The sequence below is a fragment of the Paenibacillus sp. HGF5 genome (genome assembly GCF_000204455.1).
Classification (GTDB): Bacteria; Bacillota; Bacilli; order Paenibacillales; family Paenibacillaceae; genus Paenibacillus_AQ; species Paenibacillus_AQ lautus_A.
This window is the reverse complement of the sequence record NZ_AEXS01000074.1, coordinates 1-57,671: the sequence shown is the minus strand read 5'-3', so window position 1 is coordinate 57,671 and position 57,671 is coordinate 1. Positions and strand designations below refer to the sequence as shown.

57 protein-coding genes and 1 riboswitch (1 of these 58 running past the window's edge) are annotated in these 57,671 nt (G+C 51.9%); of the genes, 3 read left to right on the top strand and 54 right to left on the bottom strand.

Annotated elements, in window-relative coordinates; genetic code table 11:
• The 30 genes from folP to pth form a co-directional block, all read right to left on the bottom strand.
• A protein-coding gene (folP, locus tag HMPREF9412_RS12735) for a dihydropteroate synthase (protein ID WP_009591924.1) crosses the window boundary here: on the bottom strand, positions 1 to 712 show its 5' portion. It extends 149 nt beyond the left edge of the window; the window shows 712 of its 861 coding nt (coding positions 1–712); the start codon lies at positions 710 to 712; its stop codon lies off the left edge, out of view.
• The gene (locus HMPREF9412_RS12730) at positions 709 to 1,596 is read right to left on the bottom strand and encodes an aminotransferase class IV (protein ID WP_009591923.1); all 888 of its coding nucleotides are present in this window, start codon (positions 1,594 to 1,596) and stop codon (positions 709 to 711) included. The genes folP and HMPREF9412_RS12730 overlap by 4 nt, the downstream gene beginning before the upstream one ends.
• The gene (gene pabA / locus HMPREF9412_RS12725) at positions 1,593 to 2,174 is read right to left on the bottom strand and encodes an aminodeoxychorismate/anthranilate synthase component II (RefSeq protein ID WP_009591892.1); all 582 of its coding nucleotides are present in this window, start codon (positions 2,172 to 2,174) and stop codon (positions 1,593 to 1,595) included. The genes HMPREF9412_RS12730 and pabA overlap by 4 nt, the downstream gene beginning before the upstream one ends.
• A 1-nt stretch (position 2,175) precedes the next feature.
• Positions 2,176 to 3,840, bottom strand: coding sequence for an anthranilate synthase component I family protein (locus HMPREF9412_RS12720; protein ID WP_009591921.1), 1,665 nt, complete (start codon positions 3,838 to 3,840; stop codon positions 2,176 to 2,178).
• Between the two features lie 261 nt (positions 3,841 to 4,101).
• On the bottom strand, positions 4,102 to 5,037 hold the full coding sequence (gene cysK / locus HMPREF9412_RS12715) for a cysteine synthase A (RefSeq protein ID WP_009591941.1): 936 nt from the start codon (positions 5,035 to 5,037) through the stop codon (positions 4,102 to 4,104).
• Positions 5,038 to 5,465: 428 nt separating this feature from the next.
• On the bottom strand, positions 5,466 to 6,401 hold the full coding sequence (locus HMPREF9412_RS12710; protein ID WP_009591916.1) for a peptidylprolyl isomerase: 936 nt from the start codon (positions 6,399 to 6,401) through the stop codon (positions 5,466 to 5,468).
• A gap of 20 nt (positions 6,402 to 6,421) precedes the next feature.
• On the bottom strand, positions 6,422 to 7,306 hold the full coding sequence (hslO, locus tag HMPREF9412_RS12705) for an Hsp33 family molecular chaperone HslO (protein ID WP_009591925.1): 885 nt from the start codon (positions 7,304 to 7,306) through the stop codon (positions 6,422 to 6,424).
• Between the two features lie 57 nt (positions 7,307 to 7,363).
• The gene (locus HMPREF9412_RS12700; RefSeq protein ID WP_009591942.1) at positions 7,364 to 8,128 is read right to left on the bottom strand and encodes a type III pantothenate kinase; all 765 of its coding nucleotides are present in this window, start codon (positions 8,126 to 8,128) and stop codon (positions 7,364 to 7,366) included.
• Positions 8,125 to 9,000: a carboxylating nicotinate-nucleotide diphosphorylase gene (gene nadC, locus HMPREF9412_RS12695; protein WP_009591946.1), complete on the bottom strand. Its 876-nt coding sequence runs from the start codon at positions 8,998 to 9,000 to the stop codon at positions 8,125 to 8,127. Before nadC ends, HMPREF9412_RS12700 begins: the two co-directional genes overlap by 4 nt.
• Positions 8,990 to 10,606 carry an L-aspartate oxidase gene (gene nadB / locus HMPREF9412_RS12690; protein ID WP_009591934.1) on the bottom strand — a complete coding sequence of 539 codons (1,617 nt, stop codon included), beginning with the start codon at positions 10,604 to 10,606 and terminating at the stop codon, positions 8,990 to 8,992. Before nadB ends, nadC begins: the two co-directional genes overlap by 11 nt.
• Positions 10,607 to 10,644: 38 nt before the next feature.
• Entirely contained in the window at positions 10,645 to 11,583 is a 939-nt protein-coding gene (gene nadA, locus HMPREF9412_RS12685; protein ID WP_009591898.1) for a quinolinate synthase NadA, read from the bottom strand.
• Between the two features lie 229 nt (positions 11,584 to 11,812).
• Positions 11,813 to 13,882 (bottom strand): ATP-dependent zinc metalloprotease FtsH, encoded by a 2,070-nt coding sequence (gene ftsH, locus HMPREF9412_RS12680; protein WP_009591914.1) that lies wholly within the window; start codon positions 13,880 to 13,882, stop codon positions 11,813 to 11,815.
• A gap of 99 nt (positions 13,883 to 13,981) precedes the next feature.
• Positions 13,982 to 14,521, bottom strand: a complete 540-nt coding sequence (gene hpt / locus HMPREF9412_RS12675; protein WP_009591938.1) for a hypoxanthine phosphoribosyltransferase — start codon at positions 14,519 to 14,521, stop codon at positions 13,982 to 13,984.
• A 68-nt stretch (positions 14,522 to 14,589) separates the two neighbouring features.
• Positions 14,590 to 16,020, bottom strand: a complete 1,431-nt coding sequence (gene tilS, locus HMPREF9412_RS12670) for a tRNA lysidine(34) synthetase TilS (protein ID WP_009591927.1) — start codon at positions 16,018 to 16,020, stop codon at positions 14,590 to 14,592.
• Positions 16,021 to 16,432: 412 nt separating this feature from the next.
• The gene (locus HMPREF9412_RS12660) at positions 16,433 to 17,353 is read right to left on the bottom strand and encodes a serine/threonine protein kinase (protein WP_009591904.1); all 921 of its coding nucleotides are present in this window, start codon (positions 17,351 to 17,353) and stop codon (positions 16,433 to 16,435) included.
• Positions 17,337 to 18,077 (bottom strand): VWA domain-containing protein, encoded by a 741-nt coding sequence (locus tag HMPREF9412_RS12655; RefSeq protein WP_009591933.1) that lies wholly within the window; start codon positions 18,075 to 18,077, stop codon positions 17,337 to 17,339. The genes HMPREF9412_RS12660 and HMPREF9412_RS12655 overlap by 17 nt, the downstream gene beginning before the upstream one ends.
• A 165-nt stretch (positions 18,078 to 18,242) precedes the next feature.
• The gene (gene spoIIE / locus HMPREF9412_RS12650) at positions 18,243 to 20,753 is read right to left on the bottom strand and encodes a stage II sporulation protein E (protein ID WP_009591899.1); all 2,511 of its coding nucleotides are present in this window, start codon (positions 20,751 to 20,753) and stop codon (positions 18,243 to 18,245) included.
• Positions 20,754 to 21,098: 345 nt separating this feature from the next.
• Positions 21,099 to 21,587, bottom strand: a complete 489-nt coding sequence (locus HMPREF9412_RS12645; RefSeq protein ID WP_009591896.1) for a S1 domain-containing RNA-binding protein — start codon at positions 21,585 to 21,587, stop codon at positions 21,099 to 21,101.
• A gap of 114 nt (positions 21,588 to 21,701) precedes the next feature.
• Positions 21,702 to 22,052, bottom strand: coding sequence for an FtsB family cell division protein (locus HMPREF9412_RS12640; RefSeq protein WP_009591911.1), 351 nt, complete (start codon positions 22,050 to 22,052; stop codon positions 21,702 to 21,704).
• 11 nt (positions 22,053 to 22,063) lie between these two features.
• The gene (gene yabQ / locus HMPREF9412_RS12635) at positions 22,064 to 22,633 is read right to left on the bottom strand and encodes a spore cortex biosynthesis protein YabQ (RefSeq protein ID WP_009591929.1); all 570 of its coding nucleotides are present in this window, start codon (positions 22,631 to 22,633) and stop codon (positions 22,064 to 22,066) included.
• Positions 22,630 to 22,911: a sporulation protein YabP gene (gene yabP, locus HMPREF9412_RS12630; protein WP_009591926.1), complete on the bottom strand. Its 282-nt coding sequence runs from the start codon at positions 22,909 to 22,911 to the stop codon at positions 22,630 to 22,632. Before yabP ends, yabQ begins: the two co-directional genes overlap by 4 nt.
• 219 nt (positions 22,912 to 23,130) lie before the next feature.
• Complete coding sequence (locus tag HMPREF9412_RS12625; protein WP_009591909.1) at positions 23,131 to 23,409, bottom strand: RNA-binding S4 domain-containing protein; 279 nt, start codon at positions 23,407 to 23,409, stop codon at positions 23,131 to 23,133.
• On the bottom strand, positions 23,409 to 23,681 hold the full coding sequence (locus tag HMPREF9412_RS12620; protein ID WP_009591918.1) for an HU family DNA-binding protein: 273 nt from the start codon (positions 23,679 to 23,681) through the stop codon (positions 23,409 to 23,411). Before HMPREF9412_RS12620 ends, HMPREF9412_RS12625 begins: the two co-directional genes overlap by 1 nt.
• Positions 23,682 to 23,847: 166 nt before the next feature.
• Positions 23,848 to 25,365, bottom strand: coding sequence for a nucleoside triphosphate pyrophosphohydrolase (gene mazG / locus HMPREF9412_RS12615; RefSeq protein WP_009591895.1), 1,518 nt, complete (start codon positions 25,363 to 25,365; stop codon positions 23,848 to 23,850).
• Positions 25,366 to 25,458: 93 nt separating this feature from the next.
• Positions 25,459 to 27,138 (bottom strand): putative polysaccharide biosynthesis protein, encoded by a 1,680-nt coding sequence (locus HMPREF9412_RS12610; protein WP_009591943.1) that lies wholly within the window; start codon positions 27,136 to 27,138, stop codon positions 25,459 to 25,461.
• 198 nt (positions 27,139 to 27,336) lie between these two features.
• Positions 27,337 to 27,879, bottom strand: a complete 543-nt coding sequence (gene spoVT, locus HMPREF9412_RS12605; RefSeq protein WP_009591908.1) for a stage V sporulation protein T — start codon at positions 27,877 to 27,879, stop codon at positions 27,337 to 27,339.
• Between the two features lie 335 nt (positions 27,880 to 28,214).
• Positions 28,215 to 29,300, bottom strand: a complete 1,086-nt coding sequence (locus HMPREF9412_RS12600; protein ID WP_009591915.1) for a peptidylprolyl isomerase — start codon at positions 29,298 to 29,300, stop codon at positions 28,215 to 28,217.
• Positions 29,284 to 32,811: a transcription-repair coupling factor gene (mfd, locus tag HMPREF9412_RS12595; RefSeq protein WP_009591945.1), complete on the bottom strand. Its 3,528-nt coding sequence runs from the start codon at positions 32,809 to 32,811 to the stop codon at positions 29,284 to 29,286. Before mfd ends, HMPREF9412_RS12600 begins: the two co-directional genes overlap by 17 nt.
• Before the next feature lie 185 nt (positions 32,812 to 32,996).
• Positions 32,997 to 33,227, bottom strand: a complete 231-nt coding sequence (locus tag HMPREF9412_RS12590) for an anti-sigma-F factor Fin family protein (RefSeq protein WP_009591947.1) — start codon at positions 33,225 to 33,227, stop codon at positions 32,997 to 32,999.
• A 140-nt stretch (positions 33,228 to 33,367) separates the two neighbouring features.
• The gene (pth, locus tag HMPREF9412_RS12585; RefSeq protein ID WP_009591913.1) at positions 33,368 to 33,931 is read right to left on the bottom strand and encodes an aminoacyl-tRNA hydrolase; all 564 of its coding nucleotides are present in this window, start codon (positions 33,929 to 33,931) and stop codon (positions 33,368 to 33,370) included.
• A 107-nt stretch (positions 33,932 to 34,038) separates the two neighbouring features.
• On the opposite strand from pth, the gene HMPREF9412_RS12580 reads away from it, so the two are divergent.
• Positions 34,039 to 34,239 carry a hypothetical protein gene (locus tag HMPREF9412_RS12580; RefSeq protein WP_006207422.1) on the top strand — a complete coding sequence of 67 codons (201 nt, stop codon included), beginning with the start codon at positions 34,039 to 34,041 and terminating at the stop codon, positions 34,237 to 34,239.
• A 162-nt stretch (positions 34,240 to 34,401) separates the two neighbouring features.
• Here the strand turns inward: HMPREF9412_RS12580 and HMPREF9412_RS12575 are convergent, their stop codons facing one another.
• The 13 genes from HMPREF9412_RS12575 to HMPREF9412_RS12515 form a co-directional block, all read right to left on the bottom strand.
• On the bottom strand, positions 34,402 to 35,355 hold the full coding sequence (locus HMPREF9412_RS12575; RefSeq protein ID WP_006207421.1) for a ribose-phosphate diphosphokinase: 954 nt from the start codon (positions 35,353 to 35,355) through the stop codon (positions 34,402 to 34,404).
• An 83-nt stretch (positions 35,356 to 35,438) separates the two neighbouring features.
• Positions 35,439 to 36,833, bottom strand: a complete 1,395-nt coding sequence (glmU, locus tag HMPREF9412_RS12570; protein WP_009591944.1) for a bifunctional UDP-N-acetylglucosamine diphosphorylase/glucosamine-1-phosphate N-acetyltransferase GlmU — start codon at positions 36,831 to 36,833, stop codon at positions 35,439 to 35,441.
• Between the two features lie 110 nt (positions 36,834 to 36,943).
• Positions 36,944 to 37,228, bottom strand: coding sequence for a septation regulator SpoVG (gene spoVG / locus HMPREF9412_RS12565; RefSeq protein ID WP_006207419.1), 285 nt, complete (start codon positions 37,226 to 37,228; stop codon positions 36,944 to 36,946).
• 183 nt (positions 37,229 to 37,411) lie between these two features.
• Positions 37,412 to 38,239: a pur operon repressor gene (purR, locus tag HMPREF9412_RS12560; protein WP_009591894.1), complete on the bottom strand. Its 828-nt coding sequence runs from the start codon at positions 38,237 to 38,239 to the stop codon at positions 37,412 to 37,414.
• Positions 38,240 to 38,348: 109 nt separating this feature from the next.
• Positions 38,349 to 39,203, bottom strand: coding sequence for a 4-(cytidine 5'-diphospho)-2-C-methyl-D-erythritol kinase (ispE, locus tag HMPREF9412_RS12555; RefSeq protein WP_009591930.1), 855 nt, complete (start codon positions 39,201 to 39,203; stop codon positions 38,349 to 38,351).
• A gap of 257 nt (positions 39,204 to 39,460) precedes the next feature.
• Positions 39,461 to 39,643, bottom strand: a complete 183-nt coding sequence (locus HMPREF9412_RS12550) for a small, acid-soluble spore protein, alpha/beta type (protein ID WP_009591920.1) — start codon at positions 39,641 to 39,643, stop codon at positions 39,461 to 39,463.
• Positions 39,644 to 39,876: 233 nt separating this feature from the next.
• Positions 39,877 to 40,152, bottom strand: coding sequence for a biofilm formation stimulator Veg (veg, locus tag HMPREF9412_RS12545; protein ID WP_006207415.1), 276 nt, complete (start codon positions 40,150 to 40,152; stop codon positions 39,877 to 39,879).
• 289 nt (positions 40,153 to 40,441) lie between these two features.
• A complete protein-coding gene (yabG, locus tag HMPREF9412_RS12540) occupies positions 40,442 to 41,344 on the bottom strand; it encodes a sporulation peptidase YabG (protein ID WP_009591939.1) in 903 nt (300 codons plus the stop codon).
• Between the two features lie 114 nt (positions 41,345 to 41,458).
• Positions 41,459 to 42,343 carry a 16S rRNA (adenine(1518)-N(6)/adenine(1519)-N(6))-dimethyltransferase RsmA gene (rsmA, locus tag HMPREF9412_RS12535; protein ID WP_009591917.1) on the bottom strand — a complete coding sequence of 295 codons (885 nt, stop codon included), beginning with the start codon at positions 42,341 to 42,343 and terminating at the stop codon, positions 41,459 to 41,461.
• Between the two features lie 3 nt (positions 42,344 to 42,346).
• Entirely contained in the window at positions 42,347 to 42,892 is a 546-nt protein-coding gene (rnmV, locus tag HMPREF9412_RS12530) for a ribonuclease M5 (RefSeq protein WP_009591902.1), read from the bottom strand.
• Between the two features lie 186 nt (positions 42,893 to 43,078).
• The gene (locus HMPREF9412_RS12525) at positions 43,079 to 44,266 is read right to left on the bottom strand and encodes a 3D domain-containing protein (RefSeq protein ID WP_009591906.1); all 1,188 of its coding nucleotides are present in this window, start codon (positions 44,264 to 44,266) and stop codon (positions 43,079 to 43,081) included.
• A gap of 269 nt (positions 44,267 to 44,535) precedes the next feature.
• Positions 44,536 to 44,750, bottom strand: a riboswitch (cyclic di-AMP (ydaO/yuaA leader).
• A 205-nt stretch (positions 44,751 to 44,955) separates the two neighbouring features.
• Positions 44,956 to 45,720 carry a TatD family hydrolase gene (locus HMPREF9412_RS12520; protein WP_009591897.1) on the bottom strand — a complete coding sequence of 255 codons (765 nt, stop codon included), beginning with the start codon at positions 45,718 to 45,720 and terminating at the stop codon, positions 44,956 to 44,958.
• Positions 45,721 to 45,816: 96 nt separating this feature from the next.
• Positions 45,817 to 47,106 carry an HD domain-containing protein gene (locus HMPREF9412_RS12515; protein ID WP_009591931.1) on the bottom strand — a complete coding sequence of 430 codons (1,290 nt, stop codon included), beginning with the start codon at positions 47,104 to 47,106 and terminating at the stop codon, positions 45,817 to 45,819.
• Positions 47,107 to 47,429: 323 nt separating this feature from the next.
• Between HMPREF9412_RS12515 and HMPREF9412_RS12510 the strand changes: the two genes are divergently transcribed.
• Positions 47,430 to 47,684, top strand: coding sequence for an AbrB/MazE/SpoVT family DNA-binding domain-containing protein (locus tag HMPREF9412_RS12510; RefSeq protein WP_006207408.1), 255 nt, complete (start codon positions 47,430 to 47,432; stop codon positions 47,682 to 47,684).
• A gap of 269 nt (positions 47,685 to 47,953) precedes the next feature.
• Here HMPREF9412_RS12510 and rsmI read toward each other — a convergent pair whose 3' ends face one another.
• From rsmI to HMPREF9412_RS12460, 10 genes are all read right to left on the bottom strand, one after another.
• Positions 47,954 to 48,847 carry a 16S rRNA (cytidine(1402)-2'-O)-methyltransferase gene (gene rsmI, locus HMPREF9412_RS12505; protein ID WP_009591932.1) on the bottom strand — a complete coding sequence of 298 codons (894 nt, stop codon included), beginning with the start codon at positions 48,845 to 48,847 and terminating at the stop codon, positions 47,954 to 47,956.
• Positions 48,844 to 49,611 (bottom strand): tRNA1(Val) (adenine(37)-N6)-methyltransferase, encoded by a 768-nt coding sequence (locus HMPREF9412_RS12500; protein WP_009591948.1) that lies wholly within the window; start codon positions 49,609 to 49,611, stop codon positions 48,844 to 48,846. Before HMPREF9412_RS12500 ends, rsmI begins: the two co-directional genes overlap by 4 nt.
• A 204-nt stretch (positions 49,612 to 49,815) precedes the next feature.
• Entirely contained in the window at positions 49,816 to 50,184 is a 369-nt protein-coding gene (gene yabA / locus HMPREF9412_RS12495) for a DNA replication initiation control protein YabA (RefSeq protein WP_009591928.1), read from the bottom strand.
• Between the two features lie 32 nt (positions 50,185 to 50,216).
• The gene (locus tag HMPREF9412_RS12490; protein ID WP_009591910.1) at positions 50,217 to 51,017 is read right to left on the bottom strand and encodes a PSP1 domain-containing protein; all 801 of its coding nucleotides are present in this window, start codon (positions 51,015 to 51,017) and stop codon (positions 50,217 to 50,219) included.
• A gap of 56 nt (positions 51,018 to 51,073) precedes the next feature.
• Positions 51,074 to 52,060, bottom strand: coding sequence for a DNA polymerase III subunit delta' (gene holB / locus HMPREF9412_RS12485; protein WP_009591937.1), 987 nt, complete (start codon positions 52,058 to 52,060; stop codon positions 51,074 to 51,076).
• Positions 52,061 to 52,144: 84 nt separating this feature from the next.
• Positions 52,145 to 52,588 carry a YaaR family protein gene (locus tag HMPREF9412_RS12480; RefSeq protein ID WP_009591907.1) on the bottom strand — a complete coding sequence of 148 codons (444 nt, stop codon included), beginning with the start codon at positions 52,586 to 52,588 and terminating at the stop codon, positions 52,145 to 52,147.
• Positions 52,589 to 52,927: 339 nt separating this feature from the next.
• Positions 52,928 to 53,257 carry a cyclic-di-AMP receptor gene (locus HMPREF9412_RS12475; RefSeq protein ID WP_006207400.1) on the bottom strand — a complete coding sequence of 110 codons (330 nt, stop codon included), beginning with the start codon at positions 53,255 to 53,257 and terminating at the stop codon, positions 52,928 to 52,930.
• Between the two features lie 65 nt (positions 53,258 to 53,322).
• On the bottom strand, positions 53,323 to 53,967 hold the full coding sequence (gene tmk, locus HMPREF9412_RS12470) for a dTMP kinase (protein ID WP_036672076.1): 645 nt from the start codon (positions 53,965 to 53,967) through the stop codon (positions 53,323 to 53,325).
• A gap of 78 nt (positions 53,968 to 54,045) precedes the next feature.
• Entirely contained in the window at positions 54,046 to 55,713 is a 1,668-nt protein-coding gene (locus tag HMPREF9412_RS12465; protein WP_036672062.1) for an aminotransferase class I/II-fold pyridoxal phosphate-dependent enzyme, read from the bottom strand.
• A gap of 139 nt (positions 55,714 to 55,852) precedes the next feature.
• Positions 55,853 to 56,038: a sigma factor G inhibitor Gin gene (locus HMPREF9412_RS12460; protein ID WP_006207397.1), complete on the bottom strand. Its 186-nt coding sequence runs from the start codon at positions 56,036 to 56,038 to the stop codon at positions 55,853 to 55,855.
• A gap of 233 nt (positions 56,039 to 56,271) precedes the next feature.
• On the opposite strand from HMPREF9412_RS12460, the gene HMPREF9412_RS12455 reads away from it, so the two are divergent.
• Positions 56,272 to 56,793 (top strand): hypothetical protein, encoded by a 522-nt coding sequence (locus tag HMPREF9412_RS12455; protein WP_009591936.1) that lies wholly within the window; start codon positions 56,272 to 56,274, stop codon positions 56,791 to 56,793.
• Between the two features lie 98 nt (positions 56,794 to 56,891).
• Here HMPREF9412_RS12455 and HMPREF9412_RS12450 read toward each other — a convergent pair whose 3' ends face one another.
• Positions 56,892 to 57,329 carry a hypothetical protein gene (locus HMPREF9412_RS12450; protein WP_009591900.1) on the bottom strand — a complete coding sequence of 146 codons (438 nt, stop codon included), beginning with the start codon at positions 57,327 to 57,329 and terminating at the stop codon, positions 56,892 to 56,894.
• Positions 57,330 to 57,671: the final 342 nt, after the last annotated feature.

The window sequence follows — 57,671 nt, the reverse complement described above, 5'->3', positions numbered from 1 at the left end:
CTTGTGCCGGAGCGCCAAGCGCGGTTTGGATAAACCTTTTGCGGGAGGTAGCCAGCAGTACCGGAAACCCCAGCCCCACAAGCTGATCGAGAGATGCCATCACTTTCATGTTCTCATCATAGTCCTTAGCAAACCCGATGCCCGGATCAAGTAAAATTTGGTGATCCTGCACACCGGCAGCGCGCGCAATTTCGACGCTTTCCAGCAAATCGCGTTTTACGTCTTCTATTAAATTCGTGTAATTTCGATCGCGGCGATTATGCATAAGAATGACGGGGCATCCAAGCTTTGCCGCCGTCTTAGGCATATCAGGATCGTCTTTAAAGCCCCAGATATCATTGATGATATGAGCCCCCGCTCCAATAGCCTGGCGCGCCACTTCCGCTTTATAGGTGTCAATCGACAACGGAATTTGCGGCGCGTGCCGGTGAATAGCTTCAATAACCGGGATTACGCGGGCAAGCTCCTCTGAAGCTCCAACCGGCTCGTGTCCCGGCCGCGTCGATTCCCCGCCGATATCGATGATGTCGGCTCCCTCCTCAATCAGCTGAAGCGCATGCTCCACGGCTCGCTCCGTGTCGTTATAGCGGCCTCCGTCCGAGAACGAATCCGGCGTCACATTCAATATGCCCATAATGAGCGTCGACTGACCGAGCTTTAACGAAGCGTCCTTGCTCAAACGATATTCACGTTCATAGATGGTTGTTTTCATATATCAAGCCCTGCTTTCCTTCTATACGCATACAGCAATGTACGGGTTATCGGGCCAGCCACTCCTTGTCCAATGGTCAGTGCCTCACCTTCAACTCCAATCAACGTCGTGACCGGAACAATCTCCTGAACAGAGCCTGTCGTAAATATTTCATTCGCTCCGGCAAATACATCCCAATCGTAACGGCCTTCTTCGGCCTCAATGCCAAGATCGGCAGCCAATTCCAGCACCACCGCCCGGGTAATCCCCGGCAAAATGCCCGTACCCACCTCCGGCGTATATAAACACCCTTTCTTGACGAAAAAGACGTTGCTGACGATGCCTTCGGCCACGTCTCCCGCCGAAGTTAACATCAGCCCCTCTGCCGGACCACCCGATGGTTCCGGATATCTTGCCAATTCCCGCTTTGCGAGTATATTGTTCATATAATGCAGGGATTTCATCCGGATCGATGATTCCGGCGTGTTCCGCGGTAGGGACAGCAGCCTCATGGCTCTGCCAGTCTCGTAGAGCGCAGCATTGGCGGCCGGCAGCTCCTTGGCGAATAATATCTCGGCCGGCTTCGCATAATCTCCTGCAGGCAAACCGAGCAAGCCTTTTCCTGCGGTTACGGTGTACCGTATATAGGCATCCTGAAGGCCGTTCGCCTCCATCAGCTCCGCAATCCAGCCGCTGATCCTCTCGGCATCCGCCTTGTGGGCGATTCCGAGCTCCCGGCAGCTGTCCGTCAGCCGGTTCAAATGCCGCTCTAGCAAAAAGGGCTTCCCTTGATATGTGCGAAAGGTTTCAAATAGACCCATTCCGTACAAAAGCCCATGATCCATCACAGGTATGACCGCGTCGGCAGCTTCAACGATGCCGCCGTTCATGCCTATATATTTCATGCCTTGGCGCCAGCCGTGCGCTTCAGGAAGTTGCGCAGCATCTGATGTCCATGGTCGGTAATGATGGATTCCGGATGAAACTGTACGCCTTCCACGGGATAATGCTTGTGCCGCAGCCCCATGATTTCGCCCTCTTCCGTCCAGGCGGTAATCTCCAGCTCCTCGGGGAGGGTCTCCTTCTCAACGATCAGCGAGTGATATCGCGTTGCGGTGAACGGAACCGGCAAACCTTCGAAGACCGACTCTCCTGTGTGCTGGATGGCGGATGTTTTCCCATGCATGAGGCGCTCCGCACGAATGACGTTGCCGCCAAAGGCCTGCCCGATCGCCTGATGGCCGAGGCAGACGCCGAAGATCGGAATGATCCCTTTGAAATGCGAAATCACGTCCAGACTGATGCCCGCTTCATTCGGCGTGCACGGTCCCGGCGATATCAGGATATGGTCCGGCGCCAACGCTTCGATGCCGGCGATGTCGATCTCATCATTCCGGTAAACCTTGACTTCCTCGCCGAGCTCCCCCAAATATTGAACCAGGTTATACGTAAACGAATCATAATTGTCGATGACAAGTATCATGTTATTTTCCCCCTATATAGGCAGCTGCCGCTGCGGCTTCTTCTTCACTGCACATCAGCGCCGCTATCAAAGCTTTGGCCTTGTTATGGCACTCCCGGTATTCCCGATAAGGATCGGAATCAATGACGATCCCAGCACCTGTCTGAATGTAACCGACCCCATCCTTCACGGCGAGGGTCCGGATAATAATGTTAAGCTCCATATCGCCGTTATAATCGATCCAGCCCATGGAGCCGGTATAAGGCCCCCGCGTCACGGGCTCCAGCTCTTCGATGATTTCCATGGTCCTGATTTTGGGCGCGCCGGTAATGGTGCCGCCAGGGAACGCTGCCGCAATGACATCATATGCATTGTTGCCCTCAGCAATCCGCCCTTCCACTTGGGACACCAAATGCATGACATGCGAGTACCTCTCCACGGTCATCAGCTCCGGAACATGCACCGTCCCGTATGCGGCTATGCGGCCGATGTCATTCCGCTCCAGGTCGACCAGCATAATATGCTCAGCCCGTTCCTTCTCGCTGCCAAGCAGCTCCGCTTCCATGGCCGCGTCCTCTTCCGGATTTCTCCCCCGGCGCCGGGTACCCGCGATCGGCCGGGCTGACACGGTATCGCCATCCAGCTTCACCAGCAATTCCGGTGAGCCGCTAGCCAAACTGAAGCCTGGCGAGGATAAATACCCCATATAAGGCGAAGGGTTCAGAATGCGCAGCCACTCGAAAATATCGGAAGGTTCCGCATGGAGCTGCAGATGCCGGCGAAGAGACAAGTTGACCTGAAAAACATCGCCCTGCCGAATATATTCTTGGATCGAGAGAACCGCCTGCTCGAACGCTTCCTGCGAAAAATCAATCTCCAGCCGATCCCAGACCTCCACATTCGGCCCTGACAGCTCCTGCGCTTTCTTCCATCGTTCCTGCCGCATCCGTTCATCTTCTGATCTCGAATCGTTCTCTGGTCCCGTTCCGTACATTTGATTCCATTGGGAGAGCATCGATTCGGCTCTTAAGCCGGCCTTCTCATATAATTCCTCCAAAATCCCTTCCTGCCCCTGTGAGAGCTCCGAACCTTCAGAAACATCCGCTGAATCCTCAATCGCCGTCGCTTCCTTCGAATCTTCCCCGCTCCCGAAAGCCCAAGGCAGAGGAACATGCACCGAGCAGTATAGGCTGTCATCCGCATGATCGTAAATCCAGACTTCTTCCATGCGCATCCACAAATAATCCGGAAAGCCGGGCTCATCCTTTGCCATCACGGGCAGCTGCTCGATCGAGCGGATGACATCGTAGCTCAGAAAGCCTGCACAGCCTCCCCGAAAGTCCGGCCATCCCGGCACTCGGGGTGATTTCCACGCTTTCATCCACTGCTCCAACAGATGCAGCGGCTCTCCCGTTATCTGCGTTCGCAATCCGCCTGACATTTCGACGACCTCGCCCTGGCTTCCTTTTCCCTGCAAAATGGACACCGGTCGTAACCCAAGATACGTGTAGCGTCCACCCTTGCCGCTCTCCAGCACAAAGGCATAAGGCGATGCTTCTTTCCAAGCATGTCTCCATGACAGGGGTAATCCTCGTGTTGCTCCTTTATATTGAACCAGATAGGGAACGACGGACCAGCCCTCTTTAGCCCATGCCTGCCACTGGGCCAGCTCCACTCTTCTATCCATGCCGATCCTCCCTTAGTCTTCAAAAGCCTTACTGTTGCCTGTCAGTATACTGTATCCCGCTTCTCTTGAAAACCCTAAATAGAGGCTTGTCCAACAATAATTTTTGAAGCGGTCAGCCCTTGAATCCATTAAAGCGTTATCTTAGGGAGTAGTATACGCAAAAAGCCCTCAATGCTATAAAAAACACATTGAGGGCTCCCTTCTCACAGTACATTACCTCACTTGGGTGAGATGAAAATGCACAGCCTATTCCAGATCATTTTATTCGAAGTTATAGAGCGGCGTGCTCAGGTAACGCTCTCCGTTACTTGGAATGATAGCAACAACCCGCTTGCCTTTACCAAGCTCTTTGGCGACCTTCAAGGCAGCATATACAGCCGCACCGGAGGAAATACCGCCAAGAACGCCTTCTTCCTTCGCCACGCGGCGGGAAGTTTCAAAGGCATCGTCATTCTCTACATGGACGATTTCATCGTAGACTTCTTGGTTCAATATTTCCGGGATGAAGTTTGCGCCAATGCCCTGGATTTTGTGAGGGCCTGGCTTGCCACCGGCAAGGATTGGCGATGCAGCAGGCTCCACCGCAATAATCTTGATGTCAGGGTATTGCTCTTTCAGCACTTCCCCAGCGCCTGTAATCGTACCGCCTGTTCCGATGCCAGCCACGAACGCATCCAGGGAACCGCCGATCGATTGGATCGCTTCAACGATTTCCGGACCAGTCGTTTCACGGTGGATCTTCACGTTGGCTTGGTTCTTGAACTGCTCGGCCATGAAGAATCCGGCATTTTCCTTCAGGATTTCTTCGGCCTTCTTAACGGCTCCGTTCATTCCTTCCGATCCCGGTGTCAGGACCAGTTCCGCTCCGTAAGCACGCAGCAGGTTCCGGCGCTCCAAGCTCATGGTTTCAGGCATGACGATAACCGCTTTATAGCCTTTGGCCGCTGCCACCATAGCTAAGCCGATGCCGGTATTACCGCTGGTCGCTTCAATAATCGTATCGCCCGGCTTCAAACGTCCATCCTTCTCTGCCTCTTCCACGATGCTGATCGCGATCCGGTCTTTAACGCTGGCGCCCGGGTTCTGGTATTCCAGCTTCAGATAGATCTCTGCGCTATCCTCCGGTACGATCCGGTTCAAACGGACGAGCGGTGTTTCACCGATTAATTCTGTCACATTATTTACGACTTTTGCCATGAATGAAGACCTCCTCTAAATATGGATCTGGATAAAAATAGTGAATACATAATGGTGTTATTCATTCGAATGTCGAATCATGAATTTGTAGGTTCTCGATGTTAAAAAAATGGGAGCCGGCAAATTAATAAAATTCCAGATGTTCAATGGCTCTCCAATATCCGAGTAAAAAGGTAGGTTTTTGTACCTTCATCTTATCAACGTTACAGGCCATTGTCAATATCCAGCTGCTCGAAAATCAACATTTCTAGGTGAATTTTCCTGCGACTCACGAACGAGCCGAACGCGAAATCCTTCGGAGGACTTCATGCCGGATAACCGCCAATTTTCCGCAGCCATCCAAGCTTAGGCATTAACTACAGCGAAAAAAGCTCCTGCAGCCAGATCTTTCTCCGCCACAGCGAGCTTTCCTCATGTTGTTGCTCTATTTACAGCGTAACCGTACCCGCACTGATCCGTGCCTCGTATTTCTCGCGAAGCTGCCGCTCCAATTCCGATAAGGACACCGACTGCTCCAGGGCCAGCTGCTTGCGAACCGCCTTCCGGATACTTTCCTCGCTAGGAGCTTGAGGCTCAATAATATCCTTAACATATACTATGGCATATGTGTCCGTGAGCGATACAGGTCCCGCAATATCCCCGGGCTCGAGCGATAACGCTGCTTCAAGCAGCTCTGGCGGCAAAAAAGGGTCATCCTCTTCTACCAAGCCGATCTGTCCGCCGTCTTCCCGAGTGTACTCGTCAAGGGATACCTGAGCTGCGAGATCCGCAAAATCCTCCCCATTCTCCAACCGATCCATGACGCGTTCCGCCTCATCTTCCGAAGCGACTTCAATCATGGATAAATTCAGCTGTTTCTTGGGTCGAAATTGATCAGGGTACTGTTCCAGATACGAATCGATTTGCTGCTCCTCGATGTGAACATCGGAAGTCGCAATTTTCTCAAGCAGGAGCCGATATGTCGTCTCCGTCTTTAACTCACTCTCCGTAATGCCAAGCTGATCTTCCATTTCCGATAAGAACCGTTCCTTAGAGCCATAGCTTCGGCTCATGACTTCGATTTCCGTCTCGACTTCCGCTGCCGTCACATCAATGCCCTTCGCTTTCGCTTCCAGCGCCACGGCGTGCCGATTCAGCATGGTCATCAGCATTTCGCGCCCATATCTCTTCTTCAGCTCGTCAACCCACTCGTCTTCGGTAATCGCCCTGTCCTGGATGGATGCAACGGGCTGGGAACCTGCTTTCCACGGCGGAGAAGCCTCCTGCGAAAAGCCCCCGGAAAACAGCATCCAGCCCCCCATACCCAATACGCATGCTGTCAAGACAATGACGGTCGCCCACAATCCCTTCTCTTGTCTCGTCATCACGGTCGCTCATCCCAACATTAAGATTTGGCCCGCTCTAGCACGGATTTAAGCTGTTCTCGGTCAAACGTATATCGTTCATTGCAAAAATGGCAGGAAACCTCTGCTTTGCCGTCCTCTTCGATCATCTGCTCAAGCTCTTCCCGTCCCAGGCTGATCAGTGCGCGCTCCACCCGCTCATGGGAGCAGTCGCAGCTGAAGTAGACTTCCGTTTCCTCCAGAATCGTCACATCCGGAACGACGCGTTTCAGGATATCCTCGAGATCCAGCCCTTCCTCCAGCATCTCGGTGATCGGAGGAATCTTGCTTAACGCCAGCTCGATCTCCGTAATCTCTTCGTCGCTAACGCCGGGGAGAAGCTGAATGATGAAGCCGCCGGCATTGGCCACGGAATAATCCGGCGAAACCAGGACGCCCAAGCTTACCGCCGAGTTGGTCTGTTCGGATACAGCAAAATAATACGTGAAATCTTCAGCCAGCTCGCCCGAGATAATCGGCACGCTGCCACGGTAAGGCTCCTTCAATCCGAAGTCCTTGACCACATCAATCTGACCGGTGGTCCCTACCGCAGCGGCTACGTCCATCTTGCCCGGACGTATATTCGTCAGCTCCACATGCGGATTTTTGACATAACCGCGTACCTCGCCCTTGGCATTGCTCTCCGCCGCAATCAGACCGATCGGTCCATCGCCGCGAACCTGAATGCTAAGACGCTCATCTCCCTTCAGCATAGCTCCCATCATCGCTGCTGCTGACACGGTGCGGCCCAAAGCGGCTGTGACGACAGGGAACGTATCGTGTCTTCGGCGAAGCTCTTCCACCAGATCGGTTGTCCGAACGGCAAATGCCCGCACTTTCCCGTTTAACGCCGTTCCCCGCAGCATACGGTCTTTTTGATTACCCATCTTGAGGCCTCCTTGTCTTTCTGGTTGTTTGTAATATCTAACGGTTTTATACCGGTTCTAGTTACGCTCGTAAATAATACGCAAGCCTTCCAGCGTCAAGAGGGGAGAAATCTCTTCGATGGATTCCGTTTCGCCGGCAATCAGCTCAGCCATTCCCCCCGTGGCGATAACCTTAACATTGTCCGTTCCCATCTCGGCTTTTATGCGTTTAACCAGGCCATCGACCTGTCCTGCATAACCGAATACGATGCCGGCCTGCATGGCATGAACGGTGTTGCGCCCAATCACCTTTTTCGGCTTTTCGAGCTCTACGCGAGGAAGCTTGGAAGCACGCTGTACAAGGGCTTCCGTGGCAATGCCAATGCCCGGCACAATTACGCCGCCCAGATAGTTGCCAGCTTCATCAATGCAATCAAACGTCGTCGCCGTACCGAAATCCACTACGATCAGCGGCCCCCCGTACTGCTCGACGGCTGCTACTGCATTCACGATCCGGTCAGCCCCCACCTCGCGCGGATTCTCATACCGCAGATTGAGTCCGGTTTTGATCCCCGGCCCAACGATAAGGGGCGCCTTGCCAATATATTTATTGCACATTTCCTCGACCACGCGCACAAGCGGAGGAACTACGGAAGAGACAATAACGCCTTCTATTTGGCTTACCAATATATTGGACATTTGAAACAAATTGTGGATCAATACACCGTATTCGTCCACGGTAGACTGACGCGATGTACTGATCCGAAAATCATGCAGCAGTTTCTTTCCCTGGTACACACCCAGCACAATATTGGTATTCCCTACGTCCACAACGAGAATCAACCCTCTGCTCCTCCTTTCTTTGCATTCAGATCCAAACTAATATCGAGACTATGGAATGAATACGTCAGCCGTCCAACCGAAATGACATCAACCCCGGTCTCCGCAATCCCGCGCACGGTCTCCAATGTAACGTTCCCCGACGCTTCAACGCGAACGTGAGGCGACTTGGCCTTGATTCTCCGCACGGCCTCCATCATCATGTCATGATTCATGTTATCCAGCATGATAATATCCGCGCCTGCAGCCAAGGCTTCTTCCACTTGTGCCAGGCTCTCGGTTTCAACTTCGATCGTCATGGTGTGCGGGATATGGGCTCTGGCCCGGCTGACCGCCTGGGCGATTCCGCCCGCACCCTTGATGTGATTATCCTTGATCATGACGGCATCGTACAGGCCGAAGCGATGATTCGCGCCGCCGCCGACCCGCACGGCATATTTCTCAAGCATCCGGTGGCCTGGCGTCGTTTTCCGGGTATCCACCAGCCTTGTCGGCAATCCCTCAAGCACATCAACAAAAGAACGTGTTTTGGTTGCAATGCCCGATAGACGCTGAAGCAAATTTAACGCGAGCCGCTCGCCTGTCAAAATACGATGGGTGCTTCCTTCCACCTCAGCGAGAATCGTCCCTTTTTCCACAACTTCTCCGTCACGGACCAATGCCGTAAACGTAAGCGTTGGATCTACCGTTTCGAATACCAGCTCTGCCACCGGCATGCCTGCCACGATCCCTGCCTCTTTGGCATGGATAACCCCTTTGGATTCGTGACCCGGCTCGATCGTGGTGAGGGTCGTAATGTCCCCCGACCCAATATCCTCCTGCAGCCAAGTTCGTATGCTCTGGAGAAGGCCATCGTTGTATCCGTTAAACATCATCGCTCAATTCCTCCGTCATTTCTTGGTCCCGTATAAACACAATATGCTTGCGCCATTCGCTGTCATTTCGCTCCGGATAATCCTCACGATAGTGAGCTCCCCGGCTTTCTTCCCGTCCCAGCGCGCCTTGAACCACCAGCAGGGATGCAGTCAGCATGTTCGCAAATTCGTATTCTTCACGCTTGGAGAGCATCGATTGGAACAAGGGCAGCTGACGACCAAGCTCTTCCGCTGCTCTTATTAGAGTATCCCGATTTCTCCGAAGTCCTGCATAACGCACCATGACCTTCTGAAGCTTCAAGCGTTTTTCCACCATCGCTTGCGACGGAGCGTCCTTGCGGCCCAGATGGAATGATACCCGAAGAGGATCCCCAGAGGGTTCCGGGAGGCTCTTAATGCGCTCGACAATCCGACTGCCGTACACGACCGCCTCCGAAAGCGAGTTGCTGGCCAACCGGTTCGCTCCGTGAACACCGGTAGACGAGACCTCTCCGCAAGCAAATAACCGCTTCACGCTGCTCTCGCCGTGCAGGTTGGTCTTGATGCCCCCCATCATATAATGCGCAGCCGGGGAGACCGGAATCCAATCGGACGATAAATCCAGCCCATACTGCATGCATGTTTCATAAATCGTAGGGAATCGATGTTTGACCATTTCCGGCGACTCATGGGTAATATCCAGATATACGAAGGTCGATCCCGTCGCTTCCATTTCGCTGACAATGGCCCGTGCCACGATATCCCGCGGTGCGAGCTCCTGTAACTCATGGTATTTCGGCATGAACCGTTCCCCTCTTATATTACGAAGCACGGCACCTTCGCCGCGAACCGCCTCTGATATCAGGAATCGGGGAGCGCCCGGATAGCTGAGCGCCGTCGGATGAAACTGGATAAACTCCATATCCCGAATTTCTGCACCTGCCCGATAAGCCATGGCGATGCCATCCGCGGTCGCAACCTCCGGATTGGTCGTGTACCGGTACAACTGACCGGCCCCGCCGGAACACATAATCGTCGCACGGCCGCGCACGAATACCCGCTTGCCATCCGGCATCTGTACCAAAGCGCCGTGACACTCTCCCTGCTCGGTAATCAGGTCAATGACAAAATGATCGTCCCATACCTTTATATTGTGAAGCATTTCGACCTGAATGGAAAGAGCGCGCACAATTTCATAACCGGTAGCATCACCGTTGGCATGAAGGATCCGTCGGTGGCTGTGCGCACCTTCTTTGGTCAATGCAAGCTCGCCGTTCTCCACATCAAACGTCGTGCCGAGGCGAATCAGCTCCTGAACCCCGACGGGACCCTCGTTTACAAGCACATCCACCGCGGCAGATGAACATAAACCGGCCCCTGCAAGGAGGGTATCCTGACGGTGATATGCTGGCGAGTCATCCTCGGCCGTTACGGCCGCGATCCCGCCTTGAGCATAACGCGTGTTGCTCTCGAGGAGTGATTTTTTCGTAATCAAAAGCACATTCTGAGTCGCACTTGCCATGATCGCCGTATATAAACCCGCAATGCCTGAACCGATCACGATGACATCCGTCTCTACAACCGGGAGATCGTTCAGCTCAAAATCAATCAAATACTGCGGTATCACGTTGCCTCACCTGTCTTTTCACGAAAGAGTAGCGCATGCTACTTAACCTGTAACATGCGCTCTAATGAAGTTCTGGCTTTCTCTGCAACGACCGGCGGCACATAGATCTGCGGCTTCATCGTTTCAAGTGCTCTCACCAGCTTTTTGAGATTATTCACTTTCATATTCGGACATACCAGGAATTTCGTCGCGAAGTGGAACGATTTATCCGGACTATCCAATCGAAGCTGATAACCGGTACCGTCCTCAGTTCCCACGATAAACTCCTTGGCCGATGACTGTTTGCAATATTCCAGGATGGCGGTTGTACTTCCCACAAAGTCACCCATGGCAACAACCTCCGGACGGCATTCCGGATGCACCACAAATTCAGCCTGAGGATATTTGGCCTTCATCTCGACGACATCCTTAACGGTCAGCATGTCATGCGTGTTGCAGTATCCTTCCCAAATAATGAGTTTCTTGTCGGTATGCTGCTGAACATAGTGCCCCAGGTTCTTATCGGGAACCCATATAATTTCGTCCGAATCCACCGACTGAATCACTTTCACGGCGTTGGAGGAAGTGCAGCAGATATCCGTTTCGGCCTTGATCTCGGCGGATGAATTGATGTACGTAACCACCTTCGCATTCGGATGCTGCGCTTTCAATTTCCGCAGTCCGTCCACGTTCACCATATCGGCCATAGGACAGCCGGCCCGTTCATCCGGAATGAGAACCGTTTTGTTTGGTGCCAGGATTTTGGCGCTCTCGCCCATAAAATGCACGCCGCAGAATACGATGACCTCGGCGTCGGTTTGTGCCGCCTTCTGCGCGAGCAAGAAGGAATCCCCCCGGAAATCAGCAACCTCCTGAATTTCGTCCCGTTGATAATAATGAGCCAAAATAATTGCATTACGTTCCTTCTTCAACTGCATTAACCGCTCACGCAGTTCACGGTTCTGTTCTGCCTTGCGCTCCAGTGCCAAAGCTTCCATGATCGACCCTCTCCCTTTATGTAGTCCGGCTGTTCGCCGCTGATGACCATGTGACTTTCAGGATGGTTTCCACCTTTGTGAAAGGAAGCGCATCCTTATTTAACAACTAATGTACACGTTCGTTCTGTCCCCTGTCAATGTGATAGAAAGCACAAAAAGAACCGGAAAACGAATCATCGTTCTCCGGTTCTTCTTTTTTATTCGGTATTCGATGTTTTATCAACGAATATTACGTTAAACTGCTGTTACCGTTGTCCGATCCGCCTGGAGGATCCTTGCGTTCGGAATCTTTGGTTTCCGGTGCTGGATCATTCGAATCCATCGGGTTGTTCGGAATTTCTTCCGTGGAAGTCGGCTGCCCGCCGTCTTCTTTCCCTTGGATGCGAACTTTCACGTCGCCAATGTTGTCGATGATCGGCTCGCCGTTCTCGGAAGAACCTTCACCTTCGCCACTACCATCGCCTTCAGCCGATCCGGTCTCAATGAGGTTCTTGATCTGCTCAAGCTCCAGTGTTTCCTTCTCCAGAAGCGTGTTGGCAATCAGATGAACCTCTTTGGAATGCTTGGTCAGAAGCTCTCTACACTTCTCATAACATTCGTTAATGAACCGCTGCATTTCCTGATCGATTTCATAAGCGATTGCATCACTATAGTTCTGCTCGTGTCCGATATCACGTCCCAGGAACACTTGTCCTTGGGATGTACCGAACTGCATCGGTCCGAGCTTCTCACTCATACCGTATTCCACAATCATGCTGCGAATGATGCCCGTTGCTTGCTGGAAGTCGCTGTATGCTCCGGTTCCGATTTCGCCGATGAACAGCTCCTCGGCGACACGGCCGCCAAGCAAACCGGTTACGCGGTCCAGCAATTCCTGCTTCGTTACAAGCATCCGATCTTCCTTCGGCATCATGATGACATATCCGCCGGCACGGCCGCGAGGAATAATCGTTACCTTGTGCACCGTATCCGCATGCTCAAGGAAGTAACCCACAATGGTATGACCGGCTTCATGGTAAGCTACGATGCGTTTCTCGCGGTCGCTGATCACGCGGCTGCGCTTCTCGGTACCCACGATAACGCGGTCAATCGCTTCATCCACTTCTCGCATGGAGATATCTTTACGGTTGCGGCGAGCCGCAAGCAAGGCAGCCTCGTTCAGGAGATTCTCCAGATCGGCGCCCGTAAAACCGGTTGTACGTTTGGCGATGATGTCGAGCTTGACATCCTTCGTCAACGGTTTGTTGCGTGCATGAACCTTCAGTACGGCTTCACGGCCCTTCACATCCGGGCGATCGACGGTAATCTGACGGTCAAAACGTCCCGGGCGAAGAAGCGCCGGGTCCAAAATATCCGGTCGGTTGGTCGCAGCGACGATGATAATGCCTTCGTTCGCTCCGAAACCGTCCATCTCAACCAGCAATTGGTTGAGCGTCTGCTCGCGCTCGTCATGACCGCCGCCGAGACCGGCGCCGCGCTGACGACCTACAGCATCAATCTCATCGATGAAGATGATACATGGTGCATTCTTCTTCGCGTTTTCGAACAAGTCGCGTACGCGAGAAGCACCGACGCCGACAAACATCTCTACGAAGTCGGAACCGGAAATACTGAAGAACGGCACTCCCGCTTCGCCGGCAACGGCACGTGCAAGGAGCGTCTTACCGGTACCCGGAGGACCGACAAGCAGGACGCCCTTCGGAATGCGAGCGCCAACCGTGTTAAATTTGCGCGGATCCTTCAAGAAGTCAACAACCTCGACAAGCTCCTGCTTCTCTTCATCTGCTCCGGCTACATCTTCAAATGTAATCCGTTTCTTCTCTTCATTATATAAGCGGGCTTTGCTCTTACCAAAGTTCATCACTTTGCCGCCGCCGCCCTGAGCCTGATTGAACAGGAAGAAGAACAGAACAAACATAATGATGAGCGGAATAAAGGATGAAAGCAATGTCAGCCAAATGCTTTGGCCTTCCATTGGCACCACGGACAGTTTGACATTGTTGCTATCACTGGCTGCAGTCAGCTCTTGCATTGCTGCATCCGTGGCAGGAATATAGGTCGAGAAATTCTCCGATTTTTTCTCTTCGGATATCTCCCTATACTTACCGGTCACCAGATAAGCGTAACCGTCAAATTGCACCGTCATTTCCTCTATGTTGTTAGCTTTGACTTCCTGCCGCAGTTGATTATAACTAGGGGCATCGGCTTGCTCGCCGCCATTGGTGACGAATTGTACTATGCCCACCACGACTAAAAATAGAATCAAATAAAAACCAGAATTCCGGATGAACCGACTCATCCCCTACCTCCTCTCAAGACACATAAGATATTTTACCACAGCCTGTCTGGCCATCTCAACAAAGGCCCCCGATCTGTGGCAGCAGCCTATTGGCGTGGTTTAACTGCTGTAGATTTCCGGTTTCAGAATCCCGATGTAGGGGAGGTTCCGGTAATGCTCGGCGTAATCGAGCCCGTATCCGACAACAAAAGCATCCGGCAGCACGAATCCGGTATAATCAGCCTGCAAATCCACCGTACGGCGTGCCGGCTTATCGAACAGGGTGACAACACGCACCGAGTTTGCCTTGCGGCTCTTAAGAAGCTCAATCAAATGGCTGAGCGTAAGACCGCTGTCAATAATATCCTCCACAATCAGAACATCCCTGCCTTCAACGGAAGCGTCCAGATCTTTAATGATCTTGACCACGCCAGAGGATTTGGTTGATGCTCCATAGCTGGATACAGCCATGAAATCCAACTCCAGAGGTACTGTTATGGATTTAACCAAGTCGGCCATAAAAATAAACGCACCTTTAAGAACGCAAATAACGAGCGGATTGCGTCCCTCATATTCGGCGCTGAGTTTGGAACCGAGTTCCTTAATTTTTGCGCGGATCTCTTCTTCACTGATGAGTATTTCCTGAATGTCATTCTGCAACTTAAGTGGACCTCCTACGTTTATACTATGAAAGCGTGAAACGGGCCATTCTTCGTTTTACACTTGCCTTAAACATCCGACAGCTCCATCCGGAGAACTCGTGATGTGTGCCGCCCGCAAGCGGCGTGAACGGAACGTCGTACACCTGGAATCCATACGATGCTGCCGGAACCGTCACAAAGAATAGGAATCCGGGCACGGACAGACGGCGGGATTTTCTCATCAATGAGAATATCTTTCACCTTTTTGCTTCCGTTTAATCCCATGATCTTCATCTTGTCTCCCGGCTGTCTGTTGCGCACGGTTAAAGGAAACCGCAGCTCATCCGCATCAAAATCCGCCACAAAGGCCGATGGTCTGGAGCCGCTCCGGCTTTCGCTTCCTGTCTTTAACGACAATGTCAGCATTTTTCCGATTTCCTTAACATAAAGCTCTGACGCATCAGGAGAATCAAGAATGTATATGTACTGTCCCTGTTCTTCCGGAGGATTAGGCCAAAACTGGATCACTCCGTACTCACGAACACAGGTTATGCCGTCACCCAGATCCAGACGCCAGTTGCTTCGCTGATCGTTAAGAATGCCGTGGCGCACCGTTTCAATCTTGACAAAATCGGTGTTTTCCTGATCTGAGGGCAGGTAATTTAATATTAGTTTAATCAAACGCCGTTGTAAAGCGACATGTAAGCCCAAAAAGGAAGGCGCGTCGAAAGCGAGCCTCCCATCGTTCTCCTGTACCAAACTCCGAAATTGCTTCGCAGCTTCAAGCTCCACAAAATCATCCTCCTGCTGGACAATTTCGGCCAGCTGATTGAGTGAGGAGGAGAACTGCCCGTTGTATCGCTCCAAAAAAGGAAATACTTCCAGGCGAATCGCATTACGGCGGTACTTCGTCTGCAGATTGCTGTGATCCACCGCATACTGGAATCCGCACACGCGGCACAGCTCCACGATATCCGCCTTGTACATACGAAGGAACGGGCGGATAAGTTCCACTTTTTTTTCCGTGCGCTTAAATTTGATGCCGCCCAGGCCCGACAAACCGCTTCCGCGCAGTAGCCTCATGAATACCGTCTCGGCTTGATCGTCGGCATGATGAGCCAAAGCCACGGAGCGCGCATTGTGTTTCCGGGCCGTTTGCAGCAGAAATTCGTAACGCTTCTCTCTCGCCGCTTCCTGTCCACCCTTGCCGCTCTCTTCCATATAAGCGGGAATATCGATGAACGCCGTTTCCAATGGAAGTCTGAGCGATTCCGCCAGCTCGCGCACCATCTCCGCCTCCTGATCCGACTCTCTTCGAAAACCATGATGCACATGAGCGCAGATCAATCGGAGCGGCGTACGGTGCATAGAGATTTCATGCAGAACGTGCAGAAGCGCAACGGAATCCGGTCCGCCGGAAACGGCAACCACGATACCGTCGCCTTCCGACCACAAATCAAACTCTGCGGCAGTACGCTCGATATGTTGGACGAATGTTCGTAAATAATCCTGTTTCACTTCCAGGTCCCCTTTAGAGGTTGTTCAAAAAGTCCGCTTTTGATAAGAAAACCCCTATCGAGGCCACTTCAAGGATGAGCGACCGCGATGCATAGGTAGGTTTTCTTGCGATATAGAATTTCATCAGTTCCACTGATAACTCATAAATTCTATATCTAACACGAAGTGAATCCGGAAGCCACTCGGCATCAATCTTGAACTCAGCCGGGCCTAAGCAGACGCTTTCGAAGTATGTTTCCTGCGGAAACATTTCAGGTGCTCACGTACCAAAAACGTACGCTTTCTCTCCTCACTCCCTAGCTTCATCCAACTGAAGCGTTTTGAAAAAACGCACATCGGGAAGATAAGCTTCGCTGAAAACCGACCTTTTTGAACTCGAATCTTTATGAACTCCCAGTAACAAGGCAACAACTCATGAGCGAAAGAAAAAATAAACGGCGCAGGCCATAATGACCAAGGACAACCCAAACGCGTTCCTTAGCCAGCGCGGTGTACGTCCCGGAGCTGGGCGCCCGCCTCGGCTCGAGCCTTCATATATCCGTTTTCTCCACTCGTTCAGCGCTTCCCGTGAATCCGCGAATTCTCCCGATAATGCCTTGTTCAGCCAGACGGCGTACGGCTTGAATACGGGGTTTCTTCGCAGCACCAGCTGCAGGTCGGCAACGCTCCGGGTTTGGGGAAGCTGACAAGACGCCTCCTTAAGCGACTTCTCATCCAGCAGGCCGATGCACATCACGGCAAACGAGAACAAATCATAGGATACGTCGCCGGTCCGGCTCCCGGCATTCCAGTATCCCCGGTCATACCATTCCGTAAACTGCTTTACGCTGCGCCCGAAGGAGCTGACGCCGCCGTAATCGATCAGTTCCACCCTTCCGTAGGCCGAAACCATCACATTATTGGGCTTCAAATCTCCGAACGCATAACCGGATGCATGCAGAACGGACAGTTTCTCAAGCAGCTTCAGCCCGATCAGGCCGACCCACTCGGTGCCGCGTTTGCGAATAAAATGATGCAGCGGGCTCCCCTCAATGTAACGCATGACATAGAAGGACACTTCGCCGCTGCCATCATGATGATCGTCCGCCTCCACGAGGTAAGGGTCCGTCATTTGTTCTTTCAGCGCATTCAGCACATTAATTTCGGATTGTAGATCCAGAGCGTCATAGCCTACTTTTAAAGCATAACGCTCGCGAACTCCTGCCCGGTGGACCAGATACACCTTGCCGTTAGCCCCTTTACCGAGCATACGTTCCACGATGTACCGGCTGTTCCGCCATTTGCCCTTAATTACGGTTCCTGGCGGATAACCCGGGTTAGACAACGTAGTCACCGAGCATCCCTTCCTCTTGGCTGGAACGACCCTGCCATGATTGATTACCTTCTAGTGTACCATATCGGTAAAATTCAATCACCTTTAACAAGGCAGGTCCTGTCGGCGTCGCCCCCTTCATCTGCAGCCTGCTGAACATGCCGCGGGCACCGTCAAGATCCGAGGTCCAATCCACGTCCATGACGATATCCTCTCCGCTATGTTTTCCGGGAAAATGGAATACCGACAATTCGCTTGAGCCTGCGCGCGCTTTCAAGCTCAGCATCAGGTCGCGTATCGCTTCCTCAACGGCTGCCAGCTTAGGCTTCATGCTTGCACTTGCATCGATTAACAGTGCAACCTGAAGGGATGACGTCTCGGCCAGCTCATCCACCACTTCGACGACTTGCGAACGCTTGTCCGGCGGAAGTTCCTCCAGCGTCCCGCCTCCCAAAATATGCTGTATCTCCTTATTTACCGCTTGTTGGATCGTCTGAACCACCGTTTTCCGAGTCATCATCTGCATCGTCTGCGCAAGCTGCGGCGTACCTACGATCCGGTGTATGCCTCCTCCCGCTTTGGCTATCTCTTGTATTTCCAATCCCCCAAGTTCACCGATCGTCCCGTAATCAAGGACCCCCACCACGTTTACGACAATACCATCCTGCAGCGCATGCGCCGCGGCCAGAACCGGACTGGCACCGACATTCGAACACCCGTCTGTAATCAGCAAGATTTGTTTCATAATCAAATTGCCTCCCGTCTGATCCATCCTATCGATTGGATTTCTATCTCTATCATTTCCACATTCAAGAGAGTTCAAACGACAATCAGGAAGAATAGACGGAAAAGAATTGATCGGCTCCGGGCCTCCATTTCCCGGGTAATCGCTTTGATATGTTGCAAATCCTCAGCTAACCGTTCGAGGCCGCTCCATGCGGGCGAATCCCGGAACATGCACATTCGACCATTCCGGATGGAAGTGATCCACGCGCCCGACCACCACCGTCATGTCATCATGGATTTGATTCTGTTGATAGCGGATCACCTTCTCAAGCAGACAATCGGCTATTTCCTGCGGGTCTTCACTGTTCACTTCCTGGATCATTCGTTTCATCCATAACTCCTTGTTCACCGCGTAACCCGGCGCATCATAAATGCCGTCCGTCATCATAATGAGAACATCGCCCGCCTGCAGCTGCAGGGATACCAAATCCACCTCGATATCCTGGATAATGCCGATGGGAAGATTGCTGGCCGAGACCGGTATGACATCATTGCCCCTTTTGATAAAGCTTGGCGTCGAACCGATCTTCATAAAAGTGGTCTGAGCCGTGTATTGATCGATGAGAGCCATATCGACGGTGGCATAGATTTCATCCGGCGAACGCAGCATCAGGATCGAGTTGACCGATTTAATCGCAAGCTTCTCATCCATGCCGGATTGTAGCAGCTGCTCCAATATATTCAGGGCCGAGCTGCTCTCGAGCCTTGCCCTTTCCCCGTTCCCCATTCCATCGCTGAGCGCTACCGCAAACGTGCCGTTGCCCAGCTCAACCGTACTGAAACTATCCCCTGATAAAAGATCTCCTCCCTTGGCCGCTGCCGCTACGCCCGTCATAATTTCAAATGTTTTGGCCGAACCGAAACGCACCGTCGCCAATCCGTCCCTAGGATGGGTCAGGGTTTCTTCCATCACGGCGATATGCTCCCCGAGAATGTCGGACAGCAGCGGTCCGATAATCTTCCTGCATTCGTCATATCCGCGGGTATACGCATGAACGATCTCAATCTCGACCTGACCCGAATCCAGGCTAATAATATCGATGCCTTGGATCGATAACCCCAACTGCTGCAGCGCTTCCCTGATCTGCTCCTCCTGAATGTGCATCGTCTGGCTTTCCCGTTTAATTTCTCGAGCCAAATCCTCCATGACCTGCGACACGCCGGATAATTGTTCCGCTACCAGATGGCGGCTATCGTATATTTGGCGTTTCCACTGCATATCATGTTGGTAAAGATGATACTGCTGCTTCAGGATGCCGAGCACCTCCTCCTTCTTGGCGCAGATCCGGCTCCACTCCGGCGGCAGATCGTCTGCTTCCATCTCGGGATTCTCCTCGATCGAGGTCATCATATCGGTCATATATTTATAAGTCTGGTAGAATTTCATGTCCCAGCACTGATTCCGTTTATAGCAGGTGGCGCAGCTTCCTTCCGCCACGGCATTCATGAAATGATTCATCTCCTCCGCCTGTTTGCCTGGAGGCTGTATGACCCCTGACGTTTGTCCGAAACTTTGCGAGAGCTGGCGGAACACCTTGGAGAATTGGGTCACGCGATCGGCTGTGAGGTCCCGGACCCGCTTGGCATATTCATGCTGAGAACGGGTATGATCCTGCGTCCCCGGCACATATCTGCCGATGGCCTGCATCACGCTTTTCGGTGTAATGAGGAACAGCACGATGGCCGCGCAGGTTTCCCATGTGGAGATCATGACTTCTCCGGGATTGCTGAAATAGATGGAAAGAATGGTTGCCCCGAGCAGCATGCCCAGCGATACGCCGCCTTTCTTCCCTTCCTTCAGCATACCGGCAAGCATCCCGGAAAAGGCGAGCAGGCTCATCTGCGAGAAGGCCGATATATTGGCCAAACTGAGGATCAGGCCCGTCACTACGCCAACCGAGGCGCCCAGCGGCGCACCCCCTACCAACGCAAACAGCAGAATCAGATACCGGGATAAGACATGCTCCACCGACAGGGATTGAACGGTCCATCCGACGGCACCTGTCATGACCGACGCCAGCAGAATGATGATGCATAGAATTTCTTCATTACGAAGAACATGCGTTTTTTTACGAAGCGTCAGCACCGGAATCGCCTGGATAAAGACCAGCGTTAACACGAAACTGAGTACGGCATTCAAGGTGAGCATCATCATGGAGTACCAGGTAATGCTCGGTCCGATGAGGACGCTGAACAGGTTCACAAAGAAGGTGGAGACAAATACCATCAACGGTGCATAAGACAATTCCGCCCGATCATATGTCTCCAAGCCCCGCATCATAAAATAAAAGATCAAAATCTCTGCCGGCACCATCCATGCCACCGGAAAGGACGCAAATAAACTTCCTGCAACGATCGCTGCGCCTACCGGCAGCAAAACATCGCGTCGCATAAAGGCGATGACTGCGAAATAGGCGACGGCAAATGGAGAAAGTTCCCCCAGAATCATAGCTCGTCCGAGCAGAAAACCCATGAAGGTTAGCAGGATCATCCACTTCTTTGCGGCCAGGAAGTGGATGGGACGCTGCAGGAAAGGCAGCTGCCCTAACCGTTCCGCCACGCGGGCACGAATGGAACCCGCTCCCCCTTTAACTGCCTCAGTACCCGGAAACATCACCAGATTTCTTTTATCCATTACGCTGGCACCCCATTCTTCACGAATTTGTTGGTCCCATTATAAAACCCCCGTTTCGGAAAGTTTGTCAGAACACCGGACAAGCCCCAAAGAAATTTCCGACAAAATCAACGTGCCCTGCGAACGTTCGGGAAACGACCGCTCATCCCCCGCGCCCAGCCGGGTTTCCGCAGGTCTAGCCTGAGGCTTTCGGGCGGATCATTTCCCGAATTGAGGCGGCCATCCCGCGTTCATTCCGCAGATTGGCGCCGTAAAATGCGTAGGAACCTGTCGTACCCTTGGATGCAACGACAAAAAAACCGCAGAAGGCAATTTCCCTCTGCGGTCAGTTTATATTTTATCGAATTACATACGTTTGGCTCCGCGTCCGCCGCGTTTGCCTTCCGTATTCTTCTTGAGCGAAGAGATTCGTTCTTCACTGTCTTTCAGGAAGCGTGACATTTTATCCTCAAATGAAGGCTTGTTGGCCGCAGGCTTAAACGGGCGTCCACCGCGTTCGCGGTTGAATCCTCCTCCACCGCCACCTCCGAATCGTTCTCCGCCGCCTCCACTGCGTTCCGGTCTCGGTGCGCGGGGTGGACGACTTTCGGAAGCCGGCTTGTCGACAGCCTGCTTGATCGATAGACCGATCTTGCCGTCCTTGTCGACATTAATCACCTTCACGGTAACGACATCGTTGATCTTCAAATGATCGTTGACATCCTTAACGTAGTTGTCGGCGATTTCCGAGATGTGAACGAGACCCGTGACACCTCCTGACAGATCCACAAATGCTCCAAAATGCGTTATGCCTGTCACCTTGCCCTCTAACTTGGTGCCCACTTCAATTGCCATAGAATAAAATGATCCTCCCTTAAAAATATACAGTCCGATTTAGAAATCGCGCTGCGGTGATTTGATTATACGATAATGACCTAAACAAGGTCAACAGACGTCTGTCATGCCTAATTACGGCGATTCGCCCGAATTTTGGGGCTGAATGATCGGCGTTTCATTCGGCAGATACAATCCGAACTTCTTGCGGGCAATCTGCCCGATATATTCTGGGTCCTTCAATCGCTCCACTTCGTGTGTAATCTGGATGAGCGACTGTTCAACGGACTTATAATCCTCTTGCTTCTGAGCTAGCGCTTCGTTCTGATTACGGATGCGGTCATTCTGGGACCAGAGCGTTGATCCTGCCCAGATCAAAAACAGCGCCATCATCGCCACAAACATTCTCTTACGCCGGCGGGCGCCTTTGTTCTTTGTCTTGGTTTGTTGGGGAGCCTGCTTCGATGGATCAGCAAATCTTCCCATGACCATACCTCCTAAAACCAGCGCTTCCACGCCTTGATAACCTTGTCCGCTAATTGCCTGCTCCATGCCGGCAGCCTGACCCTGGACGTGATCGGTCTCAGCATCCATTTCAGGAGTCGCCAAAAAGGCATGAGGCATTTAAGGATTAAACGCAACAGCGACAGGAGAAACTTCCATAGAAACCTTAACAGCCCTAAGCCCAGCATCAGGATTCCTTTGATCGGATTCCATAATAGCATACGGAACAGCTTGTACAAAAAGGACAGCAAGCCTTTTGTCACTTGAATTAACATTACCACAAAACGCTGGGTTATGACACTCCATAATAAAAAATAGATCCAAACCCCTATAAATAGCCCAACAAACACATAAAAGCGTAGCTGCCCGTCATTGGTCATGTATAACATGCGAAAAATGAAGAAGGCTGCCGCAATCCAGTAAAGGAAGTCCAGGGCATGCTTGGACCATTGCGGGAAACGGAGCTGCCCTGCCAGCACCCGGTAGCTGTCGAAGGCGACTCCCATCGCTGCTCCGGAGAAGAGCATCCAGAGCAGCGTGATCCATTGTACGCTGGGATTCATTTAAACAGCTTGCCCAGCAGACTCTTGTTCTTGGTCTGCGAACCGGGATTCAAATATATCAGGGAGTGCACCTGACCTTCAATCGACAAAAGCCCCTCTTCCAGGCTGAGATTTTTAATATGTAAATTTTGCCCTCGAATGGTCAGATGCCCAAGCTCGGTCTGAAGCAGGAATTCTTCGCTGTCAAAGCTCTCCACGTTTTGGACACCCGTAATGTCCAGCAGCTTCCGGTTCTGCATCCGCAGATCATGAAACTTGCCCTTCCCTTGGTCGATCATGGCATGTACCCCTCCTTTTAACAATAGCTTATGGGGAGGTGCCTGTCTTTAGAACCGGAAGCGGCGCACACCTTCATGAAAGATCGGAAAGCAGCCGGGAAGCTTCATAAACGAACGGGAGCCCGGATCCCCCGTACATATATACACGCCAGAATGAAAACAGAAACGTCCCCCCCACCTTATGGTGAGAGGGACGTTTCACGGAACGGCTCGGGCTGTTTACCAGTCCAATCCGCGATCTTTAACGATCGGTTCTTCCTTGACCAAGGTATAGAGGCTGGTCGCCTCATCTTTACGGGTTGTCTCGGTAAGACGCTCGACCCGGACGGTCACCAGCTTCTGGCCAAACTGGACGGTGATCTCATCGCCCACTTTAACCGTGCTGCTCGGCTTGGCCTCGCGGCCGTTGATCAGCACCCGGCCTTGATCCGATACATCTTTCGCTACGGTACGCCGCTTGATTAACCTCGATACTTTCAGGAATTTATCGACGCGCATTATTTTACAGCTTCTTTAAGCTTGTTGCCTGCCTTGAACGCAGGAACGTTGGATTCTGGAATTTCGATCGTGTTGCCTGTTTGCGGGTTGCGGCCTGTGCGTCCAGCGCGCTTGCGAGTTTCGAATGTACCGAAGCCGATCAATTGAACTTTATCGCCATTAGCCAAAGCTTCCGTGATTTCGCCAAGGAAGCCGTTCAGGACGTTCTCTACGTCTTTTTTAGTCAATCCACTTTTACCGGAAATGTTGTTGATCAGATCTGTTTTGTTCATGAATTAAATCCTCCCAATTATCAGAAAAATATAAGATTTACGGTTATTCGGTTATACCGCCTTGCACTCTGCAAGATTTCACCATTAATGATTATTCTGGATGCCTTGCGGAATTCCTGCCGCATATCCCTATTTTTTTATTTTTTACGTGAAAAGATGCGTTTTTTCACTCTTTGATACCGCCGTGATGCGCCGATCCCGTTTTGGCGGACTGCCACAGGGCTTCCATCTCGTCCAAGGTGCTTTCCTGCAGGGTTTTGCCCTGGGCGGCAAGCTGCTCCTCTATGTAGCTGAAACGACGGATAAACTTCCGGTTCGTTCTCGAAAGCGCCTCTTCCGGATCCGCGCCGATGAATCTTGCCGCATTGGAAACCGCGAACAACAGATCGCCGAGCTCGAGCGCCGTATCCTCGTCGGATTGACCCTCCGTCACCGCTTGCCGCAGCTCACCGAGCTCCTCTTCAATCTTCTGGAATACGCCGTCGATGTTATCCCAATCGAAGCCCACCTTGGACGCCTTCTTCTGGAGCTTGTACGCCTTCATCAAGGCGGGAAGGTCCCGCGGGATACCGTCCAGCGCCGAAGCTTTCTCCGGGGAGAGCCCCTTGCGCCGTTTCTCTTCCGCCTTCATCTGCTCCCAGTTCTGCAGGGCGGATTCCGCGTCTTTGGCGCTGCTCTCGCCAAAAACATGCGGGTGGCGGAAGATCAGCTTGTCATTCAGGGCTTGAATGACGTCATACACCGTGAAGGTACCCAGCTCTTCTTCCATCTGGGAATGCAGCATAATCTGCAGGAGCAGGTCGCCGAGTTCCTCCTGCATATGCTCGGGGTCATCCTCGTCAATCGTCTCCAATACCTCGTAGGTTTCTTCGATCAGATTTTTGCGGATGGATTCGTGGGTCTGCTCACGGTCCCACGGACAGCCTTCGGGACTGCGGAGAATGCCAACGATCTCGTGAAGCCTCGCAAACGTCCGCTGCCTTAGATTGCTGTCATCGCTTCGGGGTACATAGATCAGCGACAAATTGCCGTAGCCGTCGATGCGATCGAGCTCGAAGAGCGGCACTTGCCGGATCGCTTCCTCGCCCTCAACGCCCAGCGCATGGCCGACAATGACCGGATAATCGTCCGGATACAGCTCCATCAGCGCCAGTTTCACTTCCGAAGCCGTAAACATGTCATACACCTGGCCGATCAGGGTATGCAGCTGCGGCTGGATGACGCTTGCCCGAAGCTCAGCGGCATCGAGCAGCTGAAAGCCCTCAATGGGATCGAAACCAAGGCGGACGAAGGCCTCGTCCAGAAAGCTCTCGCCGCCGAGCACCGTAAGCATCACATTCTCTCCGGGGCAGCGCTCGCGCAATAGCCGGACCGTTGCTTCCGCTACCATCGGATGCCCGGGTACCGCGTAGACGATCTCGCGCTCGTCGTCCTTCGCGGCCTTGGCCAAATTGATTAGAGCGGCTGCAATGGATTCGTACACCTCGGGAAAGGTGTCATGCGCTTCATACACATGGTCAAACGATTCCGGCTGTACCTGGAACTCCTTCAACGCAGCCATGACGGGATGGGATAACGTGCGCACATACACCTTCGATGCCCGCTGCATGGTTTTGATGATGCCTATCGTCAATCGATCCGGATTGCCAGAACCCAAGCCGACCACCGTAATGGATGCACTCATAAGCTACTTCCTTTCGTCTTCGTCCGCCTTGTCGACGTCGTTATCGTACACTACTATATCACAGAAGATCAAACATCTGCACGTCTGCCCGGTTCAGCGCAGCACGCGCAGGGCCCGCAAGAAGGCTGCCAGCGGTCTTCCGACCTTCGGCAGCATCCGAAGCTCCTCCTCGGTGAGGAGCTTCGTGAGCGCGGCGCCGATGAGGAAGGCGCCGCAGCCGGCCGCGACGCCGCTCAGGCTCGCGAACGCGTGGGTCAGGCGGCCTGGTGCGAAGCCGGCCGCCCCCAGAAGGCCGCCGGACGCGGCACTTGCGCCCCAGGCGGCCAGCGCCACCGCAGCGAGGACCGGCAGCGTCCTCGCCAGCATTCCCCCGGCGTCAAGGCGGGCGCCGGCCCTTCGCGAGAGCAGCGCGAGGTTGAGCGCGGCGGCGGTCAGATGCGCAGCCACGCCGGCGATGGCCGCGCCGGTAATGCCGAACTGCGGCACCAGCAGCAGGTTGAGCAGCAGCTTCAGACCTGCCGCAGCCAGCAGGTGAATCGCCGGCCCCTTGACCATGCCGATGCCCTGGAGCAGCGCTGCCGTAATCGTGCTCAGCGTCCCCCCGGCCGCTGTAAATGCAATCACCTGCATCGCGCCCGTACCTGCGGCATCTTCATACAGCATGATATTGATCGGCTCAGCGAGCACAGCCAGGCCTACGGAGGCCGTCATGCCGATCAGCCAGAACCAGCGAAGGGCCATGCGGCTTTGGCTTGCGACCCGGTCCGATTCTCCCTTGAACTTGGCTTCCGCCAGCGCAGGAATGAACAGAACCGACAAGGAAGCGGCGAGCATCGTAACCAGCTGGACCAGCGGCAGGCCGCGGTTATAGACCCCAAACTCCGCCATGGCCAGCGATTCGCCAAGTCCGCCGGACGTCAATAACCGGGGCACGGTGAAGGTGTCCACCAGACCGATCAGCGGAACCGCCAGCAGACTGAGGCAGACCGGGATGCCATAAGCAAGCAGGCGGCCAAGCAGAACACCTGCTCCCTCTTTAGTTACATCGGCATGCATCTCCGTTTTGTTCATACCGGACTCTCCGAATTCGTGCCTTGCTGCTCCCCGCGTGGCGCTTCGAGATGCCCGGATATGCTTGCGCCAGTAGAGCCCCATCACCAAAAGCCCGGCGGCACCGCCGGCAGCAGATCCAAGCAGCGCCCCCGCCGCAATCACGTCGGCATCGGCGCCGACACGGACAAGGTAGAGCAGCAGCACGATCATGACCCCGACGCGGACCATCTGCTCCGTAATCTGGGAGATAGCCGTCGGCACCATATTATGCAGCCCCTGAAAGTAACCGCGCAGAACCGACATCCAGGGCACGAAAGCCAGCGCCAAAGCTCCTGCGCGGAGAGCCGGTATTACCTGGCTGCTGCCGATCCACTTCCCGATCCACGGAGCGCAGGCGTACATCAGGAAACCGAGAACCAGACCGAACAGCACCAGCGCGGCGGAGGACAAGCGCAGCAGCCGATGACCGTCCCGAGTGCGCCCTTCCGCCTCATACTCTGCCACATACTTGGATACGGCCGCGGGAAAACCGATCGCCGCGATTGTAATGATCATCATATAGAACGGATAAACCGTGTTGTAGATACCAAAGACGGCATCGCCGCCCATGTTTTGCAGCGGTATTTTTTGCAGCGTGCCAATCAGCTTGGACAGTATGGCGGCTGCACTGAGGATAAACGCTCCCTGCAGCAGCCTTGCCCCGGTTTGATCTGGTTTCATATCCTCTTCCAATCCCCTAGTCTCTTCTTTCGCATCGCAAGCCAATCCTCATGCAGACGCTGCCATGCGTACCTCCATTATAACCAAGGGTGGGAGAGTGGCACAAAAATCGACCGGACAAACAAAAACTCCCAGCTGCCGATTGACCCTGTGATCAACGTTCAGCGGGAGTCTCCATCCAAGGAACGATGTCCTCGTCTACTGTTCCATTTGCTTGCCGAGGAAACCTGCGGCAGTTTCAGCCATTTTCACTTCCATCTCGCCCATGTTCACGGATTCGTCCTTGTTCAGCAGCACGACGCTGCCAATCGGGTCTCCTCCTGCAATGATAGGCGCGGCGACAAAAGCGGACAACGCTTCCGGATTGTCTTTGCTGATCTCATACGTACCGTTGTTGCTTTCCAGTACCGTCTTGCGATTTTCCATGCAGTTTTCCAGAAGGTTGCCGATCGGCTTGTCCAAATACTCCTTCTTGGAGCCGCCTGCAACGGCGATAAACGTATCACGGTCCGATATGATCGTGATGTGGCCTGTACTCTCATAAAGGGACTCTGCATATTCCTTCGCAAAATCGCCCAATTCACCGATCGGTGAATATTTCTTCAGAATGACTTCGCCATCCCGGTCCACGAAGATTTCGAGCGGGTCGCCTTCGCGAATCCGCAGTGTGCGTCTAATTTCTTTTGGAATGACCACGCGCCCGAGGTCATCAATACGGCGGACGATACCAGTAGCTTTCATGTCACTTGTTGCCCCACTTTCATAAGAAGATTTTTCAACTACTGTTCCATTCGGGAAGAGGATGTCCCCAGGTATATAAGAGTTAATGTCTGACCATAGTATTCATCCATTCCCAATTCCTTATACATCATCTACCCTCTGTTGGTTGCGAAATCCAAAAATAAATCTCGCCAGGAGCGACTTCACTCGCCCGGGGGGGAGAAAAAATCCATAACGCGCGCATCGCACGTTATGGATTCAAAGGATCACGCCATTTCATCATCACGCTGGCCGTCGATTTGGCATCACTCGCAGCACAATATCCTTGTGCCGATGCCGGTCCACGGGCCACGGGCTTATTTACCCGTATCTTCCTTGCCTGCATCCGGTGTTTGGTCGCCCTCTGCCGGTTTGTCGGTCGTGCCGTCCGTCTTCTGGTCGCCCGTGCCTTCGGCAGGCTTGTCCGCATTCTCGCTCTTCGGAAGGTTCATGCTCTCAATCAGGTTGTTGAGTTCATTCTGCATAAAGTTGTCGATCTTCGCCGAAGCCAGTTCGCTCCGAATGCCTTCCTTCTGATCGGCAGGAAGCTTGTCATACGTCACTTCCTCGCGCTTCTCCACTTTCATGACATGGTAGCCGTAATCGGTTTCTACCGGATCGCTGATTTTGTTCAGTTCCAGCGTTAAGGCCTTTTCCTTAAATTGAGGCACCCAGCTGCCTGCCGGCTTGTTCTCATACAGGCCCCCGCTGTCCTTGGAGCCCGGGTCCTGAGAATATTCCTTCGCCAAAGCAGCAAAATCCTCCCCTTTATTCAGCTTGGACTGTACTTCCTTGGCAATTTTGAGCGCCTCGCCCTCCGGTCTCTCCTTGCCTTCGGCATCTTGAAAAGCAATCAGGACATGACGAACGCTAATGTTGGTGTAGTCCTTCTTGTTCGCATCGAATTCCTTCTTGATATCCTCTTCGGTTACCTGATTCTTCTCATGCTCCATGACGGTCATGACGCGAAGCATATAATTCTTCAGGTCGTCCTCCGTCAATTTTTGCGATTCCAGGGCGGCTTTAAACTGTTCCTCGCCCATTCCGGCTTTTTGCTGTTTTAACAAATCATCCGTTTGCTTCTCGGCAGCTTCCTTGGCTTTATCGTCAGCTTTGGCGTACAGGTACTCATACGCTACCCCCTGTTTCGCCAAATACTCCTTAAATTCATCCATTTGCAAAAATTGGGCATATTCCGGGGACATGAACTGAATCATGCGCTGTTCCAGGTCAAATTCCTTCTCGGTAATTTCTCCACCCTTATATTTGACAATGACTTTGCTGTTATCTTCTTCGGCACCTTTAGTCTTGTCGTTTCCGCAAGCAGCGATCATCGACATGGATAGTACAGCTGTGATCGATACAATAAACGTCTTCCATGCCTTATTATTTCTTGACGGCATTTTGTAGTTCTCCCTTCAGGTTGAATGGCCCTTGTGCAGCCTCCAGGAATTGCTCAAGCAATTCTAACAGTTGTTGATCGGATAGTCCCTTGCCTTTGATTCGAATGGCCATCGCCGGCCCTTGTTCAAATTGTACACGTCTTTCGAACTTATTTCCAATTTGCGCAAGCCCTGCAGTGTCCACCGCTTTATCCTGCCCTTCATAAAACTGCAGCAGAACGTCGTCCCCGCGCTGAGTAATGGAATCGATCCCGTACGTACGGCCATATACCTTCAAGCGGGATACGGCAAGCAGGTTGCTTACCGCCAGCGGCAGCTCGCCAAAGCGGTCAAGCAGCTCGTCCTCAAGCTCAGCCGATTCGTCGATCGAGGAAACGACGGCCACTTTTTTATAAATTTCGATCTTCTGAATGCTGTCATAAATGTAATCGGACGGCAGGTAAGCGTCAATCCCCAAATCAATGGACGTGTTCCAGTCCTTCGACGGCAGTGACGGCTCGCCCAGCATGCTGACTTTGCGTTTCTGAATCTCCTCTGCCAGCATCTGCGAATACAGGTCAAACCCGACCGAAGCGATGAAGCCATGCTGCTCCGCCCCGAGCAAGTTGCCCGCTCCGCGGATCGACAAGTCCCGCATCGCAATCTTGAATCCGGAGCCCAGCTCCGTAAACTCTTTAATCGACTGCAGCCGCTTCTCGGCTACTTCGGTCAGCACCTTATCCCGCTGGTACGTGAAATAGGCATACGCGATCCGGTTGGAACGTCCGACGCGTCCGCGCAGCTGGTACAGCTGGGAGAGACCCATTTTGTCGGCGTCATGCACGATAAGCGTGTTAACATTCGGAATGTCGACACCCGTCTCGATAATGCTCGTGCTCACCAATACGTCGTATTCGCCGTCCAGGAAGTCGAGAATGGTCTTCTCCAGCTCCGTTTCCGACATTTGGCCATGCCCGACGCCTACGCGGGCCTCCGGCACCAGCATCGATATCTGGGCTGCCATCTCCTGGATGCCCTGAACCCGATTGTAGAGATAGTATACCTGGCCACCTCGGGCCAGCTCCCGTTCAATGGCTTCCCGCACCAAGGTCTGGCTATGCTCCACGACATACGTCTGCACCGGAAAACGGTTCTCCGGCGGCGTCTCGATTACGGACAAGTCCCGAACGCCGAGCATCGACATATGCAGCGTGCGCGGAATCGGCGTTGCCGTCAGCGTCAGTACGTCGACATTGGTCTTCAGCTTTTTCAATTTTTCCTTATGCGTAACGCCAAAGCGCTGCTCCTCATCCACGATCAGCAGCCCCAGATCCTTGAACACAATATCCTGAGACAGGAGTCGATGCGTGCCGATCAGAATATCGACCGAGCCCTGCTTCACTTTTTTGATCGTCTCATTCTGTTCCTTACGGCTGCGGAAACGGCTCAACACCTGGATATTGATCGGGTAATTGGCGAAGCGCTCCCGGAACGTCTCGTAATGCTGCTGGGCCAGAATCGTGGTCGGTACCAGCACCGCAACCTGCTTGCCTTCGATCGCCGCCTTGAATGCAGCGCGAACCGCCACTTCCGTTTTCCCGTAACCGACGTCACCGCACAAGAGCCGGTCCATCGGACGGTTCTGCTCCATGTCTTTTTTGATTTCGGTAATGGCCCGAAGCTGATCGGGGGTTTCATCATAAGGGAACATGTCCTCGAATTCCTGCTGCTCGGACGTATCCTTCTCAAATCCGTACCCTGGCGCAGACTGACGCTCGGCATACAGCTTGATCAGATCGTCGGCGATGTCCTGAACGGAGGAACGAACCTTGTTCTTGACCCGCGTCCATTCATTTCCGCCCAGCTTGTAAACCTTCGGCTCCTTATCCTCGGAACCGACATATTTCTGGATGAGATCGATCTGCTCGATCGGAACGGACAGCTTATCGCCCCCGGCGTAGAGAATATGCATGTAGTCCTTATGGATCCCGTTGATTTCGAGCGTCCCGATCCCCATATATTTCCCGATGCCGTGGTTTTGATGCACCACATAATCGCCGACCTTGAGCTCCGTATAACTCTTGATGCGCTCGGCGTTGTCCATATTCTTCGTGGTTTTTCGTGTTTTTCGCTGCTTTGAGGAGAACATCTCGCTCTCCGTAATAATGGCTGCGTGAACCGAGGGCATCTCGAAGCCGTTCTGGAGATGGCCTTCCAGCATAACCGGCTCTTCAATGCCGTAGTCCTGCAGAACCCGCCGCATCCGGTCCATCCGCTCCGCATCGCCGGCAAGCATCATGACCTGGACGCCCGACTTCTTCCAGCGTTCCATCTCGGCCTTGAGCACGTTCATCTGGCCGTGGAAATCCTGCATGCCGCGAGTAATGACATTGACGATATTCTGCGGCTGCATTCTAGGCACCTGGCGCAGGAAGATGGAGATCATCAGACTTTGGTAGGGATGCTGATAAATCAGTTCCTCCGTATCCAGGGACAACGGGAGATCCGGCAGCGATTTGCCGTTTTGCATCAGATGCAAATTCCATTCCGCTTCATCCCGCTCCAGCTGCTTGGCTGTTTCCAGCAGACGGGCAGGCTCATCCATGATCAGAATCGTATCCTTCGGCATGTAATCGTACAGATTGGTCTTCTCCGGATACAACAAGGAGATATATTTATAGATTTCAGGGAAGTAGATCCGCTCGCGCAGCATTTCGACTTCCCGGTGTATTTCATCCCGCAGGCGAAGCTTGGCCTGACGGTCGCTCATGCGTTCAAGCTGCGCCTCCAGCAGGCGGACCACCGTATCCGCCGTGCGGCTGAGCCGCTCCGCATCTGCAATGATTTCCTTGCACGGTGTGATCATAACCTCCCGGACCTTGTCGATGGAGCGCTGATCCGTCGGATCAAAGGTTCGGATCGAGTCGATATCCTCATCAAACAGCTCGACGCGGTACGCCATGGCCGTTGTCATCGGGTAGAAGTCGATGATCCCCCCGCGGACGCTCATCTCGCCGCGGCGCTCTACCCGTTCCACGCGTTCGTACCCCATCTCGATCATCCGGTTGAGGAAGGCATCCAACACGAGGGTCCCGCCATCGTGAAGCACGATTCGGGCATCGGACATTACCTCGGGGGCGGGGAGAAGGCGGCGCACGCCGGAAAATGGCGCAACGACAATACCCCGGAAGCCTCTTGCACAACGGACGAGCACGTCGATCCGCTGCGCCAGAGTCTCGGGGCTTGAAACGGCCGACTCCGCCGCCACCAGTTCATTCGCAGGGTATAACAGCACTTGATCCGATGACAGCGCTTCCTGTAAATCATCTGCGATTTTCTGGGCTGAAAACATATTATGAGTGACCACGAGCAGCGGGCGCTGCTGGTCCTGGTGCAGGGCAGCCATTAAGATCTGCCTGGACGACCCGGAAAGACCGGAGATCAATTGCTCCCTCATGCCGGCATGAACGCCAGACGTTATGGATTTGAAGTCCGAATCCTTCGAAAATACATCAATAAGTGCTTGTAACAAAAGGGGCACCTCTCTTATGCAAAAGAAATGAATTTCCTAGACTCTATTTCTCATGGAATTTTAGACGATTGCCGAAAAATTATAACCGAAAAGAAGCCTTGAGCAAAACTGCCAAGGCTAAAGCAGCGGCAGGCTCTGCCGCTGTATGTCATCTACGAAAAAACGTCGTGTACCCCATTATACTCTCATTGCAGGGGGTTTGCCAAAAGGCTGAGTTCCGGATGGGCCTCGAGCGCTTCCCTGCAATGATCGCAGGTTACCCGAACCATCACTTCTCCGTTAAAATCATACGCTATTATATCTCTGCGTTCCTCAGGGGTCAAGGAATCAAATCCGAGACGGGCTTCGGATACATCATGGGAATCGATGCGGCCCTGGAACGCTCGACAATGTCTGCAAACATAGGTTATCGCCATCATATGCCTCCTGAAGGTCGTATATTACCTTCAGTATGTCCGGATTTCCCTTGTTTAAGACCCGGATGTCCCCATTATCGAATGCCTCGGAGTCATCTTACGGGATAATTCATCTATGTTCTTCATCTATGTTGCCTCTTCTACGACTTGTTAAACTTCGCCATAGTCTGCTCAAAGGTATGATCCAAACTGAATTCCAGTGCGTCACAGGTCTCTTCCACCATGTGCTGCAGCTGTTCGCGCTCCTTCTTCGGGAACGTCCCGAGCACGTAGTCGACAATCGCATAACCCGGCTCCGGTCTCGAAATGCCCATTCGGACCCGGTTGAAGCTCTGGGTCCCGGTATGCTGAATGATGGACTTGATGCCGTTATGTCCTCCGGCGCTGCCCTGATACCGCAGGCGGATTTTACCGACGACGGTATCCAGATCATCATAAACCACAATCATGTCTTCCAGGCTCACCTTATAATAATCCATATAAGCACGCACAGCCTCGCCCGAGAGATTCATGAACGTCATCGGTTTGATCAGGACGGTTTTGGTGCCGCCAATCATTCCTTCGGCGATGACCGACTTGCATTTATTCTGATTGAACTTCAGGCCATGGCGCTCTGCGAGGGCATCCAATGCCATGAATCCAACATTGTGGCGTGTCTTCTCATAATTGGGACCGGGGTTGCCCAGTCCGACAATCCATTTCATCACAGGTTGATTCCTTTCACGATTTATACTTTCTTCTTTGCGCATTTCTGAGTACAATATGAACAAAACCTATTGGCGTTATGCCCTCATAAGAAGGTGAATCGGCATTGAAAGCTTTCGAACAGAAATTAACGCATCACAGCCATTTTCAATACCATATGAAGCACGGCATCCCTGTTCAAGTCTATGAACTCGGTTGTCACATCGACGTGGGTCTGATCACTGCGGTCGACGCCTATTTTGTCGAGCTTGAGGGAACGCTGTACAACCGGAGTACGTTCACTTTCATCTCCAGGCCCGGATACTGACAGGGGATGGACGCCGCCCTGACATTGGCAGGTCATGATTTTGAAAACGTTTTCTTGATGGCTGTTCATCTGCATCTCTTAAAGGCCCGTAATGCCGTCATAGCCGACAAGGGCTACATTTCCCTCATGAGGAGATGTAACCCTGCCTTTTTACACGGTTTATTATTCTATTTCAAACAACTTGCTGATCGACAATTCCTCGTGAACCCGGATGATGGCTTCACCCATCAACGGAGCAACCGACAGTACCGTCAGTTTGCTGCTAGGGTTCGGATTGGTGATCGGAATGGTATCCGTTACGACAACTTCCTTCAGCGGGGAGTTTTCCAGACGCTCATGGGCAGGGCCCGACAGAACCGGATGCGTACAGCACGCATAGACTTCCTTCACGCCGCCTTCCATCAACGCATTGGCACCCAGCACAATCGTTCCGGCGGTATCGATAATGTCATCGATCAGAATGGCGGTCTTGCCTTCGATATTCCCGATAATGTTCATGACTTCACTGACATTCGGCTCCGGCCGGCGTTTATCGATAATCGCCAGCGGGGCATTCAGGAAATCAGCAAGCTTTCTCGCGCGAACCACGCCGCCGTGATCCGGAGATACAACGACCGGGTTCTCGATCTGCTTCGAACGGAAATACTGGGCAAGGATCGGCACGCCAAGCAAATGATCCACCGGAATATCGAAAAATCCTTGAATCTGCATCGCATGCAGGTCCATCGTAATGACGCGATGAGCCCCTGCCTTTTCGATCAGGTTGGCAACCAGCTTAGCGGTGATCGGATCCCGCGAACGCGCTTTACGGTCTTGACGGGCATATCCGTAATACGGAATAACCACGTTGATGCTCTTCGCGGATGCCCGCTTGAGCGCATCCACCATAACCAGCAGCTCCATCAGGTTATCATTCACCGGCAAGCAAGTGGACTGCACAATATAGACATGACAACCCCGCACGCTCTCGGAGAGCTTAACTTGAATCTCGCCGTCACTGAAGCTGGTTGTATGCGACTCTCCCATCGGAATGCCGATATAATCAGCGATTTGATGGGCAAGTTTAGGATTGGAATTACACGTGAATATTTTTAATTTAGAATCAAGATAAGTCATAGAATAAAAACCCTCCGTGCTGGTTCGTTGAATTAGGCTATCCGATCACCGCTTCTTATCTTGGAAAAGAGAAGCAGGGATAATTATGATTTCTTGTTCTTCTTGGCGATGGCGCGTGCCCGGATCTTCTCTGCGTACCCTGGCTTGTTCTCCTGACGCTGCCTAGCGATGGCCAGATCATTGTCCGAGACGGAATGCGTAATGGTCGAGCCTGCAACAACGAATGCGCCCTTGCCCACCTTCACCGGTGCAATCAAATTCACGTTGCTGCCGATAAATGCATCGTCTTCAATTTCGGTAATGGACTTATTATAACCATCATAGTTGACTGTAATCGCACCGCAGCCGATATTGACGTTTTTGCCGACTTTGGCATCGCCAACATAACTGAGATGGGATACTTTAGACCCGTCGTCAATCGTCGCGTTCTTCACTTCGACGAAGTCGCCCACCTTCACGTCAGCTCCGAGTTTTGCCCCCGGACGGAGATAAGCAAAAGGCCCTACCGAGGTCCGAGAGCCGACTTCAGCGCTGCTGAGCACCGAATGTTTGACGCTGGCACCATCCGCGATAACGGAGTCCTCGATATCGGTATCCGGCCCGATGACGCAGTCTTCGCCGATCACCGTGTTCCCTTTCAGAACGGTGCCGGGATAAAGCACGGTATCCGAACCAATCTGAACGTCGGCTCCGATATACGTAGAAGCCGGGTCAATGATGGTAACACCGTTCAACATGTGCGAGCGGTTGATGCGCTCTCTCATGAAGCCTTCGGCTTCCGACAACGCCAGACGGTCGTTGACGCCAATCGATTCGGCGTAGTCATCCGTCTGATAAGCAAGCACGGTCTCGCCGGCTTGTTTCAGGATGCCGATGCAATCGGTCAAGTAATATTCCTGCTGCGCATTCTGGTTGGTTACGTTATCCAGTGCAGCAAATAGCTTTTTATTGTCAAAGCAATAGGTACCGGTATTAATTTCAGTGACGGCGTCCTCTTCCGGACTGCAATCTTTCTGTTCGACAATCCGAAGCGCGCTTCCATCCTCGCCTCGAATGACTCGGCCGTAGCCTTTGGGGTTATCCATATGCGCGGTGAGCACCGTGGCGGCCGCATTGCTGCTTTCATGAAGCTTCAGAAGATTCTCCAGCGTCTCAGACGTCACCAGTGGAGTGTCCCCGCAAATGACGATTGTGGATCCTTCTTCACCGCCAAGCAGTTCCTTGGCTTGTTTCACGGCGTGACCCGTTCCGAGCTGCTGCTCCTGCAGAACATACTCGGCTGCGTCTTGCAGATAGGTGCGAACCGCTTCCGCGCCGTGGCCAACGACCACAACACTGCGTTCGCAGTTCACCTGCTGTACCGTTTGGACCACATGTCCGACCATCGGCTTGCCACAAACAGGATGCAGCACTTTATATAGTTTGGATTTCATACGTTTGCCCTGCCCAGCGGCGAGCACAATAGCAAATCTTTTCAAGGGCCATGCCTCCTCCTCTTGAACTCACTACTGAATATATATCATTCTACAAAAAAAGAAAAGAGAGCCACAGGTATGGCTCTCTTTTCCTTGAACCCCAATTGTAAAACTTAAGCGCCTTCTTCAATCACTTCTTCTTCAGTAGCCGCACGCTCATACTCGGCCAATACAGCCGATTGAATCTTCTCGCGGGTACCGGAGGAAATGGGATGGGCAATGTCGCGGAATTCTCCGTCAGGAGTGCGTTTGCTCGGCATTGCAACAAACATTCCATTGTTTCCGTCGATGACGCGAATGTCGTGAACGACAAATTCATTATCGATGGTAATGGATGCGATTGCCTTCATTCTCCCCTCAGAGTTAACACGGCGGAGTCTGACATCCGTAATTTGCATATGTGTTCACCACCTTTTTCCATCAGAGACTTGGTGTATAATTCCACACAGCAAACCCGAAATCCTTCTTTTTTCTACTACAAAATGTCCTAAAAACAGGAATATTTTTTAGAATGTGATATTTTCGACAGACTTCGTGCTGATTCGAATGAAAACGCTATTATATCGACAAAAACCGCGTGCCTAGTTTTCGAAATAATTACCAGGTTTGACGGTAATTCTCTTGGTTTTGGAGTCTACGTCGCTCAAAACCGCGAGTGAAATATAGTCCTCCAGAAGTCTTTCCTCGGTTTCTACCGATCCCGATTCCACCAGGACCCCGACGCCTGCGACTTCGGCATTAAATTCACCCAGCAGATCGACCATCCCCTGAATGGTGCCTCCTGCCTTCATGAAATCGTCCACGATCAGTACACGGGAGCGTTCCTTGAGCGCCCGGCGGGATAAAGACATCGTATGGATGCTTTTGTGCGAGCCGGACACATAATTGATGCTTACGGCCGACCCCTCCGTCACTTGATGGTCCCGGCGAACTAGTACGACCGGCAGGTTCAATTGCGCCGCCGTCGCATAGGCCAGCGGAATTCCTTTGGTCTCCACGGTCATGACCACATCGATCTCCCGGTCGGAGAATGCCGTCGCAATGATTTTGCCCGCTTCGCTCATGAGCGAAGGTTGTCCGAGCAGATCGGACATGTATAGGTAGCCGCCCGGCAAAATCCGATCCGATTGCTGAAGCTGCTGGCACAGCTCCTCCGCAAAGCGCAGGGCATGGTCTCTGCGCAGCTTCGGAATGTACCTTACCCCTCCGGCCGCGCCGGCCAGCGTCTGAAGCTCTCCGAGCCCCTCGCTCTCAAATACGTCCTTAATGATCGCCAAATCCTCGCTAATGGACGACTTCGCTGCTCCATATCGCTCGGCGAACGTTGTCAGCGGAATCAGCGTATGCGGTTTGGATAGTAAATATTGGGTCATATCGACCAATCGTTCGCTTCGTTTTAATTTTTTCACCTAGGGTTCCTCGCTAAATCCGAATATTATATGTTAAATATAACACTTTTGTACGTATTTATACAACTTTGATTGCAATTCGCCCCCGAATTGTCAATTCTAACCGTTTCTAAGTGAGCAGGCGAACCGCATACACTTCCTTGCAGAAGCCCCGAAGGCCATTGTAAATCCGGGCAACCTTGGATTCCTTGGAGACCAGTCCGAAGACGGTAGGACCGCTGCCGGACATCAGCGCGCCGTCAGCGCCCAATTTCAGCATACCTTCCTTCAGCTGCTGAACTTCCGGGTGCATCTTCAAGGTCACCTCTTCCAGCACGTTGCCCAGCGACTGGCACATCTGCTGGAAGCTGCCCTGCGCCAGCGCGTCCACCATCCGTTCAGCCGAGGGATGGGACTGAATTTGCTCGCTGCGCAAGCGGCCATACACCTCCGCCGTCGACACATTGATCGGCGGCTTCGCCACGATCACCCAGCATTGCGGCGGATTCGGGATCGGCGTAAGCACCTCGCCGCGCCCCGTGGCCAATGCCGTGCCGCCGGTCACGCAGAACGGCACATCCGAGCCGAGCTCGGCACCGAGCGCGAGCAGCTCCTGCTGGGGGATGCCGAGCTCCCAGAGGCGGTTCAAGCCGCGCAGCGTGGCTGCAGCATCGCTGCTGCCCCCTGCGAGTCCCGCGGCAACGGGAATTTTTTTGTCCAGGTGGATATGTACACCCTTCTTCACGTCGTAGCGCTCTTTGATTAGTCTTGCTGCCTGAAAGGCCAAATTCTTCTCGTCCAGCGGAATGTATCCTGCCTGCGAGGTGATGATGATGGTGTCCCGCTTCTGTTCGGACATCTCAAGCCGATCGGCGAGGTCGATCATCGTCATGACCATCTCCACCTCATGAAAGCCGTCAGGACGCTTATGGAGTACATCCAGCATCAAATTGATTTTGGCCGGTGCTTTTTCGTATATTTTCAAGAACGTTCACCTATCCTTAGCTTTCCCATATGCTTGAACTTAACATATTCGAGGAAAAACATCTAATGCCTCTATATTAACAAACTCAGGCTTTGAAGTCATGGGACCGTTTGATGACGTTTACGATGCACCGGCTTTAAGAAAAACGCCTATCGACGCGTATAACGTAAGCTGTTCCTGCGAGTCGGGAAACTAAAGGTGAAACAAACAGGGCCTTCCGCTTAACCGGAAGACCCTGCTGCCATGCGGCCATACTCTTACAGGTCGGATTTGCGGGCTGCCCGCTCGGCGAGCTCAATCGCCCGTTTTACCATGTTGCCGGCATCCTTGGCCTTAATGCCTCCCCAGCCCTCTTTTTCCACGGTGTCGTAGAATCCCAATTCTTTAGCCAATTCGGTCTTCAATTGATCGGACATGATGCTTCGTCTTCTTCTGCTCATCAATCCCGCCTCCTTGGAAAATGTATTGAGTATGGCATGAACAGCATCCCGCGCGACGCAGCGGCCTTCCATGGGCCCTGCGCATGCTTAACTCTCCGTCACCGCGTATAGAACGGCTGTGATAAGCTTCGCGCAGCTTTAGTATGCGTTCAACCCTTCCTTGTCATCCCTCCGGAAGGATGGCAACAAAAAACAGTCTCCCTGTAAGCGGAGACTGCTCTCATGACGTATCGTTATGACTTGATATAGGTGATTCGCATCTCGTTGTCGTCACCGGTGACCATGATCTCCACGGTTTCGGTCAAAATATCCGCATAACTGTAAGACACACGTTTAAAAGTTTGCTGGTCTTGGTCCAGCTTCACAATGAAAACAGAAGGGTACGTTTCTTCCAAAACACCAGTACGCTCGACGGTCTTCCGACGGCCACCGTTTGCCCGAAGCGTAATTTTTTGCCCTAAATGGGCATCGAGACTGCGTTTGATTTCCAACAGCGCATTTTTAGCCATTGTCGACGACCACCTCTTTCCTTGTCCATTATACCGAAGATCACATCATTTGTCAATTCAAAAACATTAATTATATCAGCATCAAAAATATATTGTCAATGTATTTTTTTTGACCCTGCCATTCTCGCGCTCATTTGCTTTAATATGTGCTAAATTGACAAGCTTTATGTATTTTTTTTGACAACTTTCTTAACGAATGGATAGGAAAAATAAAAAACCCCAGCGAGTGGGGTTCTTCTTGGTCCATTCTCCAGCGGTTATGGGACCTCTGATCGAACGGATTAGGAGCCTAGCTGACTGAAGGCGTAACCTTCAAGGTGGACAAATCCTGCAGCTTGGGTAGACCGATCCGGTAGCTGCCTCTCGTTTCAATTCCGCCTACGCCCTGGCTGCCGCTGATCGTATGATGGACCACGTCATGGATGTTCACGGTATCCCGGACCGACGTATAGGCCGCTTTAGCGGCGACGTAGACGGGATCCAGCGCATGGATGAGGATTCGCCCCGGCGAGCTGGCAAAATTGGCCCCAGCCTGCAGCAGCGCCTCAAAATGCGATTGGCACGCTCCGGCCACGATGACCAGGGAATCCAGGTTCCGCTCATATTGACGCGCCACTTGAATCGCCGTGACGAAGTTGTGGGAATTCTTATAGCTGTCCAGGCTATATAAATCGTATGGCTGACGTCTCTTCAGAACCCCATCATGCCCTGTGATCACAACGATATCAGGTCTTACCCGCGGAAGAAGACGATATAATGAATCGGCCATCCCCGACTCATTGATATAATGGCCTTCCGCTGGGACCCGAAGCTGGTTGTACAAGGTCATGCTCTTCTTCAGATATTGGGGATCTCCATCCAAATGCAGCACCTTGCCCGGCACGTCAAAGTATCCTTTATCCGCAAGCTGGCCGCCTTCAATATGCCGCAGGCTGGCCAGTTGACGCTCGCTCTGCTCCTGTCTTTGCTTCTGCAGGCGGTCCAGCGATTCATTGGCTTTGATCTGCGCCTGCTTTGTTCGTTCGCTTAAGGTGGGATGCGGGACCGTAACCAAATCATCAACGGGAGCATCGGCCAGTAACCGGAATTCCGTCCCTTTGATGACGATATTATTATTTTGCCGCATGCCTTCTACCCGGAACGTTACATCGCCGCCGTAGGATTTACGAACGACCAAGTCTCCCAAGTTCATCACAACATCACCCCTACCCTATGGTATGGGCTACTGTGACTATTGGTTCTTGTTCAGCGCCAATTTATCGCGCGGAGGCCATTCGTAAGCTCCAGGGACTCCCGAAAGGCTGCGTCAACGGATATTGGCGCCGAACAGCACGTTGCTAAGCCGCGCATACTCCTCAATGCTAAGCGTCTCTCCGCGCCGTGAAGGCTCGATTCCTGCTTCCTGCAGCAGCTGCTCCAGCCGTTCGCGCCCCTCACCCGGGAAGAACCGGCTCTTCAGATTGTTGGCAATCGTCTTCCGTCGCTGTGCAAAAGAAGCCTGGACCACCTCGAAGAAGAAGCGTTCGTCTTCCACGCGAACGGGAGGCTGTTCCCGGACCGCCAGGCGAATCACGGCCGACTCGACGTTCGGCTGCGGAATGAACACCGTGTGCGGCACGATGCAGACCAGCTTAGGCTCGCTGTAATATTGAACGGCAATGCTGAGACTTCCGTAATCCTTGCTTCCCGGTGCAGCGGCCATCCGTTCGGCCACTTCCTTCTGAATCATCACCACGATGTTCTCCAGCGGCAGCTTCTCCTCCAGCAGCTTCATGAGAATCGGCGTCGTCACGTAATACGGCAGATTGGCAACCACGCTTACCTTCGATACGTCCCCGAAATCCTGACGGAACAGTTCATGAAGATCCACCTTCAGCACATCCCCATGATGAACCCTCACGTTCCCGTAGGGCTCCAGGACTTCCTTCAAGATGGGAATCAGGCGCTGATCGATTTCGACTGCGGTGACGGTTCCTGCCGTCTGCGCCAGCTTCTCCGTCAGTGCACCGATGCCAGGCCCGATCTCGAGCGCGCCCTTATCTTCATCAAGTCCTGCAGCTTCCACGATTTTGTACAAAATATTCTGATCGATGAGAAAGTTCTGGCCCAGACTTTTCTTGAAGGAGAATCCATGGCGTGAGATGATCTCCTTCGTCCGTCTTGGTGTTGATATATCCTCGATCCGACTCATTGGCTAAATGCCCCCTTCTTCCAGCTGTGCAAGTGCTGCCAGAAATTCTTCCCGCGATATTTGAAACATGGCCAATCGTTTATGGAACTGCTTGCTGTTGCAGTATCCGATGCCCAGCAGATTACCCATCGCCATCCGTCTTGCCGCGGCCTCCGGGTGAGCCGATAATCCCGCCTCCAGCAGATCCTCCAAACTGATCAGGCTCTCTCTACCCTCAAAAGACGTGTGAACCCGCTCCAGCGCGCGCCGTATCGCCTCTGGCGAGGCATTCTCCACGCCGATATCCCCTTTTCGGGTAGCGTCCGCTTCCGGGATGAAGGCGTGCTTGCAGCCGGGTACGCCCCGATCCACGATTTTGCGGATTCGTTCTCCCGCATGGTCAGGGTCCGTCAATATGATAACGCCTCTGCGCTCCTGGGCAAGCGCTATGCGCTTCAGGATTTGTTTGTTGATCGCTGAACCGCCGGTTTCGATCGTATCGGCCTCTACGGCCCGTTTAATGGCAACGGTATCGTCTCTGCCTTCCACGACAATCACTTCTTTAATCATGCGTTCGTTCTCTTCCTTCCCAAGCCGAGCAGGCCTGTACAACGTTAAGGTTCAACCCGTTTAGCCTTGATTACTCCGGTCTTAACAAAACAAAAGAAGAGGAAATATTCCCTCTTCTTGATCATCATATATTATAAGCTAAATAGTATAGCATTAGAATGGCAAAGTAAATTGGAATTCATGCGTCTAGTTCAATTCAGGTTTAACCGGACCGATCACATAAACGGTGCGACCGCTCTTCCGGCCGAAATTCATGGCCGATTTCAACGAATCGTAATAGACATCGATTTTGTTGCCTTTGATGGCGCCGCCCGTATCTTCAGCACGGCGGAAGCCAATGCCTTCGATGTAGACCCACCACCCGATCGGGATGATGTTAGGATCAACGGCGATGGTGCGACCTTCCGTAACGCGAGTGCCGGATGCGGTACGCGTACCGATTCCTTGCTGCTCGGCCGAATACGCCGTCATCGACACGTTGTTCAATACCTTCTTGTATTTAAAATCAACGCCTGCGCGGGAGACCACGTTGTTCTCCACAGCCTTGGCGGCCGTTACTTTTTTCGTGCCGGACAATTTAGCCGGTGTAGCTTTTACATCGGTGGCTGCCGCCTGGACGATAATAGGCTTCTCCACTTTTTTCGTACCTACGGCAATGATTTTATCCTTTGTTCTGCGTTCAATTTCTTGGGAGACCTTCGTCTTGGAAATCAGCTTGCCATTGTGGTAGACCTTCTCGTAATGGTTCACCATAAGACCAGGCTCGCCCCGCTGAATGACGCGGTTATCGCCCTTTTCAAGCGATGGATCGGCCGTCTTGATCACACGGAATTCGCGGTCTTCCGTTTCCTTAACTTTTTGCTTCGTGACGCGAACGACATGGATATTCATATTGCTGGTCAGCTTCGTGTCTTGCGACGGTTGTACTATATCTTCACCCTGGATCGTAACGCCAGCCTCTTTGAGTACATGATCAACTGTATCCTGGGATGTAAATATGGTTTTGGTTTTGCTGCCTACCGTAACGTTGACTGGAATAGCTCTGTCAATAATAATTCGGTCTCCGTCCCGGATCGCGCCGTTCAGGGGCATCGAAATTTGATCTTGGGGACTCAACGTGATCGCTTGCTCATCCAGCAATTCCTGCAGCAACGATCCACGTGTTTCCACCGTAGTGACCCGGCCGTCGACGACAAGCTGAACTTCCTTGCCTGCCTGGTCATGTACAACCAACGATATGAGAAGTGATACCGTAACGGCACCCATGGCGCCGAGCAACATCAGTTGACGCAAATTGTCATGCTTCCATCTCAATGCGTAAGACATGCTGGATGATTGTGATTCATGGGTTTCTTCAGGTTGAAAAATGCCCACTATTCCATCCTCCTTCATAGTCCCGCCGTCTAGGTAAACGCATGAATGCATTTGACGTGACTATAGCAATTTTTCTCACAGGGCGCCCTGCTATCTATCTACACCCTGCGTCAATTCCCGTCTTCCGTCCATCTGCCATCACCTCCTGTTTACCAAGAGTATGATGGACCCGTCTCCATTATTCAAAAATAAAAGAAGCCATTGAAAGAGTACTAGAGGCTCTAACGTGGCTTCCTGATGAATGAAATCATGGAAATGGTATGCACGAGATTTCCCCTCTTATTTCGCTTACGGAGTTAGCTGTCGGGTTCGGACGTAAGAGAGACGCCCTATATCCGGATGCCCGCTCATGGCGAGATCCTTCAAATTCACCCCAAAGACCCGAAAAAGAAATCAAATACAGCTTCGTGCATCCAGACCAGTATGCACCGCAGTATCGGTTCCCCCGTTCTCCAGAATTTCGGAGATTAAGCGAGACGGTTCATGAAATATTCGGCTGCGATCTGCACATCGCAGCTTCTTATCACTGAAAAGATGATATCCTGTTTGTATGCAGGTTGTAAAGCAACATTCAACCACATTTTCTCATGTAAAAGGTTAAAATATTGTAATATCAACGCCTTTTCTGATTAAAAAACTTTAATTAATCGAAAATGCTCCCTTTTTCATCGCTTTTGCTCTTGTTTTCGTTAAATACCAAATCGTTCCAGCGCATTTTTGGTGGTAATTTGGGCCAATTCCTCATAGGACAACCCTCTAATTTCGGCCGCCGCCTCCGCCACCAATTTTACATATGCGGTCTCATTTCGTTTCCCGCGGAAGGGATGAGGAGTCAGGTAAGGCGCGTCCGTTTCGATCAATAATCGATCAAGCGGAACCTTTGCCAAAACCTCTTTGGGCTGCTTCGCATTCTTGAACGTAATCGGCCCCCCAAATGAGATATGGAATCCCATATCCAGGCACATTTTTGCCGTTTCCCAGCTTCCGGAGAAGGAATGCATGACACCGCCGACCTCGGAGGCTTTTTCCTCACGCAAAATGTTAACGATATCTTCATGCGCATCCCGGTTATGAATGACAATGGGCATGTTCAATTCCCGGGCAAGCCCGATCTGGCGCCGAAGCACACGGTGCTGCACTTCCTTGGGGGACGTATCCCAATGATAGTCCAAGCCGATCTCCCCGATTGCCACCACTTTCTCGTGACTGCATAAAGAGGCGATCCAATCCAGGTCCTGATCCTCCATGGTGATCGCATCTACAGGATGCCAGCCTACCGCTGCATATATAAAATCATAAGTCTCGGCCAGCTTCATCGTGGTCGGGATCGTCTCCCGGTTAAATCCGATATTGATCATCCGCGTAACGCCGGCTTCAAGCGCCCGCTGAATTGCAGCTTCCCGGTCTTCGTCGAATTGGGGAGCGTCCATATGAGTGTGCGTGTCGAACAGCATACTATCCACACTCTCCTTCCTGTCGTTTCTATGTCGTCAATTTTCCATTAGTTGGTTGAATGCAAGGGTGTTAACGGTTGTCCTGTTATGCCTGATTTAATGCTGTTTTTTGAAAACGTCGGCGATCCTCTCCGGCATTTGACCCAGGAGCGGGCCCACCTTCTCCTCCGGATAATAAAGATGATACCGCCCTTTATGAATGCCGCTGATCGAGCGTACGATATCGGATACCTCCGAGATTTCCCTCAGCTCGTCATGCCGGTCGAGAAGGAGAATCTGTTTCTCGTTAAGCGGCATATCGGAATGAACCTTATCATAAGGAAGATCCGTTGGAAAATCAATCTCCAGGTCATATTCCGGATGCAGCCCCACGGCCCGGAACGCTTGACGGATCCCGTCGATGGTTTCCAGATCGATGTTGTCGATTTCTACGTATTTGTAGAGCTTCCGGTGCATGAAACGGCCGCATAATTCGCTAAGAAGCGGGTCCTCCTCTTCCGTCCATTGCAGAAAGGCCGTTTGAATCAAGGCTTCATCAAGGCGCAAATATTGATGAACGCCGATATTCCCCGAAAACAGCGCAGGCAGCGGCTCGATCATGAACCGGAAAGCATATCCACGGTCATGCAACTCCTTGGCACGGCGAAAGATTTGACGCAGGATGATTTCGGAGCTTCGGGTGACGGGATGAAAATACACCTGCCAGTACATCTGATACCGCGACATGAGATAATCCTCCACCGCGTGCATGCCCGATTCCTTCACGACGACCCGATCCCGGTACGGCCGCAGCATCCGCAGGATTCGGTCGATGTCAATCGTTCCATAATTGACTCCCGTATAGTAAGCATCCCTTAGCAAATAATCCATCCGGTCTGCATCCAGCGGACTAGTGACCAGATTCATGACAATCGGCTTATCGTAGGTTTTGTTAATAACGGAGGCGACCTTCTCGGGAAAATCGGCACCGAGCTCCTGAAGTACCCGATTGACGCAAGTATCTCCGAGCAGGATCCGGCATGTCCAATCCTCGTGGTTCATATGAAAAGCTTCTTCTATGGAATGGGAAAAAGGTCCGTGCCCCACATCATGCAGCAGCGCCGCGCAGAGCGCAACTTGCCGCTCTTCGGCAGGCCAATCGGAATACCCTCTCCGTTCAAATTGAGAGATGATTCTTCTCGTAATTTCATAGACCCCAAGAGAATGGGAGAATCGGCTGTGCTCAGCTCCATGAAAGGTCAGGAAAGAAGTGCCCAGCTGCCTGACCCGGCGAAGCCGCTGGAATTCCGGGGTATCGATTAACCGCCATATAATGTCGTCCTGCACATGAATGTAATTATGGACGGGGTCCTTAAACACTTTTTCTTCCGAAATGGGTGAATGCATTTCATCTCAACTCCTTCTCGTTCACGCTTTGGTTTTAGCCGTTAAACACTTCTTTTGACATCTAATGTCGAACCATGTCGAATAACGTAAAATCACGCTTTCCAAATCGACAAATCCAAAATCGTCGCAAAAATTGGTTCGATTATGGTAATTCCGTTGCTATATAAGGCTTTTGTTCACTATACTTTCGTAAACAGGTTCCGATTTTTCAAAAATATAGGTTGACTGTTTTGGGAATCGTTGGTACTATAAATAACATAAAAACTAGAACTATGTCGAATTATGACTTTTTTAAATTATGGCGAGAGGGGCATTTATAAGTTATGATGAAATCAACAGGAATTGTAAGGAAAGTCGATGAGCTTGGACGGGTCGTCATTCCAATTGAGTTGCGCCGCACGCTCGGAATTGGTGAGAAAGATGCATTGGAGATTTATGTAGACGGCGAACGCATCATGCTTAAGAAATATGAGCCTGCCTGCATCTTCTGTGGTAACGCTGAGAACGTCACTTACTTCAAAGGTAAAATTGTTTGCCATGAATGTATCTCGGAAATCCCTACACCTGTGACAAATTAAGATTTTTAGTATATAATAGCATTATTACATTTTGTTAATTCTAACCTTTTTCATATCTCCTTGGTGCCTTCCTCGGCTATGAACCCGGCCGCAGGAGGGTCTTTTTTTGGGATTAAAGAATTATAAGTTTTCAGTGAAACGTAATCCATTCTTTAATCCCATTGATATGTTTTTGGGGTCCCCGTAAAGTATTTGGAATAAGCATCAAAGCTTAGGCTCCACTTTGTGGGGCTATTTTGTTTATCCCCCTTGGGCCAGGCAAGCCATATTCACGACTCCGTCAGGAGTGCGTTATAGATGTCCCTTTTCGATACGCCGCGATCACCCGCGGTTTTTTTCATGGCATCCTTGCGGCTTAGTCCTTCCCGCTCATAGTGCCCCACATGCTCCTCCAGCGAAAGCTCCTGCCACCAGGCATTTTTCTCTTTCTGCTCCTCTTCTGCACTGCCGGCCTCCACCACCAAACAATATTCCCCCAGTGGCGGATGCTCCGTGAGCCAGTCCAGGCATTCGGAAATGCTACCTCGGACAAATTCCTCGTAGCGCTTGGTGAGTTCCCGTGCCAAGGTCACCTTCCGATTTCCCAGTACCTCCTGCAGGATCTCCAGCGTCTTCTTCACGCGATGCGGAGATTCATAAAATAACAACGTTCCCTGCGCCGATTGCAAAGCTTGCAGCTGCTGGACGATATCTTTGCGCTCCCGCGGCAAAAAGCCGATAAACGTAAACCGTTCGGTCGGCAAACCCGACACGATTAAGGCGGATAACGCCGCATTGGCTCCCGGGATCGGAATGACCGAAATTCCTGCCTCAATCGCATGCGAAACCAGATCACTGCCAGGGTCTGAAATCGCCGGCAGACCGGCATCGCTGACGAGTGCCACATTTTTTCCTTCTATTATATAACGTATGATTTCAGGACCGCTTGCCGCCTTATTATGCTCGTGATAACTAAAGAGCGGTTTAGCCGGAATTTCGAAATGGGTCAGCAGCTTGCGTGACTGCCTCGTATCCTCTGCCGCGATAATATCGCATTCCTGGAGGATGCGTACGGCGCGGTACGTCATATCCTCTAAATTCCCGATCGGCGTTGCCACCAAATACAGCGAACCCGGACTTCCCGCTCCCCGGTCGGCATAACTCTGTTGCACCAGAATTCTCATTCTTTTGTCTCATCCTCATGTGTTCCATAGTAAACTTCCATAAAATCCGGTCCGTAATTCCCCTGCTCATCATACACAATCAGCGGTGGCTTCAGCCGAACCTCGGGCTTTCCGTCCCGAATGCCCTCGATCAGGACCATGTTGGCTTCCATCTTCACGCGCGGATGCACAAACCGGATGACCTTCGGCTCAATCCGGTATTTGCTCATCAGGGTGATAATCTCCGCCAGCCGCAGAGGCTTGTGAACCATGCTCATCTTCCCGCCTTGTTTGAGCAGCCTTGCACAGGACTCAATGACTTCTTCAAGCGTACAGTGAATTTCATGCCTCGCAATCGCCTGATGCTCATTCAGCTTCAAGTCGCTGCCATTCATCGGCATATAAGGCGGGTTGACCGTAATCAGGTCATACGCACCATATCCCTTTTCCTTGTACAGTTCCCGCAGATCGCCTTCATGGATCGTGATCTGGTCCTGAAGGTCATTCATCGCTACGCTCCGTCTGGCCATATCCGCAAGTCTGGGCTGAATTTCAATCCCCTCGATCGGCGTACCTGTACGTGTCGACAGCAGAATGGGAATCACCCCATTACCCGTGCACATATCCAGAATCCGGCCCCTGCGCGGTATGCTGGCAAACCTGGCAAGCAGGACCGCATCCATGGAGAAGCTGAATACCTCTTCACTTTGAATGATGCCGAGCTCATGGGTGAGCAGATCATCGATCCGCTCGGATGGGTGCAATAACACTTCTTTCAATTTCATGGTTTCAACCCTTTATCTCTATAATTCGTCATATCCCCGGTACTATGGTGTATAGCTCTTTCCACCCTTGCCTGATGATATGAAATACGTAAAAGGCTGCTCTTCACACTTGCATGACAAGCAGCCATATGTTTCACTCGCGATCCTTACAGTATAACCTTTCGATTCTAGAAAAAAACCGTAGGCAGTTTCCCCTACGGCTTCTTATTTATTCAAAAAAGACAAGCAGAACAGGCAATCCCCTTCCGTCCGCAGATGCCCATAATAGACATTGCAAATGTGGAAGCCTTCATGATACAGCCGTGCCAGGTTATCATACCCCTCACCGACCACATCTTCATGTTCCTCATCCTTCACATGAGGCTGAGGCTGTAAAGCAACTGGGTTTTCCAATTCTGCCGGATTGACTTCCCTCTTTAAAATTTTCCGGAGCTGTTCATTTTCAAGACTGAGGCGATGGTTCTCTTCCAGCAGTTCCTTGATGACCAGCTTAAGTCCACCCAGTTCACTGTGTATATGTCCCATCTGTGTTTCCAACTCTTGAATGAGCACAAAAATGTTTTTCTTCTCCAAGTCTACACCCCGAAAATAAACATTCTATTGGACTATTTGATGACAACGTCATCCATTGGAAGTTCCTTGACCTTTCCAATTTCAAACAGCTGAACATGAACCGTCCGCTTATCCGCATTGAGCCCGACTACTTTGCCTTCTCCAAGCGAAGTAACGACCAGTTTCCCAGCGGATGGAAGCTCTTCTTTCACGCTTTCATAATTATCATGCTCAAACTTTAGGCAGCACATCAATCTTCCGCATAGCCCGGATATTTTAGTCGGATTGAGCGATAGGCTTTGATCCTTTGCCATCTTGATCGATACCGGCTCAAAATCACCAAGCCATGAGGAACAGCACAGTACACGTCCACATGGTCCAAGACCGCCGAGCATTTTGGCTTCATCGCGAACTCCAATCTGGCGAAGTTCGATTCTTGTTCGGAATATGCTGGCCAGATCCTTAACCAGTTCACGGAAATCCACACGGCCTTCCGCCGTGAAGTAGAAAATGATTTTGTTTCGGTCAAAGGTAAATTCCACGTCGACCAGCTTCATTTTCAGCTCGTGATCCCGAATTTTATTTAAACAGGTGGTGAATGCATCCTTCGCCGCTTGTTTGTTCTCTTCAACCACACGGGCATCGGAGTCACCAGCGATACGAATGACCTTCTTGAGAGGAAGGACAACGTCCGATTCACCTACCTCCTTCTTTCCTATCACAACTTGACCATACTCGATCCCTCTCGCGGTTTCCACAATTACGGATTGTTCCTTCTCCACGGGGAGGTCGAGCGGATCAAAGTAATATATTTTGCCCGCTTTCTTAAAGCGGACACCTACTACACTGTACAAAAATAAACCCCCTTGTGCCTGTACATATTGGCCATTCTTCGGGCCTGGGGGTGTGCTCACGCCGGAGTGTTACCGCCCAAACCCATCAATAACTGCTCTAAACTGAGCTGTCCATTGACATTATAGCGTAACTTCTTCTGACACTCTGCGGCCAAATCCATGTATGACACCCACTGTGCTGTGCTGCGGGCTGATGCATGACCAGAGATATACTCTGCCTGATCTATGAAAACGAGGGACTCTTTCCTTCCATACTGGACATGGATCATGTCCTTAAACCATAAATGAAACATACTGAACAATAAGTCCAGATGATCGGAGAGTTCGGTTTTGAACACTTTTTGACTCGCGGTGATCATCGCAGAGCCGCTGCGGTTCAAAGACTCCTTCCCTAATTGTAACACTACGTTTCTAATTTCTGCAAACCAATTCTCATTCAATATTTTCCTGCACTCGTCAAGCCCGGACGCCAGATGAACGGCACAGCGTACAAGCGCGGCAGGATAGCCCTCGCCGACAAGGACCTTTTCCATCATCTGCGGATCGAGTGCCCGAAACGGGACTAACTGCGATCGTGATTGAATGGTGGGCAGAAGGGCTTGTCCATTCTCGGCAATCAGGATGGCGACGGCAGGCGCCTGCGGCTCCTCAAGAAATTTCAGCAGGCTGTTGGCTGCCTGCGTGGTCATCTTCTCCGCGCGGTCAATAATATATACCTTGGGATTCCGGTTCTCCGATCGATAAGAGAATATCCGCTGAAGATCGCGGATCTGATCGATCTTGATGCTGGCCCCATCCGGCTCGACCATCGTCAGATCCGGATGGTTGCCGTGCTCCACCTTGCGGCATTCCAAACATTGCCCGCAGGCATCGTCATCCAGTTCCGTACAAAACAATGCCTTGGCAAACGTAAGCGCCGTCTGCATCTGTCCGGCTCCGTTCGGGCCGCTAAACAGATAGGCATGACTGACAGCATTACGGCGCAAGGCATTTTGCAGCAGTTGCTTCGCAGTCTCTTGACCTACGATATCGTTAAAAGACATATGTCCTCACCTTCTACCAATCCTTCATGATCCTCTATGACGGAACAGTCCATCATTTCAAGTAAACTTTCTTACTGGTTACGGCTAGAATACAAGATTGATCAGCATGCCCCGGATTTCCCCTACCTTGTTCAGCAGATCAATTCGCCCCTGCTCCGTATCCAGCAGCTCATCCGCCATCTCGAGCAGCGCCGAATCGACCTCATCGATTACGTTATAGCGCTTGCCCCGCCCCCGGCGGTCCCAGCCTCGCGTTTCCTTCATTTTCACGCCGCGACGAACCGTTTCTTCCAGGAAGCGGCGAACCATCAATTTATATGCCTTTAACTCCCGGACGGTCATCGCTTTGGCCAAACGATCCCCTTGCATTGCAATTTCACGCATTTGACGACTCAGCTCTTCATGGGTCGCACGTTCTCCCTGCTGCTGCATCATATCCGAGAACGATCGCTTCTGAATCGGTCTGGCGTTGCCATCCGGCACCGTGATTTCGCTTTTCATGGGCCGAAAGCCCGGATTGATCTTCACCTGAATCCACCGCCTATTGCGTTAATTTGTTGCATTTAATAAAACGGAGGCATCTGGTACGTTCATATCGAACAACCTATGCCTCACGTGAACGTACCTTGAAATGGTTATCTTGTCAAGCGATTTGCCGACAATGATCGAAATACGGGGTGCTTGATCCGGAGTCCATCTACAATATCCATTTATGAAAGATCATCTCCCGATTGCAGCGATCTACGGTAACTATTTTTATTATGATACAGAAGTGGTTCAGAAAACTTTCAATACAGGAGAACACAGCCGTCAAATATCCCAATAAAAACATCCGTTACGTATCTATCGCAGATCTAGAGAATGAATTTAGAAATGCTCGAAACGTTCTACAGGGAGCACAAATACCGTTGCGCCGCCAACCTGCACTTCGACCGGAAGCGGCAAATAGGAATCGGTTGTACCGCTCATAGGGGTTACCGGAGTGACCAGCTGTTCGCGGACCTTACAGCTTGTGCGAATGACGCTGAGCACACTTTCAACCTGTGAATCGTCTACCCCAATCATAAAGGTGGTGTTCCCCGCCTTCAGAAAGCCGCCTGTACTTGCAAGCTTTGTCGCCCGAAAGTTAGCTTTGACCAATGCGGCGGAGAGACGGTTGCTATCTTTATCCTGGACAATCGCAACAATCAATTTCATGGTAAACCCTCCTTGTTTATTTTGGGCATCGTATGCCCTTAACACTACTTATTTGACAAACAACCTCAAAAATCCTTTAATATCGCGTCTTCCAAGTGACGATTCATTTCCCTTTCGACCTGCGCGGGCGTCTTGGAAGCATCCACGATGCGAATTCGGTCCGGATTACGCTCTGCTACCAATAGATAGCCTTCCCTAACTTTCTCGTGAAATGTCAGGTTCTCCATATCCAGTCGATTCCATTCCCGTTCCGCATTCGCCGCGATCCGTGACAGGCCGATCCTCGGCTCGATATCGAATAACAGCGTCAGATCCGGCATCCGGGTATCAATGGCGAACTGATTGATGCTCCATACCTCTTCCATGCCCAATCCGCGCGCATACCCCTGGTAAACCAGGCTGCTGTCCACGAATCGGTCGCATAGTACGGTCAATCCCTGCCTTAATGCCGGCTCCACCTTCTCCACAAGATGCTGGCGGCGGGCTGCCGCGTATAACAATGCTTCTGTGCGTGCATCCATCGAGGTGTGCTCCGGATCCAGAATAATGGAGCGGATCTTCTCGGCGATTTCTATGCCGCCGGGCTCGCGGGTAATCAGATACGGGATCGAATGATTCTGCATAAACGCGGCGAGTCTGCCCATCATGGTCGTTTTACCGGATCCGTCTCCTCCTTCTACGGTAATAAATAGTGGTCTGCGATTATTCATAGCGTATCCTGCTTTCATTATTTGTTGATCATATGCCCCAAGTTTTTCGTACCGGTGCATAACGGAGGTTTCTATCCTTTACCTTTCCTTGTAAACGACGATGGTTTGCAGCGTGGGATCGGTTATTCCCTGACACTTGGCCCCGGCCATCCTCAATGCCAGCATCCTTTGTTCCATTTCTGCTGTTATGTCTTCGCCGGGGTATAATATCGGAATGCCTGGCGGATACGGAATAACCATCTCGGCCGCCTTTCGCCCGGCGCTCTTCGCTAACGGCACCGATTCCAATCTCTCCTTGTCAATCGGCTTGAGCGAGAAAGAGATTGGAGCTGAATATGGAGCCTGTCGCAGCAAATTGTTCCACGTGGAAACATCGGAGACCGAACTTTCTTCAGTTAACAAGCTAGCATCGACATTGAAGTGAGAAGAACCCTCATTCAAGTGGATCCCCGGCCGCTCGTACTTCACGAAATCCCCCTGTTCCCGCAATTTCCGGATCAGTAATTCCGTGCCTTCTGCAGCAGTGCCTGGTTCCGTTCCGGTCTCATCCGTCTTCTCCCCCTGCTCTACAATATGCACAAGAGCCCATAAGACGTGATTCGCATCTTCGCGGGTCGATCCCAATGTAAACAATAAGACGACGCGCAGCTCGTCGCTCATCTCCGGCACACAGCCGCGCGCCTCTAATGCGCGCTGGAGTGCATACCCGCTCAGGGCCCCGGTGCGGTCATAAATGACCGCCTTGAACGGGTCCTGGCGGGTGTACGCCGCGGCGGCTGTGCCCGCGGCGCCATCCCCGGGCTGCGGCGGCTGCAGCAGCCCGAAGCGCGGCAGCTTCGCGAGGCCGCGCCGGAAGGCATCCACGGCAGCCAGGCCAGCCGTGAAGGCGTCTGCGCCCTGCGTGTGCAGCAGGCGCCGTGCCAGATCCAGCGAAGCCATGAGCGGGTACGAGGGGCTGGAGCTTTGCACCATCGCCAGCCGCTGGCGCAGCAGGCTCCGGTCGAGCAGCCCGCCCTGTACATGCAGCATGGCTCCCATCGTCATCGCGGCTAACATCTTGTGCGTGGATTGGACCACGCCGTCCGCGCCGCATGACAAAGCATTCATCGGCAGCTGTGGATGCTGCCCGTAATGCGCTCCGTGCGCTTCGTCCACCAGCAGCGGCACTCCGCACTTATGGCAGGCCTCCGCCAGCGGCCTTAAGTCACTCCCCATCCCGTAATAGTTCGGCATCGTGATGATCACTCCCTTGGCCTCAGGGAAGGCCTCGAGAGCCGCTGTCAGCGTAGCTTCTGATGGGGCAACGGCTAAACCGCTCTGCTTGTCCAGCTCCGGCTGAAGAAACACCGCCCTTGCACCGGCCAGCATTAATCCGTTCAACACGGACTTATGTACGTTCCGCTGCACCAGCACGAGATCGCCCGGCTCACGGCATACCGTAAGGATCAACGCAAGATTGCCGGCCGTGCTACCGCCCACTAGAAAAAAGCTTTCTTCGGCGCCAAAACAATCGGCAGCCAGCTCCTGCGCTTCCTGAATCACGCCTTCCGGATGAAATAAATCATCGGTTCCGGTAATTTCCGTCACATCGATGCGCATCGCCTCTCGTAGCATCTCCGCTGCGTCACCTTCTGCCCCGTATGCCCTGCCGTTCTTATGGCCGGGTACATGAAAAGATGAAGCCCCGCGTTCCCGATATAACCTTAAAGCTTCCGTTAGTGGGGCACGCTCTCTATGTGTAGTCATCGACATATCCCTTCGGATTACATTCTCTAACCTATTTTAACGCAAATTGAAACCTACGCCTACGTTTCCATGCCCTGAAAATCCTCTCTAAACAAAAAAAGGCCCTTACTTCAGGCCCATTTAACACGCGTACCCGCGCCTATGCATTCTTCGGCATCGCAATCTGTTTTAATTGACGGATAAAAAAATGATATTTGGCATCTTCCGCACTGGTATGGACGATTTCCGATTCACATTCCTCGCATACGAATTGCGATACAATGGTGATTCCATCGGTCTTCGACTGATTGCATATGATACACACGTGTTCGGTCAATTCTTCCATAACCATCCCACCTTGATCCTTTTCCTATTAGTATGACACAGTTTCTATTATTTTAAACCTTTTCATAGGATATCTTTCTACGCTTTATTTATATGTACCCCTTGATGGCCTTGTGTCTGTACCTTTTTTTTCAGCTTAATAAAAATATGATTTTGTCCGATAAAAACATAAAAGACTAAAACTTCTCGTCTATCGAAATTTATCTTCTATTTAAAGGGGGACGGCATAGCCCAATGGCAGATCCACACGGTCAAGCCACCTTTTATCACTACCGATTAATCAAGAAAATCCAGATTTCCAGAAGCTTGCTCATCCTCTACTTAAGTCTGCCTTGGCTTGCTGCAGCTGCAGGGACCCTATGGGTGTCTCCGTACTTTCTGCTCTATATGCTCATCGCTTTTCCGCTTATGTTATGGATCCAGTACGTTATTGGTCATACCGTGCTTGTCCTCCTGGGAACAGGCTATCGGAAGCGCTGGCGCTTCAGGCTGAGGCTGCCTTGGCTTGGTTATATCCCGGATCAACATGTCAGCCGTCGCGTATTCATGTTGGTGCAGTTCTATACCTGTTGGATAGGGATAGTCTTAAGCGCTATCATGGCCTTCTGGTCATCGCTGCCGTTTGCCATTGCGATTGTGTTCTGGCATCTATGGCTGCTTCTTCCGCGAGGTTATACCATGCTGCGCCTGAGCGGTCAGCGTAAAGACGGGATGTTAAAAATGAATGAGCAGGATATCTCATACTACCAGCAATAAAGCAAGGAAATTTTCGTGTTTGAATTTACTACATAGCGTTGCAATCCTATTCCGTTATACATGAAATAAAGACCTCATTCCGAAGCCGGAAGAGGTCTTTATTCATTCGCTTTATTGCTTTCCAATCCTTGTATGACTTGTTTCTTAAGCTGAGCAGGAACCGTGATTATGAGAAAATCGTCTTGCACCGAAAGGTGGACGATACTTTTACCTTTTTCAAACACTAACGAAGACCCGTTGTCTTCAACTTCCTTCTGCTTCCATCCCCAGGACTCGATTTCATCCAAGTAAGGCTCAGGAATACTGTCGTCTTCCTTCAAGCCTGGAAGCGCATAGCGTACATAATCCAAGTCACTATTGCCTGTTGTCTGCTCCGTTTTATTCGCTTCCTTCGGAACCGGGAATGATTTCACATTCGCTGCCCCGTCAAAGGATTTCCAGCTTGGTTCCGTGGATGCCCCGCATCCGGATCCGATTAACAGTATCGTACCCGCACAGATCATTCCTGCCACATGCAGACCACTTTTACGCAACATGTCATTGTCCTCCTTCCCCCACAATAACCGGTCTCCAGATGAGTATTCATAGTTGGTTGGTTAATGGAGAACCTTCCAATCAGGCCTTCATTCCTATAGCCTGCGTAAATCGGTAAACACTTACCCGATTATGCCTAATTCTATTATACTGATTTTCGGCGTGGTATCGGTAACAAAATCTTCATCTGTTTACGTCAATTTTAAGATCATGTTATATAACAGAAAAGCCGCCGGCACTTACGTTTAGTGCTATTTATAGCGTTGGATCTCTTAACACGGCAAAGCATCAAAAGTCCCATAAACAAATAAAAACCACCATCGATTACATCGACAGTGGTTTTT

Coding starts and splice junctions, on each gene's coding strand:
- HMPREF9412_RS12720 (WP_009591921.1), bottom strand. CDS start 3,840: ATGGATAGAAGAGTGGAGCTGGCCCAGTGGCAGGCATGGGCTAAAGAG.
- hslO (WP_009591925.1), bottom strand. CDS start 7,306: ATGGGTAATCAAAAAGACCGTATGCTGCGGGGAACGGCGTTAAACGGG.
- pabA (WP_009591892.1), bottom strand. CDS start 2,174: ATGATACTTGTCATCGACAATTATGATTCGTTTACGTATAACCTGGTT.
- spoIIE (WP_009591899.1), bottom strand. CDS start 20,753: ATGGATAAAAGAAATCTGGTGATGTTTCCGGGTACTGAGGCAGTTAAA.
- yabP (WP_009591926.1), bottom strand. CDS start 22,911: ATGATCGACCAAGGGAAGGGCAAGTTTCATGATCTGCGGATGCAGAAC.
- cysK (WP_009591941.1), bottom strand. CDS start 5,037: ATGGCAAAAGTCGTAAATAATGTGACAGAATTAATCGGTGAAACACCG.
- rsmI (WP_009591932.1), bottom strand. CDS start 48,847: ATGAGAATTCTGGTGCAACAGAGTTATGCCGACCGGGGAGCGGGAAGT.
- HMPREF9412_RS12600 (WP_009591915.1), bottom strand. CDS start 29,300: ATGCCGTCAAGAAATAATAAGGCATGGAAGACGTTTATTGTATCGATC.
- nadA (WP_009591898.1), bottom strand. CDS start 11,583: ATGGAAGCTTTGGCACTGGAGCGCAAGGCAGAACAGAACCGTGAACTG.
- HMPREF9412_RS12475 (WP_006207400.1), bottom strand. CDS start 53,257: ATGAAATTGATTGTTGCGATTGTCCAGGATAAAGATAGCAACCGTCTC.
- HMPREF9412_RS12710 (WP_009591916.1), bottom strand. CDS start 6,401: ATGACGAGACAAGAGAAGGGATTGTGGGCGACCGTCATTGTCTTGACA.
- HMPREF9412_RS12450 (WP_009591900.1), bottom strand. CDS start 57,329: ATGTTGCGTAAAAGTGGTCTGCATGTGGCAGGAATGATCTGTGCGGGT.
- tmk (WP_036672076.1), bottom strand. CDS start 53,967: ATGAATAATCGCAGACCACTATTTATTACCGTAGAAGGAGGAGACGGA.
- HMPREF9412_RS12730 (WP_009591923.1), bottom strand. CDS start 1,596: ATGAAATATATAGGCATGAACGGCGGCATCGTTGAAGCTGCCGACGCG.
- yabG (WP_009591939.1), bottom strand. CDS start 41,344: ATGAACTTGGGAGACTTGGTCGTTCGTAAATCCTACGGCGGCGATGTA.
- rsmA (WP_009591917.1), bottom strand. CDS start 42,343: ATGAGTCGGATCGAGGATATATCAACACCAAGACGGACGAAGGAGATC.
- veg (WP_006207415.1), bottom strand. CDS start 40,152: ATGGCTAAAAATGCGCTGTTGGAAATCAAACGCAGTCTCGATGCCCAT.
- HMPREF9412_RS12460 (WP_006207397.1), bottom strand. CDS start 56,038: ATGGAAGAATTGACCGAACACGTGTGTATCATATGCAATCAGTCGAAG.
- HMPREF9412_RS12465 (WP_036672062.1), bottom strand. CDS start 55,713: ATGACTACACATAGAGAGCGTGCCCCACTAACGGAAGCTTTAAGGTTA.
- HMPREF9412_RS12515 (WP_009591931.1), bottom strand. CDS start 47,106: ATGCATTCACCCATTTCGGAAGAAAAAGTGTTTAAGGACCCCGTCCAT.
- ftsH (WP_009591914.1), bottom strand. CDS start 13,882: ATGAGTCGGTTCATCCGGAATTCTGGTTTTTATTTGATTCTATTTTTA.
- spoVT (WP_009591908.1), bottom strand. CDS start 27,879: ATGAAAGCTACTGGTATCGTCCGCCGTATTGATGACCTCGGGCGCGTG.
- mazG (WP_009591895.1), bottom strand. CDS start 25,365: ATGAGTGCATCCATTACGGTGGTCGGCTTGGGTTCTGGCAATCCGGAT.
- HMPREF9412_RS12590 (WP_009591947.1), bottom strand. CDS start 33,227: ATGGCGATAACCTATGTTTGCAGACATTGTCGAGCGTTCCAGGGCCGC.
- HMPREF9412_RS12510 (WP_006207408.1), top strand. CDS start 47,430: ATGATGAAATCAACAGGAATTGTAAGGAAAGTCGATGAGCTTGGACGG.
- HMPREF9412_RS12500 (WP_009591948.1), bottom strand. CDS start 49,611: ATGAAATTGAAAGAAGTGTTATTGCACCCATCCGAGCGGATCGATGAT.
- HMPREF9412_RS12575 (WP_006207421.1), bottom strand. CDS start 35,355: ATGACTTATCTTGATTCTAAATTAAAAATATTCACGTGTAATTCCAAT.
- HMPREF9412_RS12655 (WP_009591933.1), bottom strand. CDS start 18,077: ATGAAACAAATCTTGCTGATTACAGACGGGTGTTCGAATGTCGGTGCC.
- HMPREF9412_RS12550 (WP_009591920.1), bottom strand. CDS start 39,643: ATGAGCAGAAGAAGACGAAGCATCATGTCCGATCAATTGAAGACCGAA.
- HMPREF9412_RS12640 (WP_009591911.1), bottom strand. CDS start 22,052: ATGGGAAGATTTGCTGATCCATCGAAGCAGGCTCCCCAACAAACCAAG.
- HMPREF9412_RS12625 (WP_009591909.1), bottom strand. CDS start 23,409: ATGCGCGTCGATAAATTCCTGAAAGTATCGAGGTTAATCAAGCGGCGT.
- spoVG (WP_006207419.1), bottom strand. CDS start 37,228: ATGCAAATTACGGATGTCAGACTCCGCCGTGTTAACTCTGAGGGGAGA.
- HMPREF9412_RS12620 (WP_009591918.1), bottom strand. CDS start 23,681: ATGAACAAAACAGATCTGATCAACAACATTTCCGGTAAAAGTGGATTG.
- rnmV (WP_009591902.1), bottom strand. CDS start 42,892: ATGATTAAAGAAGTGATTGTCGTGGAAGGCAGAGACGATACCGTTGCC.
- HMPREF9412_RS12610 (WP_009591943.1), bottom strand. CDS start 27,138: ATGAAACCAGATCAAACCGGGGCAAGGCTGCTGCAGGGAGCGTTTATC.
- nadC (WP_009591946.1), bottom strand. CDS start 9,000: ATGATGTTTAACGGATACAACGATGGCCTTCTCCAGAGCATACGAACT.
- yabQ (WP_009591929.1), bottom strand. CDS start 22,633: ATGAATCCCAGCGTACAATGGATCACGCTGCTCTGGATGCTCTTCTCC.
- HMPREF9412_RS12645 (WP_009591896.1), bottom strand. CDS start 21,587: ATGGCAATTGAAGTGGGCACCAAGTTAGAGGGCAAGGTGACAGGCATA.
- HMPREF9412_RS12455 (WP_009591936.1), top strand. CDS start 56,272: ATGGCAGATCCACACGGTCAAGCCACCTTTTATCACTACCGATTAATC.
- pth (WP_009591913.1), bottom strand. CDS start 33,931: ATGAAATGGATTGTCGGACTGGGCAACCCCGGTCCCAATTATGAGAAG.
- holB (WP_009591937.1), bottom strand. CDS start 52,060: ATGTCTTTTAACGATATCGTAGGTCAAGAGACTGCGAAGCAACTGCTG.
- HMPREF9412_RS12520 (WP_009591897.1), bottom strand. CDS start 45,720: ATGCTGTTCGACACGCACACTCATATGGACGCTCCCCAATTCGACGAA.